The 57,211-nt window shown below is 71.9% G+C and carries 53 protein-coding genes (2 of these 53 running past the window's edge); 15 read left to right on the top strand and 38 right to left on the bottom strand.

Annotated elements, in window-relative coordinates; translation table 11 throughout:
- The 18 genes from ACJJVL_RS05905 to ACJJVL_RS05820 all read right to left on the bottom strand — a co-directional run.
- On the bottom strand, positions 1–259 hold the start of the coding sequence (locus tag ACJJVL_RS05905; RefSeq protein ID WP_405217435.1) for a DivIVA domain-containing protein. Its footprint begins 503 nt before the window's first position; only the first 259 of its 762 coding nucleotides appear in the window; it begins with the start codon at positions 257–259; the stop codon falls past the left edge of the window.
- 136 nt (positions 260–395) lie between these two features.
- On the bottom strand, positions 396–698 hold the full coding sequence (locus ACJJVL_RS05900) for a YggT family protein (RefSeq protein ID WP_405217434.1): 303 nt from the start codon (positions 696–698) through the stop codon (positions 396–398).
- 4 nt (positions 699–702) lie between these two features.
- A complete protein-coding gene (locus ACJJVL_RS05895) occupies positions 703–1,170 on the bottom strand; it encodes a cell division protein SepF (RefSeq protein WP_405217433.1) in 468 nt (155 codons plus the stop codon).
- Between the two features lie 28 nt (positions 1,171–1,198).
- Positions 1,199–1,873, bottom strand: a complete 675-nt coding sequence (locus ACJJVL_RS05890; protein ID WP_405217432.1) for a YggS family pyridoxal phosphate-dependent enzyme — start codon at positions 1,871–1,873, stop codon at positions 1,199–1,201.
- A gap of 9 nt (positions 1,874–1,882) precedes the next feature.
- The gene (gene ftsZ, locus ACJJVL_RS05885) at positions 1,883–3,055 is read right to left on the bottom strand and encodes a cell division protein FtsZ (RefSeq protein ID WP_405217431.1); all 1,173 of its coding nucleotides are present in this window, start codon (positions 3,053–3,055) and stop codon (positions 1,883–1,885) included.
- Positions 3,056–3,234: 179 nt separating this feature from the next.
- Positions 3,235–4,377 carry an FtsQ-type POTRA domain-containing protein gene (locus ACJJVL_RS05880; protein WP_405217429.1) on the bottom strand — a complete coding sequence of 381 codons (1,143 nt, stop codon included), beginning with the start codon at positions 4,375–4,377 and terminating at the stop codon, positions 3,235–3,237.
- Positions 4,374–5,786, bottom strand: coding sequence for a UDP-N-acetylmuramate--L-alanine ligase (murC, locus tag ACJJVL_RS05875; protein ID WP_405217427.1), 1,413 nt, complete (start codon positions 5,784–5,786; stop codon positions 4,374–4,376). Before murC ends, ACJJVL_RS05880 begins: the two co-directional genes overlap by 4 nt.
- On the bottom strand, positions 5,783–6,865 hold the full coding sequence (gene murG, locus ACJJVL_RS05870) for an undecaprenyldiphospho-muramoylpentapeptide beta-N-acetylglucosaminyltransferase (RefSeq protein ID WP_405217426.1): 1,083 nt from the start codon (positions 6,863–6,865) through the stop codon (positions 5,783–5,785). The genes murC and murG overlap by 4 nt, the downstream gene beginning before the upstream one ends.
- 2 nt (positions 6,866–6,867) lie before the next feature.
- Positions 6,868–8,106 (bottom strand): putative lipid II flippase FtsW, encoded by a 1,239-nt coding sequence (gene ftsW, locus ACJJVL_RS05865; RefSeq protein WP_405217425.1) that lies wholly within the window; start codon positions 8,104–8,106, stop codon positions 6,868–6,870.
- A complete protein-coding gene (gene murD, locus ACJJVL_RS05860; protein ID WP_405217424.1) occupies positions 8,069–9,568 on the bottom strand; it encodes a UDP-N-acetylmuramoyl-L-alanine--D-glutamate ligase in 1,500 nt (499 codons plus the stop codon). Before murD ends, ftsW begins: the two co-directional genes overlap by 38 nt.
- A complete protein-coding gene (gene mraY, locus ACJJVL_RS05855) occupies positions 9,568–10,653 on the bottom strand; it encodes a phospho-N-acetylmuramoyl-pentapeptide-transferase (protein ID WP_405217423.1) in 1,086 nt (361 codons plus the stop codon). The genes murD and mraY overlap by 1 nt, the downstream gene beginning before the upstream one ends.
- Complete coding sequence (gene murF, locus ACJJVL_RS05850; RefSeq protein WP_405217422.1) at positions 10,653–12,056, bottom strand: UDP-N-acetylmuramoyl-tripeptide--D-alanyl-D-alanine ligase; 1,404 nt, start codon at positions 12,054–12,056, stop codon at positions 10,653–10,655. Before murF ends, mraY begins: the two co-directional genes overlap by 1 nt.
- Before the next feature lie 13 nt (positions 12,057–12,069).
- Entirely contained in the window at positions 12,070–13,665 is a 1,596-nt protein-coding gene (locus ACJJVL_RS05845; protein ID WP_405217420.1) for a Mur ligase family protein, read from the bottom strand.
- 75 nt (positions 13,666–13,740) lie between these two features.
- Positions 13,741–15,525 (bottom strand): peptidoglycan D,D-transpeptidase FtsI family protein, encoded by a 1,785-nt coding sequence (locus tag ACJJVL_RS05840; protein WP_405217418.1) that lies wholly within the window; start codon positions 15,523–15,525, stop codon positions 13,741–13,743.
- Positions 15,526–15,638: 113 nt separating this feature from the next.
- Complete coding sequence (locus ACJJVL_RS05835) at positions 15,639–16,286, bottom strand: hypothetical protein (RefSeq protein WP_405217416.1); 648 nt, start codon at positions 16,284–16,286, stop codon at positions 15,639–15,641.
- Positions 16,283–17,287, bottom strand: a complete 1,005-nt coding sequence (rsmH, locus tag ACJJVL_RS05830) for a 16S rRNA (cytosine(1402)-N(4))-methyltransferase RsmH (RefSeq protein ID WP_405217414.1) — start codon at positions 17,285–17,287, stop codon at positions 16,283–16,285. The genes ACJJVL_RS05835 and rsmH overlap by 4 nt, the downstream gene beginning before the upstream one ends.
- Before the next feature lie 97 nt (positions 17,288–17,384).
- Positions 17,385–17,816 carry a division/cell wall cluster transcriptional repressor MraZ gene (gene mraZ / locus ACJJVL_RS05825; RefSeq protein ID WP_405217413.1) on the bottom strand — a complete coding sequence of 144 codons (432 nt, stop codon included), beginning with the start codon at positions 17,814–17,816 and terminating at the stop codon, positions 17,385–17,387.
- A gap of 298 nt (positions 17,817–18,114) precedes the next feature.
- Positions 18,115–18,495 carry a DUF3040 domain-containing protein gene (locus ACJJVL_RS05820; RefSeq protein WP_405217411.1) on the bottom strand — a complete coding sequence of 127 codons (381 nt, stop codon included), beginning with the start codon at positions 18,493–18,495 and terminating at the stop codon, positions 18,115–18,117.
- 86 nt (positions 18,496–18,581) lie between these two features.
- Between ACJJVL_RS05820 and ACJJVL_RS05815 the strand changes: the two genes are divergently transcribed.
- Entirely contained in the window at positions 18,582–19,694 is a 1,113-nt protein-coding gene (locus tag ACJJVL_RS05815; RefSeq protein WP_405217409.1) for a polyprenyl synthetase family protein, read from the top strand.
- A gap of 16 nt (positions 19,695–19,710) precedes the next feature.
- Here ACJJVL_RS05815 and ACJJVL_RS05810 read toward each other — a convergent pair whose 3' ends face one another.
- Complete coding sequence (locus ACJJVL_RS05810; RefSeq protein WP_405217408.1) at positions 19,711–20,079, bottom strand: Rv2175c family DNA-binding protein; 369 nt, start codon at positions 20,077–20,079, stop codon at positions 19,711–19,713.
- Between the two features lie 78 nt (positions 20,080–20,157).
- Here ACJJVL_RS05810 and pknB point away from each other — a divergent pair, with 78 nt between their 5' ends.
- Entirely contained in the window at positions 20,158–22,068 is a 1,911-nt protein-coding gene (pknB, locus tag ACJJVL_RS05805) for a Stk1 family PASTA domain-containing Ser/Thr kinase (RefSeq protein ID WP_405217406.1), read from the top strand.
- Between the two features lie 7 nt (positions 22,069–22,075).
- Here the strand turns inward: pknB and ACJJVL_RS05800 are convergent, their stop codons facing one another.
- Together ACJJVL_RS05800 and ACJJVL_RS05795 are read right to left on the bottom strand one after the other, a co-directional pair.
- Complete coding sequence (locus ACJJVL_RS05800) at positions 22,076–23,473, bottom strand: class II 3-deoxy-7-phosphoheptulonate synthase (protein WP_405217404.1); 1,398 nt, start codon at positions 23,471–23,473, stop codon at positions 22,076–22,078.
- Between the two features lie 63 nt (positions 23,474–23,536).
- Positions 23,537–24,244 carry a lysophospholipid acyltransferase family protein gene (locus ACJJVL_RS05795; RefSeq protein ID WP_405217402.1) on the bottom strand — a complete coding sequence of 236 codons (708 nt, stop codon included), beginning with the start codon at positions 24,242–24,244 and terminating at the stop codon, positions 23,537–23,539.
- Between the two features lie 126 nt (positions 24,245–24,370).
- Here ACJJVL_RS05795 and ACJJVL_RS05790 point away from each other — a divergent pair, with 126 nt between their 5' ends.
- Positions 24,371–26,206, top strand: a complete 1,836-nt coding sequence (locus ACJJVL_RS05790; RefSeq protein WP_405217401.1) for an AMP-dependent synthetase/ligase — start codon at positions 24,371–24,373, stop codon at positions 26,204–26,206.
- Positions 26,207–26,262: 56 nt separating this feature from the next.
- Here the strand turns inward: ACJJVL_RS05790 and ACJJVL_RS05785 are convergent, their stop codons facing one another.
- The gene (locus ACJJVL_RS05785; RefSeq protein WP_405217400.1) at positions 26,263–26,754 is read right to left on the bottom strand and encodes a peptide deformylase; all 492 of its coding nucleotides are present in this window, start codon (positions 26,752–26,754) and stop codon (positions 26,263–26,265) included.
- On the bottom strand, positions 26,751–30,155 hold the full coding sequence (locus tag ACJJVL_RS05780; protein ID WP_405217398.1) for a pyruvate carboxylase: 3,405 nt from the start codon (positions 30,153–30,155) through the stop codon (positions 26,751–26,753). Before ACJJVL_RS05780 ends, ACJJVL_RS05785 begins: the two co-directional genes overlap by 4 nt.
- Before the next feature lie 63 nt (positions 30,156–30,218).
- On the opposite strand from ACJJVL_RS05780, the gene ACJJVL_RS05775 reads away from it, so the two are divergent.
- On the top strand, positions 30,219–31,151 hold the full coding sequence (locus ACJJVL_RS05775) for a ParA family protein (protein WP_405217397.1): 933 nt from the start codon (positions 30,219–30,221) through the stop codon (positions 31,149–31,151).
- A gap of 26 nt (positions 31,152–31,177) precedes the next feature.
- Here the strand turns inward: ACJJVL_RS05775 and ACJJVL_RS05770 are convergent, their stop codons facing one another.
- The 5 genes from ACJJVL_RS05770 to ACJJVL_RS05750 all read right to left on the bottom strand — a co-directional run bounded on the left by ACJJVL_RS05770 (position 31,178) and on the right by ACJJVL_RS05750 (position 34,171).
- A complete protein-coding gene (locus ACJJVL_RS05770; RefSeq protein WP_405217396.1) occupies positions 31,178–31,741 on the bottom strand; it encodes a MerR family transcriptional regulator in 564 nt (187 codons plus the stop codon).
- A 159-nt stretch (positions 31,742–31,900) separates the two neighbouring features.
- Positions 31,901–32,584, bottom strand: a complete 684-nt coding sequence (locus tag ACJJVL_RS05765) for a MerR family transcriptional regulator (RefSeq protein WP_405217395.1) — start codon at positions 32,582–32,584, stop codon at positions 31,901–31,903.
- Entirely contained in the window at positions 32,581–33,042 is a 462-nt protein-coding gene (locus ACJJVL_RS05760) for an FHA domain-containing protein (RefSeq protein WP_405217518.1), read from the bottom strand. Before ACJJVL_RS05760 ends, ACJJVL_RS05765 begins: the two co-directional genes overlap by 4 nt.
- Before the next feature lie 134 nt (positions 33,043–33,176).
- Entirely contained in the window at positions 33,177–33,491 is a 315-nt protein-coding gene (locus ACJJVL_RS05755; RefSeq protein ID WP_405217393.1) for an AzlD domain-containing protein, read from the bottom strand.
- Positions 33,488–34,171 (bottom strand): AzlC family ABC transporter permease, encoded by a 684-nt coding sequence (locus ACJJVL_RS05750; RefSeq protein ID WP_405217392.1) that lies wholly within the window; start codon positions 34,169–34,171, stop codon positions 33,488–33,490. The genes ACJJVL_RS05755 and ACJJVL_RS05750 overlap by 4 nt, the downstream gene beginning before the upstream one ends.
- A 95-nt stretch (positions 34,172–34,266) precedes the next feature.
- Here ACJJVL_RS05750 and ACJJVL_RS05745 point away from each other — a divergent pair, with 95 nt between their 5' ends.
- From ACJJVL_RS05745 to xdhC, 5 genes are all read left to right on the top strand, one after another.
- Positions 34,267–34,887 carry a DNA-3-methyladenine glycosylase I gene (locus tag ACJJVL_RS05745; RefSeq protein WP_405217391.1) on the top strand — a complete coding sequence of 207 codons (621 nt, stop codon included), beginning with the start codon at positions 34,267–34,269 and terminating at the stop codon, positions 34,885–34,887.
- A complete protein-coding gene (locus tag ACJJVL_RS05740; RefSeq protein ID WP_405217390.1) occupies positions 34,884–35,603 on the top strand; it encodes a glutamine amidotransferase-related protein in 720 nt (239 codons plus the stop codon). Before ACJJVL_RS05745 ends, ACJJVL_RS05740 begins: the two co-directional genes overlap by 4 nt.
- Positions 35,604–35,748: 145 nt before the next feature.
- Complete coding sequence (locus ACJJVL_RS05735; RefSeq protein WP_405217389.1) at positions 35,749–37,197, top strand: xanthine dehydrogenase small subunit; 1,449 nt, start codon at positions 35,749–35,751, stop codon at positions 37,195–37,197.
- A gap of 4 nt (positions 37,198–37,201) precedes the next feature.
- The gene (xdhB, locus tag ACJJVL_RS05730; RefSeq protein WP_405217388.1) at positions 37,202–39,541 is read left to right on the top strand and encodes a xanthine dehydrogenase molybdopterin binding subunit; all 2,340 of its coding nucleotides are present in this window, start codon (positions 37,202–37,204) and stop codon (positions 39,539–39,541) included.
- Between the two features lie 2 nt (positions 39,542–39,543).
- The gene (gene xdhC, locus ACJJVL_RS05725) at positions 39,544–40,392 is read left to right on the top strand and encodes a xanthine dehydrogenase accessory protein XdhC (RefSeq protein ID WP_405217387.1); all 849 of its coding nucleotides are present in this window, start codon (positions 39,544–39,546) and stop codon (positions 40,390–40,392) included.
- Between the two features lies 1 nt (position 40,393).
- Here the strand turns inward: xdhC and ACJJVL_RS05720 are convergent, their stop codons facing one another.
- Both ACJJVL_RS05720 and ACJJVL_RS05715 read right to left on the bottom strand, forming a co-directional pair.
- Entirely contained in the window at positions 40,394–41,389 is a 996-nt protein-coding gene (locus ACJJVL_RS05720; RefSeq protein ID WP_405217385.1) for an LLM class flavin-dependent oxidoreductase, read from the bottom strand.
- 74 nt (positions 41,390–41,463) lie between these two features.
- Positions 41,464–42,642, bottom strand: coding sequence for an acetyl-CoA C-acyltransferase (locus ACJJVL_RS05715; RefSeq protein WP_405217383.1), 1,179 nt, complete (start codon positions 42,640–42,642; stop codon positions 41,464–41,466).
- A 107-nt stretch (positions 42,643–42,749) separates the two neighbouring features.
- On the opposite strand from ACJJVL_RS05715, the gene ACJJVL_RS05710 reads away from it, so the two are divergent.
- Positions 42,750–43,178, top strand: a complete 429-nt coding sequence (locus ACJJVL_RS05710) for an arsenate reductase ArsC (RefSeq protein WP_405217381.1) — start codon at positions 42,750–42,752, stop codon at positions 43,176–43,178.
- A gap of 58 nt (positions 43,179–43,236) precedes the next feature.
- A complete protein-coding gene (locus ACJJVL_RS05705) occupies positions 43,237–43,404 on the top strand; it encodes a hypothetical protein (protein ID WP_405217379.1) in 168 nt (55 codons plus the stop codon).
- Positions 43,405–43,413: 9 nt separating this feature from the next.
- Here ACJJVL_RS05705 and ACJJVL_RS05700 read toward each other — a convergent pair whose 3' ends face one another.
- Together ACJJVL_RS05700 and ACJJVL_RS05695 are read right to left on the bottom strand one after the other, a co-directional pair.
- Positions 43,414–43,839, bottom strand: coding sequence for a VOC family protein (locus tag ACJJVL_RS05700; RefSeq protein ID WP_405217378.1), 426 nt, complete (start codon positions 43,837–43,839; stop codon positions 43,414–43,416).
- A gap of 83 nt (positions 43,840–43,922) precedes the next feature.
- Positions 43,923–45,893, bottom strand: a complete 1,971-nt coding sequence (locus ACJJVL_RS05695) for an NAD(P)-binding protein (RefSeq protein ID WP_405217377.1) — start codon at positions 45,891–45,893, stop codon at positions 43,923–43,925.
- 117 nt (positions 45,894–46,010) lie between these two features.
- Here ACJJVL_RS05695 and ACJJVL_RS05690 point away from each other — a divergent pair, with 117 nt between their 5' ends.
- Together ACJJVL_RS05690 and ACJJVL_RS05685 are read left to right on the top strand one after the other, a co-directional pair.
- Positions 46,011–47,315, top strand: coding sequence for a hypothetical protein (locus tag ACJJVL_RS05690; RefSeq protein ID WP_405217376.1), 1,305 nt, complete (start codon positions 46,011–46,013; stop codon positions 47,313–47,315).
- Between the two features lie 99 nt (positions 47,316–47,414).
- Entirely contained in the window at positions 47,415–48,602 is a 1,188-nt protein-coding gene (locus tag ACJJVL_RS05685) for a trans-sulfuration enzyme family protein (RefSeq protein WP_405217375.1), read from the top strand.
- A 3-nt stretch (positions 48,603–48,605) separates the two neighbouring features.
- On the opposite strand, the gene ACJJVL_RS05680 is transcribed toward ACJJVL_RS05685, so the two are convergent.
- Entirely contained in the window at positions 48,606–50,573 is a 1,968-nt protein-coding gene (locus ACJJVL_RS05680) for an ATP-binding protein (RefSeq protein WP_405217374.1), read from the bottom strand.
- 74 nt (positions 50,574–50,647) lie between these two features.
- Here ACJJVL_RS05680 and ACJJVL_RS05675 point away from each other — a divergent pair, with 74 nt between their 5' ends.
- Both ACJJVL_RS05675 and ACJJVL_RS05670 read left to right on the top strand, forming a co-directional pair.
- Positions 50,648–52,180, top strand: a complete 1,533-nt coding sequence (locus ACJJVL_RS05675; RefSeq protein ID WP_405217373.1) for a class I adenylate-forming enzyme family protein — start codon at positions 50,648–50,650, stop codon at positions 52,178–52,180.
- Complete coding sequence (locus ACJJVL_RS05670) at positions 52,177–53,415, top strand: beta-ketoacyl-[acyl-carrier-protein] synthase family protein (RefSeq protein ID WP_405217372.1); 1,239 nt, start codon at positions 52,177–52,179, stop codon at positions 53,413–53,415. The genes ACJJVL_RS05675 and ACJJVL_RS05670 overlap by 4 nt, the downstream gene beginning before the upstream one ends.
- 20 nt (positions 53,416–53,435) lie before the next feature.
- Here the strand turns inward: ACJJVL_RS05670 and ACJJVL_RS05665 are convergent, their stop codons facing one another.
- The 5 genes from ACJJVL_RS05665 to ACJJVL_RS05645 all read right to left on the bottom strand — a co-directional run.
- Positions 53,436–54,254, bottom strand: a complete 819-nt coding sequence (locus tag ACJJVL_RS05665) for a MetQ/NlpA family ABC transporter substrate-binding protein (RefSeq protein ID WP_405217371.1) — start codon at positions 54,252–54,254, stop codon at positions 53,436–53,438.
- 31 nt (positions 54,255–54,285) lie between these two features.
- Positions 54,286–54,969 (bottom strand): methionine ABC transporter permease, encoded by a 684-nt coding sequence (locus ACJJVL_RS05660; protein ID WP_405217370.1) that lies wholly within the window; start codon positions 54,967–54,969, stop codon positions 54,286–54,288.
- Positions 54,966–55,706 (bottom strand): ATP-binding cassette domain-containing protein, encoded by a 741-nt coding sequence (locus tag ACJJVL_RS05655; protein ID WP_405217368.1) that lies wholly within the window; start codon positions 55,704–55,706, stop codon positions 54,966–54,968. The genes ACJJVL_RS05660 and ACJJVL_RS05655 overlap by 4 nt, the downstream gene beginning before the upstream one ends.
- Before the next feature lie 122 nt (positions 55,707–55,828).
- Positions 55,829–56,590, bottom strand: coding sequence for a phosphatase PAP2 family protein (locus ACJJVL_RS05650; RefSeq protein ID WP_405217367.1), 762 nt, complete (start codon positions 56,588–56,590; stop codon positions 55,829–55,831).
- A 79-nt stretch (positions 56,591–56,669) separates the two neighbouring features.
- Positions 56,670–57,211, bottom strand: partial view of a zinc-binding dehydrogenase gene (locus tag ACJJVL_RS05645; protein ID WP_405217366.1) — the 3' portion only. Its footprint extends 436 nt past the window's final position; only the last 542 of its 978 coding nucleotides appear in the window; its start codon lies beyond the right edge, outside the window; its stop codon occupies positions 56,670–56,672.

The following is a 57,211-nucleotide window of genomic DNA, read 5'->3' as shown; positions in this document are numbered from 1 at the left end:
TCTCGGCGCGCAGCGAGCCGAGCTCTGCCGCGTCCGGGCGCGCGACGGACTCGACATCGCCGTCGGCCGACGCAGCCGGGGCGCTGCCGGACTTGAGCTGCTCGTTCTCGGCGCGGAGCGTCTCGTTCTCCTCCGTCAGCCGGCGGAGCTCCGTGACGACCTCGTCGAGGAAGTCGTCGACCTCGTCCTGGTCATAGCCATCCCGGAAGCGCGTCGTCTCGAAGCGCTTGTGGACGACGTCATCAGGAGTGAGAGCCATGGCGTGCCTTTCTAGGTCAGGGTCCTGCCGGGAGGCAGACAGCACACATTCACTGTACCCGGCGTGATTCGCTTCCGAGATCGTAGCGCCCTGCCGCGCGCTTCACGTCGGGGCGGCGCTCATCGGCGAAGCGCCGCTAGACGAAGCGGAGGGGGCTGATGATGGTCGTCAGCAGGAGCAGTGCGAGCAGCAGCACCAGCATCGCGATGTCCAGCATCGCGCCGCCGATGCGCACGGGCTTCACGAACCGGCGCACGAAGCGCAGCGGCGGATCGGTGAGCCGCAGCAGCCAGACGGAGATGAAGAGCCAGAAGCCCGTTGGGCGCCAATCACGACGGATCTGCCGGACGAAGTCGAGGATGATCCGCGCCCAGAGGACGTAGAACGCGACCAGCAGTGCAGTGTGGACGACCCAGGCGAGGATCGAGACGATCGTCACCGCGTCAGTGGGCGAAGACGGCTGCGTCCACGTCCTCGTCGACGCCGCGGCCTCCGGAGACCGCGATGTGCTCCGGCGTCAGCAGGTAGACCTTGGTCGTGACGCGCTCGATGCGGCCCTCCAGGCCCTGCGTGAGGCCGGCGGAGAAGTCGATCAGGCGGCGCGCGTCGCCGTCGGTCATCTGGGACAGGTTGATGATCACGGGCGTGCCGTCGCGGAACGCCTCTGCAATGGCCTTCGCGTCCTTGTACTGGCGCGGGTGCACCGTCAGGATCTCGCTCATGTCGTTCACCTTCTGGCTCGTGCGGAGCTTGGTGACGGGCGCACGACGCGGCTCCTCGACGCGTTCGCGCGGCTGCTGCGGCGCGCGGTCGTGCTCCTCGGCCCGCTCGACAGGACGGACCTCCTGGGTCAGCTCATCCTCTTCGGCGAAGCCGAAGTAGATCGCCGCCTTCTTCAGTGCGTTGCTCATGGGATCCTCCTCGTGGCGTGCGTTCACGCTATCCGCCGCGCGGGCGGTTTCCCGTGATTGCGGTGCCGATTCTCAGGTGTGTCGCGCCGTGCTGGAGCGCCTCGCGCCAGTCACCGCTCATGCCGGCGGAGATCCACTCCGCCGTCGGGTCGATGCCGCGCACGCGCTCGGCGTACGCGGCGAGCCGCTCGAAGGCGGCACCGGGCTCCTCGTCGAGCGGAGCGACGGCCATCACGCCGCGCAGCCGCAGGTGCTCGGCAGCGGCGACGCGCTCGGCGAGAGCCTCCAGGCCCGCCGCAGCGACACCGCCTCTCGCGGGGTCGTCGGTCAGGTTGACCTGCACCAGCGCATCCCGCACCGGGCGGTCGTCCTCCGGCTCGCCGCCCTCGAGCGCCTCGACCAGCTCCAGGGAGTCGATCGAGTGCAGCACGTCTGCGTAGCGCGCGACCTGGCGCGCCTTCTTGCGCTGCAGCTGGCCGAGGAAGTGCCAGGTGAGGTCGAGGTCGGCCAGCGCGGTCGCCTTGTCGCGCGCCTCGGGGTGCCGGTTCTCGCCGAAGTCGCGATGCCCGGTCGAGGCGAGCTCGCGCACGAGCTCGACCGGGTGGAACTTCGTGACCACCACCACCGTCACGTCGCGCGCCTGACGCGCCTGCTCGAGATCCTCGAGGAAGGCGGTCAGGCGCGCGGCGGGGCTGTCGGTCACGATTCGGTCTCAGCGCAGGAAGTCGGGGAGGAACTCGTCCTCCTCCTCGTCCACCTGGGTGAGGGGCTGCACGGGGCCCGTGAGGTGGTCGGCGACCGGCGGCGCCGGCACCGCGCGACGCTCGGCAGGCTCCTCCACGCGCGGCGCCGACGGCGTGCTGGGAGCAGAAGCCCGCAGCCCCATCTCCTCGCGCGCGGCGGTGCGGATGACCGTGTCGTCGTCCTTCGTGATCGGCCCCGTGCCGTCGAAGCCGGCGGCGATGACGGTCACGCGCACCTCGTCGCCGAGCGTGTCGTCGATGACCGTGCCGAAGATGATGTTCGCCTCCGGGTGCACGGCCTCCTGCACGAGCTTCGCCGCATCGTAGGTCTCGTGGATGCCCAGGTTGCTGCCGGCCTGGATCGACAGCAGCACGCCGTGTGCGCCGTCGATCTTCGCCTCCAGCAGCGGGCTGGCGACCGCGAGCTCCGCAGCCTTGATGGCCCGGTCGGCGCCCCGCGAGGAGCCGATGCCCATGAGCGCGCTGCCGGCCCCCTGCATGACCGACTTCACGTCGGCGAAGTCGACGTTGATGAGGCCGGGCGTGGTGATCAGGTCGGTGATGCCCTGCACACCCGCGAGCAGCACCTGGTCGGCGGTCTCGAACGCCTCGACCATCGAGATGCCCATGTCGGAGATCTCGAGCAGTCGGTCGTTCGGTACCACGATGAGCGTGTCGACCTCGTTCTTGAGCGCCTCGACGCCGGTCTCGGCCTGCGCCTGCCGACGACGGCCCTCGAACGAGAACGGCTTCGTCACGACGCCGACGGTGAGCGCACCGAGGCTCTTGGCGATGCGCGCCACGACCGGGGCGCCGCCCGTGCCGGTGCCGCCACCCTCGCCCGCGGTGACGAAGACCATGTCGGCCCCCGAGAGGGCCTCCTCGATCTCCTCCGCGTGGTCCTCGGCCGCTCGCCTGCCGACCTCGGGGTCGGCACCAGCGCCGAGACCCTTGGTGAGCTCACGGCCGACGTCGAGCTTGACGTCGGCGTCACTGAGCAGCAGTGCCTGCGCGTCGGTGTTGATCGCGATGAACTCGACGCCTCGCAGGCCCAGATCGATCATGCGGTTGACGGCATTCACACCGCCACCGCCTACGCCGACCACCTTGATGACGGCGAGGTAGTTGTTGTTGGAAGTCACGTGCCCGGCCCCTCGATCGAACTCTCAACCTCTACTTGAAGTTTAGAGAATTCCTCATTTCATGCTGACAACTCCGACGGTACGGGCGCGGGCGGCGTGCGCTCGGCACCGAAGGGGTGTGTCGCGCCCGGATACGACAAGAAAAAGAATCGTCAGGTTCACGAGCAGGCGGCGACGCCTCAGGACTCGCGCACCACCGGGTGCTCGGGAGCACGGACATCGAGCACTGCCGCCGCAGAGGGCTCCTGCGTCGCCATCAGCGCGGCGAGCACGTCCGCCTTCAGCGGGCTCTGCTCCGCCCCACCCCACTGCACGGTCTGCCCGGTGCTGAGCGTCAGCCGGATGTCGGACGGCGTCGATGCCTCGATCGTCTCGGTCTGCACCAGCACGTCGCTCGGCACCGACACGAGCACGGTCGCGACCGCCTCGAACTCCTCCGAGCCGAGCTCGACCCCCGAGAGGCGCGGGAGCGCCTCGGTGCTCGCATCCACGGCACCGAGCACGACGCCGGCGGCGTCGATGACGGAGACCCCCTCGGCCGACTCCACGATCGCCACGGGGCGACGCTCGATCAGCCGCACGATCACCGTGGATGGCGGTACGACATCGACGCGGAACGACTCGATCTGCGGGATCGACTGCAGCCGCGCGGCGACCTCAGCCTCGGTGACCGTCGCGATCGGCTCCCCGACCTGGTCGGCGAGCGCGGCCTCGACGGCCGCGGGGTCGATGCGCTCGGTGCCCTCCACGCGCACCTCGCGCACCGACATGAGCGGTGAGTACACGAGGCCCACGAGCACCAGCAGCGCGAGCACGAGTCCGCCGACGCCCAGCAGCGCGGCACGCAGCTGCCGACGGCGGGACGCCGTGAATCGACGGACCTCCTCGCGCTCCGCGCGAGCGCGCGCGCGTGTGGCGGCGCGAGCCTCGCGCTTGCTGTCCTTGAGCTCCTCGCGATCGAGCCTGCGCTGCTCGCGCTGCGCGAGCCGCCAGGCGCGGTCGACGCGCTGCGCGTTCGACCCGCTCCCCCGCACCCCGTGCTCGTCGGCGGTGTGCGTGACCGACGGGTCCGCACCCGCTGCGGGCACGTCGACGTCGTCGGCGTCGTCGGTGCGATCCAGATCGGCATAGGCGCTCAGCGCCCAGCGACGCGGCTCCTGGGTCTCGCCGGCGAGCATCTCCGCGCGCTCGCGCCGACGCCGCAGGGCGTCGAGCCGGACGACCTCTCGCACCTCTGCAGCCGCGTCGCTCGGATTCGACGGGGACGGCGAGGCGGGGGCCTCCCCGTCGAGCGGGCGATCGAAGCCGTCGGGTCGCCTCACGCGTCGTCGGCGTCCTCGAGCGCCGACAGCACCTGCGGGATGATGCGGTAGACATCGCCGCAGGAGAGCGTGACGATGATGTCGCCCGGGCGCGCGAGCGCGGCAGCGCGCTCGGCGGCCGCCTGCCAGTCGGGCAGGAAGTCGACGCCGGTCGCGTCGACGAAGCGGTCGGCGACCAGCGCGCCCGTGACGCCCGGGATGGGGTCCTCCCGTGCGCCGTACACGTCGAGCACCACCGTGTGGTCGGCGACGCGCTCGTAGACCGAGGCGAACTCGCCCGCCATGTCGCGGGTGCGCGTGTAGAGGTGCGGCTGGTGGATGGCGATGATGCGGCCCGCTCCGATGACGGTGCGGGCGGCGGTGAGCGCCGCGTCGACCTCCGCCGGGTGGTGGGCGTAGTCGTCGAAGACGCGCACGCCGCGTCGCTCGCCATGCAGCTCGAAGCGACGACCGGTGCCGCGGAAGGCGGCGAGCGCATGGGCGATGTCGGCCGGCGCGAATCCGAGCGCGACGAGCGTCGCGAGCGCGCCCGCGGCATTCACCGCGTTGTGGCGCCCCGGCACGCCCACCTCGAGCTCGATGCGCTCGTCTCCGACGGCCAGGGTGCACGATGCCGTGACGCCCGTGCGGATCTCGACGATCCGCACGTCCGCGTCCTCGTGCTCGCCGAAGGTCACGACGCGCTCGTGCGAGATCAGCGGGCGCAGCCGCTGCGCCCCCTCGTCGTCGGCGGAGATGACGACCGCCTCGCTCGCCCGGTTGGCGAACTCGGCGAAGGCCTCGTCGAACGCCTCGGGGGTGCCGTAGTGGTCGAGGTGGTCGGTGTCGACGTTCGTGATCAGCGCGACCGCCACGTCGTAGAGCAGGAAGGAGCCGTCGGACTCATCGGCCTCGAGCACGAACATGTCGGAGGTGCCGTGGCCGCTCGAGGCGTCGAGCCCGGCGATCACGCCGCCGTTGACGAAGCCGGCGTCGACGCCGAGCCCGTGCAGGCCGACGACCAGCATGCCGGTGGTGGTGGTCTTGCCGTGCGCGCCCCCGACGGCGACGACCCGCTTGCCGCGCGCGAGCACGTGCAGCGCCTGCGAGCGATGCAGCACCGGAATGCCGTGCTCGCGGGCCGCGAGCAGCTCCGGGTTGTCGGGCCACAGCGCACTCGTCACGACGACCGCGTCGGCCCGCTCGTCCCCCACGGGGACGTGCTCGGCCGCATGGCCGACCGAGACCGTCGCCCCGCGCTCGATCAGCCGGTCGACGGTCGCCGAGCCGGAGCGGTCGGAGCCCGACACTGCGATGCCCTCATCGAGCATCATGTGGGCGATGCCCGACATGCCGGATCCGCCGATGCCGATGAAGTGCACCCGCCCGATCCGCTCGGGGATGGGCTGGGTGAAGTCCGGTTCGATCACGACTGCCTCCTCGTGGCCGCGGCCCGCTCGATGAGATCGCACATGCGGTCGCTGCCGTCGCTCGCGCCCGCCCCCGCGCTCGCGGAGGCCATCTCGGCGAGCCGATCGGCGTCCCGCAGCAGCGGGACGAGCTGCGTCTGGATCCATTCTGCCGTGAACGCGGCGTCGTCCACGAGCAGTGCGCCACCAGCGGAAACCTGGTCAGCGGCATTCATGCCCTGCTCGCCGTTGCCGTAGGGCAGCGGCACGTAGATCGCTGGCAGGCCGACGGCCATGAGCTCAGAGACCGTCAGGCTGCCGGCTCGACACACCACGAGGTCGGCGGCCGCCAGCGCCAGGTGCATCCGGTCGAGGTACTCGATCGCGACGTAGTGGTCGACGACGGCCGGTTCGAAGTCGGTCTGCCTGCCGCCGGAGAGATGCAGGATCTGCCATCCCGCGTCGACGATCTGCTGGGCCGCCGCGACGATCGCGCGGTTGATCGAGCGGGCACCCTGGGAGCCGCCGGTGACGAGCAGGGTCGGTCGATCCGGATCCAGGCCCAGCGCTGCTGCAGCCTCGGCGCGCATGCCGACGCGGTCGAGGCTCGTGATCTCCGGCCGCAGCGGCATGCCGACGAACTCGCCCTCGAGCGTCGTCGACCGGTACGACAGCCCGACGAAGTCGCTCCAGCGGGCACCGAGCACATTGGCCATGCCCGGCTTCGCGTTCGCCTCGTGGATGACGATCGGCACCCGCTCGAGGTGCGCGGCGCGGTAGGCGGGGGCGGCGGCGTAGCCGCCGAAGCCCACCACGACATCGAAGCTCCGCTCCCGCAGCAGCGCGCGCACCTCGCGCACGACGCTGCGCCAGCGGCCGGGGAACCGCAGCGCGTCGACGTCCGGCCGACGCGGGAAGGGCAGCTTCCGGATCGTGACGAGCTCGAGCCCGGCGCGCGGCACGAGCTCGCGCTCGAGGCCCTCCGCCGTGCCGAGCACGGTGATCTGCGCATCGGGGTCTCGCTCGCGCAGCCGCTGCGCGGTCGCGAGCAGCGGGTTCACATGGCCGGCGGTGCCGCCGCCGGCGAGCAGCACGCGCATCCTCAGCCCCTCGTCGCCGCGACGAGCGACTCGCCGCGCGCGCCGGGGTTGTCCACGCGCTCGAGCGAGAGCACGATGCCGACGACGAGCAGCGCCGCGATGAGCTGCGAGCCGCCGGAGGAGATGAACGGCAGCGGCACGCCGAGCACCGGGAGCAGGCCGAGGACGACGGCGATGTTGACAAGCGCCTGGCCGACCAGCCACACCATGGCGGCACCCGTCACCACGCGCGTCATCTGCAGCCGCGCCTGGCGCACGATGCGCAGCATCGTCCAGGCGAGCAGCGCGAACAGGGCAAGCACCACGACGGCGCCCAGGAGCCCGAGCTCCTCGCCGATGATCGCGTAGATGTAGTCGTTGTCGGCCTCCGGCAGCCACGACCACTTCGCGCGCGAGTTGCCGAGCCCGACGCCGAACAGGCCACCTGCCGACAGCGCCCAGGTGCCGTGCAGCTGCTGCCAGCAGCCGGAGTAGTAGTCGGCATCGGTGCAGCCCTGCACGAACGCGCCGATGCGACGCACGCGCGAGGGGCTCGCGAGCACCACGGGCACCGCGAGCACCACGAGGCCCGCGACGGGCAGCAGCAGGTGCCACCAGCGCACGCCCGCGAACCACAGCGCCCCGAAGGACAGCGCCACCATGATCACCACGGTGCCGAGGTCGCTGCCCAGCAGCACGAGCCCGATGGAGAGGCCCGCGACGGGCGCGGCGGGGATCCACGCCTGCCAGAAGCTGTCGATGTGCTTCTGCTTCCGCGTCATGATCATCGCGAGCCAGACGCACAGCGCGACCTTCACGAACTCCGACGGCTGCAGCGAGAAGCCGCCGATGCCGATCCAGTTGCGGTTGCCGTTCGCGCCGAAGCCGAGCGGGGTGAAGACGAGGATCTGCAGGGCGATGCCGAGCATGATCGCGACCCAGGCGACCCGCTGCCAGGTGCTCGCGGGCATGCGCGAGGCGATCAGCATCAGGACGATGCCAATCGCGGCGAACGCCGCCTGCTTGACGAAGTCGGTGAAGAACGAGTCGTTCGCGACGTAGCTCTCGACCGACGAGGAGGAGAGCACCATGATCAGCCCGAAGACGACCAGGAAGAGCGTGGTGCCCAGCAGCAGCGCTGCGTTGAGCGTTGGAGCGCCGAAGATGGATCGCACGCGCACGAGCGCGCGCTTGCCCATCCGCTCAGCGCGCCCGGCCCGCAGCTCAGCCGAGGTGGGTCGGGGTGCCGTCGTCGTGGCCATGGGCTCCCCTCTCCCGCACCGCTTCGGCGAATCGATCGCCGCGCTCCGCGTAGTTGCTGAACTGGTCCATGGATGCCGCCGCCGGCGCCAGCAGGACCGTCACGCCGGGCGCGGCGTGCGATGCTGCCGCCTCGACGGCGAGTCGCATCACCGCATCAGTGTCCGCCGTGTCGACCTCCACGAGCGGGATGCCGGGCGCGTGTCGCGCGAACGCCTCCCGCACGGGGGCGCGATCGACCCCGATCGCGACGCACGCGACGACCCTCGACGCGTGCCGCTCGACGAGCGGCGCGAGGTCGGCGCCCTTGAAGAGCCCGCCGACGATCCACACCACTCGATCGAACGCGCTCAGGCTGCCTTCGGCCGCATGCGGGTTCGTGGCCTTCGAGTCGTCCACGAAGCGCACGCCGCCCTGCTCCGCGACGAGCTCGGTGCGGTGACGGTCGAGCGAGAAGGAGCGGATGGCGTCGCGCACGTGCACCGGCTCGGCGCCGAAGCCGCGCGCGAGCGCCGCCGCCGCAAGCACGTTGCGCGTCATGTGGGGAGAGCGCAGCCCCGCGGGCTCGAGGTCGACGAGGCTCGCGAGCTCGAGCGCCCGAGTGTGCCGCTCATCGAGGAAGGCACGGTCGACGAGCACGTCCTCGACCATCCCCAGGTCGCTGGGCCCCGGCACGCCGAGTGTGAAGCCGATCGCGCGACATCCCTCAAGCACCTCGGCGTCCTCGACCATGCGCATCGTGACCGCATCCTCGATGCCGTAGACAGCGGCGACCCGCGCGTTCGCGTACACCTTCGCCTTCGCCGCCCGGTACGCCTGAGCGGAGCCGTGCCAGTCGATGTGGTCGTCGTCGATGTTCAGCACGGCCGCGGAGTGGGGATGGAGCGCGCCGGGCCCGGCCTCGGGCAGTGTGTGCAGCTGGAAGCTCGAGAGCTCGACGACCAGCACGTCGAACCCGGCGGGATCGCGCACCGCGTCGAGCACGGGCGTGCCGATGTTGCCGACCGGCGCGACGCGGTAGCCGGCCTCGCGCAGCATGTGGGCGGTGAGCTGGGTCGTGGTCGTCTTGCCGTTCGTGCCCGTGATGAGGATCCACTCGGCCGCGGCGACCTTGTCGCGCACGCGCCAGGCGAGCTCGATGTCGCCCCAGACGGGGATGCCCAGCTCCGCGGCGGCGATGAGCCACGGGTGGTCCGGGCGCAGCCCGGGTGAGGCGATGACGACCTCCGCCTGCGTGATCGCCTCCGGCAGCGCCGCGGCGGTCGCCTCGACGATCGGCACGGCGAGCACGCCGAGGATCGTGCGACGCTCGTCGTCCACCGACTCGGCGACGACCGTCACGCTGGCACCGAGCTCGGCGAGCGTGTCGGCGGCGGCGAAGCCGGTGACGCCGAGCCCGAGCACGGCGACGCGGAGGCCCTGCCAGTCGGCGTGCCAGGACGTCAGTGCGTCGAGTCGGTCCATCAGTGCAGCGCCCACTCGAAGTAGAACAGGCCAAGGCCCGCGGCGACGAACAGTCCCGCGACGATCCAGAAGCGCACGACGATCGTGACCTCGGCCCAGCCCTTCAGCTCGAAGTGGTGGTGCAGCGGCGTCATCAGGAACACGCGCTTGCCCCCCGTGGCCTTGAAGTAGGCGCGCTGCACGATGACGCTGCCGGTGACGATGATCGGCAGGCCCGCCATGAGGATGAGCAGCAGGTGGGTGTCGGTCATGATCGCGAAGCCCGCGAGCGCGCCGCCGAGCGCGAGCGAGCCCACGTCGCCCATGAAGATCTGCGCGGGGCTCGTGTTCCACCAGAGGAAGCCGATGAGGGCGGCGACCACGGTGGCCGCGAGCGTCGCGACGTCCAGCGGCTGCAGCACGTCGTAGCAGCCGACGCCGGCCTCGGGGGCGAAGCAGGACTGGTTGAACTGCCAGAAGGCGACGAACGCGTAGCCCATCGCGGACAGGATGACGGCGCCGGTGGCCAGCCCGTCCAGCCCGTCCGTGACGTTCACGGCGTTCGACGCGGAGACGTTCATGATCAGGATCCAGAGCACGAACAGGATGCCGCCGAGCGCACCCCAGGCGGTGAAGTCGAGCCACGGGATGTCGCGCAGGCCCGAGATCGCCGGGTTCACCACCGTGCGCTCACCGCCGCGGTAGGACTGCGTGATCGCGAGCGCGCCGAATGCGACCGAGACGACCACCTGTCCGGCGATCTTGGCCCATCCGCCCAGCCCCAGCGATCGCTGATTCGAGATCTTGAGGAAGTCGTCGACGAAGCCGACCGCGCCCATGCCGACCATCAGCAGCAGGATGAGCAGCGCCGGCTGCGTGGGCGCGTCCTGCCCGAGCAGCTTGCCGCCGAAGTAGCCCAGCACCGTCGCCACGATGAAGATCAGGCCGCCCATGGTGGGGGTGCCGCGCTTGACGTGGTGCGACTGCGGTCCGTCGTCGCGGATGAACTGCCCCCAGCCGATCCGGGCGAACCCGCGGATGAACAGCGGCGTCGCGAGCAGCGAGACCAGCAGGGCGATGCCCGCCGACGCCAGCAGCACGAGCATCAGAGGCCCCCGATCCGCTCCGCGAGGCTCTGGAGGCCCGACACGTTGGACGACTTGAACAGCACGACATCGCCCGCGCGCAGCTCGTCCCGCAGCACCGCCTCGGCCTCGTCGGCGGTCGCGACCCAGGTGGTCTCCTGGCCGAACGACGACTCCAGCTCGGCGGCATCGTGGATCGCCTTGGCGCCGGTGCCGACGACCAGGAGCCGATCGATGCGCAGGCGCACGGCCTGGCGCCCGAGACGATCGTGCTCCTCGACCGCGTGCGGTCCGAGCTCCGCCATCTCGCCGAGCACGGCGATCGATCGCCGGCCGGCCTGGCGCGTCATGTGCGCGAGCGAGCGCAGCGCCGCGGCGGTCGAGTCGGGGCTGGCGTTGTAGGCATCGTTGATGACGGTCACGCCATCGCCGCGCTCGAGCAGCTCCATGCGGCCGCGCTCGGCGCGCTGCAGGGTCGAGAGCGCATCGATCGCGGGCGCGAGCGGGATGCCGAGCGCATCCGCGACCGTGAGCGCGGCGAGCGCGTTCATGACGTGGTGCTCGCCGAGGATGCGCATGCGCAGCGGCCACGACTCCTCGCCCCGGTGGATGACCGCGACCGTGCCGGCGAGCGTCGAGTCGACGCCGTCTGCCCAGAGCGCGCTCGGCTGACCTGCCGAGCCCCGCTCGGTGCCGAACCAGGCGATGCGCGCGCGCGTCGCGGCAGCCATGCCGCGCACCCGCTCGTCGTCGCGATTGAGCACGGCGATGCCATCGGCCGCGAGGTCGCGCACCATCTCCGTCTTGGCGCGCGCGGTGGTCTCGATGCCGCCGAACTCCCCGGCGTGCGCGAGCCCGACCTTGAGCACGACACCGACGTCCGGGTGCGCCATGGCCGTCAGGCGCGCGATGTCGCCCTCGACGCTCGCGCCCATCTCGAGCACGAGGTAGCGCGTCGACTCGTCGATGCGCAGCATGGTCATGGGAGCGCCGACCTCGTTGTTGAACGACTTGACGGGCGTGACGGTCGGGCCGTGCTGCTCGAGGATGGCCTGCAGCATGTTCTTGGTGGTGGTCTTGCCGTTCGAGCCCGTCACGCCCACGACGGTGAGCGAGCCGAGCTCGCGCACGCGACGGATGACGGCGGCGGCGAGCGCGCCGAGGGCGACGACGCCGTCGGCGACCAGCACGTGCGGCACGTCCTGCGTCAGCGGTCGCTCCGCGACGATGAGCGCGGCGCCCTGCGCGATCGCCGCGTCGATGAATCGGTGCCCGTCGGTGACCTCACCCGGCATCGCGAAGAAGACGCCGCCGGGCTCGACGAGGCGCGAGTCGGTCTCGACCGATCCCGTCACGGGCACGTCCTCGCCCCGGAGCGCGCCGTCGACGGCAGAGGCGATCTCGCTCGCGTGCATCCGCAGCATCAGCGCTCGCCCATCAGCGTGCGTCCCCGTGGTCGTCGTCGCGACGCCGGTGGGCGTCCGTCGACCAGCCTGCTTCGTGCAGGGCGCGCCGCGCCTCGTCGCGCGCCACGAACGGCTCGCGCACGCCCGCGACCTCTCGGTAGTCGGCATCGCCGGGTCCCGCCCAGAGCACGGTGTCGCCCGGCTCCGCGAGCTCCAGCGCCGTGCGGATGGCGACCTCCTCGGGCGAGGACTCGAGCACCGTCGTGTCGCCGGCGCTCCGCGCACCCTCGAGCACCTGCGCGCGGATCGCCGCCGCGTCCTCGGAGCGCGGGTTGAAGTCGGTGACGATCACGACGTCGGCGAGCTCGGCCGCGATGCGCCCCATCTCGGCACGCTTCGTGGCATCCCGGTCGCCGTCGGCGCCGAAGAGCATCACGAGCCGGCCCTCGGTCACGCGCCGCAGCGCCGTGAGGGTCTGCTCGAAGGCGTCGGGGCTGTGCCCGTAGTCGACGAACACGGCAGGGCCCTCATCGCCCGAGACGCGCTCGACGCGGCCCGGCAGCGTGTTGCGCATGCCGCGGTCGATCGTCTCGGCGATGGCCTCGAGCTCGAAGCCGTCCTCGACGAGCATGAGGATGGCGATCGCAGCATCCACCGCCATGTGGCGGCCGATGAACGGCACCTGCACCTCGATGGCGCCGCCGTCGATGCCCGTGAGCGTGAACGACGTGGAGACGGGGGTCTCCTCCCAGATGTCGACGCGCCAATCGGCGGACCGCTCCGGATCGCTCGTGATCGTCGTGACGGGGATGCGGCTGCGCTCGGCGATGCGCGCACCCCAGTCGGTGTCGACGCACACCACGCCGCGCACGGCGCGGTCGGGCGTGAACAGCTCGAGCTTGACGTCGAAGTACGCCTCCATCGTGCCGTAGTCGTCGAGGTGGTCGTGGCTGAGGTTCGTGAAGCCCACGACGTCGAAGAGCACGCCGTCGACGCGGTGGCGCTCGATCGCCTGCGCGCTGACCTCGAGCACCGCCGCGCGCACACCCGCCTCCCGCATGCGCGCGAGCAGCGCGTGCAGCTCGCTCGCCTCCGGCGTCGTGAGCTTCGAGGTGACGACCAGGTCGCCGACGTGGCGCTCGGCGGTGGTCGAGAGGCCCGTGACGAAGCCGAGGTCGGCCAGCAGGCCCTCGAGCATGAACGAGGTGGAGGTCTTGCCGTTGGTGCCGGTGATGCCGAACAGCTTCGGCGGCTGCTCGCCCGTGCGGTAGACCCAGGCCGCGACCTCCCCGAGCGCGGCGCGCGGGTCGTCGACGACGATCACGGGCATCTCGGTGTCGAGCAGGGCAGCACCCGCGGCATCGGTGACGACCGCGCTCGCTCCGCGCTCGAGCGCGGAGCGAGCGAACTCGGCCCCGTGCCGCCTTGCGCCCGGCAGCGCCGCGAACAGGTCGCCCGGCTGCACGTCGGCGGAGTCGTTCGTGATGCCGGAGACTTCGACGCCGTCGAGGTCTCCGTCGACGCGCAGGCCGAACGCCTCCACCAGGCCCGCGAGGGGCCGCGGTGCGGGATGCTCGGGTCGCAGGATCCTCGGGGTCACGCCCGCCACGGCCATCGTCTCCTCCATGTGTCGGCCATCCGGAATCGGTCCGCAGCTGCCGCCTGGCAAGTGTGGTCCGTCACCGTGTCGACCGATCTGTGTCTAGGGCTGATCCGCTGTCCACTCCAGCGGCACGTTCGACGCTGGCGTCGTGCTCGGAGGGATGTCGTACTGGCGGATCAGAAGGTTCACCATATCGTGGAAGGCGGGGATCGCCCCCGCGCTCGTGCGGTTGGTCTGCGGGCTGTCGTAGAGCGTGACGACCACGAACTCGGGGTCATCGACGGGGAAGACGCCGGCCACCGAGATCATCATGCGGCTCGGGTCGTAGCCGCTGCCGTTCTCGTAGGCCATCTGCGCGGTGCCCGTCTTCGCGGCGATGCGGTAGCCCTCGATCGGGAACGTGTCGTAGCCGTAGTCGGTGACCACGTGCTCCAGCACCTCGAGCGTCTGGGTGGCGGTCTGCTGGCTCACGACGCGCTCCCCGCCGGATGTCGCTGCGTCGGTGACCTCCCCGTCGGCGCTCGTGCATCCCTCGATCAGCTGCACCGGGAGCCGCACGCCGCCGTTCGCCATCGCCTGGTAGGCGGAGGCGAGCTGCATGGGCGTCGCCGAGATGCCCTGACCGAACAGGGACGTCAGGCTCGTCTGCGGGTCGAGCCGCGTCGGGTCGTGCACGACGCCTGCCTGCTCGCCCGCGAACTCGACCGCCGTGCGCTCGCCGAAGCCGAACCGGTCGAGGTAGTCGTAGTAGTCGACGCGATCCATGGTCTCCGCCAGCTGCGACATGCCGGAGTTCGAGGAGTTCACGAGCACGCCCGCGGCGGTCCACTGCTCGACCGGGTGCGAGTGCGCATCGCGCACGCGCGCGCCGCCCGCCTCGTACACCCACGGCACGCTCAGCTCCTCGGTGCGCTCGATCAGGCCGAGGTCCAGCATCGCGGCCCACGAGAAGGTCTTGAAGATCGACCCCGGCTCGTACGCGGCGGTGAACGCGCGCGAGCCGCGGTCACGACTGGATGCGGCCGTCGGGTCGTTCGGGTCGACGGTCGGCGACTCCGCGACGGCCGCGACGCTGCCGTCCGTGCGCATGATGATGGTCGTCCCGCTGCGGGCGCGCAGCTGCGCGGTGTACTGCGCGGTGAGCTGCTGCACCTGGTACTGCAGGTCGGCGTCGACCGTGAGCTCGACGGTGCCGCCGTCGACCGCCGGCTCGGTGACGACCGATCCCGGGATCGGCGTGCCGTCGGCGGAGCGGTCGAAGGTGCGCGAGCCCGGCTGCGCGGCGAGGCAGGCGTCCTGGCTGCGCTCGACGCCCGCGAGCGGGTCATCGGTACCCATGAAGCCGACGAGGTTGCCGGCGACCGCGCCCGACGGGTAGACGCGCTGCGGGTTGAGGCGCAGGTACACCCAGGGGATGCCGAGATCGCGCACCGCCTCGTACTGGCGCGCATCCAGCCCGGTGGAGAGCATGAGGTAGTCGGAGTCGGCGTCGCGATCGAGCTCCGCGTAGATCTGCGCCTGCAGGTCGCGGGGATCGTCGCCGGTGATCCCGGCGATGCGCACGAGCGCGTCGCCGACCGTGAGCGGCTCCGCCACCGCGTCGACGCCCGGCTGCAGGTCGCGGGTGTAGCGGGGCGAGACCGTGAGGTCCCAGCGATCGACGCTCTCGGCGAGCACCGTGCCGGTCGCGTCGACGATCTGCCCGCGGGTGCCGAACAGCGTCTGCGAGACGCCGCGCCGCCCATCCGCCTCGGCATTGAGCGCCTCTGCGCGCACGAGCTGGATGTCCGCGAGCCGCACCATGAATGTCGCGAGCAGCGCGAAGGTCAGGACCGCGACGAGCGTCGTGCGCACCGCTGTGCGGGACCGCTTTCGCTTGACCACCACCGTCACCCTCGCCTCTCCTGCTCGCACCGCGAGTCGTCCTCAGCCATGACCGCGTCAGCGATCCAGTGCACGGTATCGATCAGCGACCCGTGTGACGCTGCGCCACGCCCTCATTCCGCCGCCGCGGGCAGCAGCGTCCCCGGAGCCGTCTGCTCGACGGTCTCGGCCGGCGCGACGGGAGCTGCGGGCGCCGCGGGCGCTGCGGGCGTCGCAGCCTCCCCCGGCGGCAGCAGCATGCCGGGGTGCGGTCGCACGGCGGCCTCCGCGACCTCGTGCACGACGGCGGCGGCCTGCGGCTGCGTCTCGAGCAGCGCGTTGGGCACGTACATGCCGAACTGGTCGAGGGCCGGCGCCTGCATGTGCAGGGCGTCCGGGCCGCCAGCGGTGGCGGCGCCCGAGAGCGTGAGGAACTGCGAGGGCTGGCCTGCCAGCATTCCGAGCTCGTCGGCCGCGACCGCCACGTGCTGCGGCGATGACAGCACCGCGACGTCCTCGGCGAGCGACTGCTCGGCGCGAGCGAGCACGTTCGACTCGCCCTGCAGCGCGGAGAGCGAGTAGGCGCCCTCGCTGATCACGACGGTCAGCCCGAGCTGCGCGACCACGATCCCGGCGAGGCCCGCGAGTGCGAGCACACCGTGCACGAGTCGCGGCGCCCGGCGCACGCTCGGCGCGACGACCGCTCTCAGGTGGCGTTCGCGGCTCGGCTGCGGCTGCGGCTGCGGGGCAGCCTGGACGCTGGCGATGGCGACAGTGCTCATGGCTGCTTCCTTCGGTTCTGACTGCTGGGGCGCGGTGCGGTCGGTCGGATGCGCTCGGCGGCTCGGAGCCGCACGGGCGTGGCGCGGGGGTTGGCGGCCTGCTCGGCCTCGTCGGCGCGCTCTGCGCCGCGCGTGAGGAGGGCGAGGTGCGGTGCGTGCTCTGGCAGCTCCACCGGCAGGTCGCGGGGCGAGGTCGAGCTGGCGGCGGCCTGCAGCGCGCGCTTGACGATGCGGTCCTCGAGGGACTGGTAGGCGAGCACGACGAGCCGGCCGCCGACCGCGAGAGAGTCGATCGCAGCCGGCATGGTGGCCTCGAGGATCGCGAGCTCCTGGTTGACCTCGATGCGCAGCGCCTGGAACACGCGCTTGGCGGGATGGCCCTGGTTGGCGAGCGCGCGCGGCGTCGCGGCCTGCAGGATGTCGACCAGCTGCGCGGAGGTCTCGATCGCCGCATCGGCTCGCGCCGCGACGATCGCTCGCGCGTAGCGATCGGCGAGCTTCTCGTCGCCGTAGACCTTGAACAGGCGGGAGAGCTCGCGGTCGCTGCGCTCGGCGAGGATGGACGCGGCCGTCACGTCGCCCGCGCGGCCCATGCGCATGTCGAGCGGCGCATCCTTGGCGTAGGCGAAGCCCCGGTCGGCGTCATCGAGCTGCAGGCTCGAGACACCGAGGTCGAGCAGGATGCCGTCGGCCGCCTCGACGCCGGCTGCCTGCGCTGCCAGGTCGATGCGGTCGTAGGTCGCGAGGACCGGGCGGAACCGGTCGCCGAAGGGCGCGAGCCGCTCCCCCGCGAGTCGAATGGCATCGGGGTCGCGATCGATGCCCGCGACGACGAGCGTCGGATGCGCCGTGAGCATCGCCTCGGTGTGGCCGCCCATGCCGAGCGTCCCGTCGATGACCACCGGGGTGCGCCCTGCGGCGACGGCCGCGTCGATGGCGGGCGCGAGCAGCTCGAGCGTGCGTGCGAGCATGACCGGGGTGTGGAGTGCGGCTGCGTCCATGTCGTTCCCGCTCCCGTCTCGGCTCCTGATCCCCATCCGCGCGACGCGACACCGGGGAAGGTGCGTCGCGGCGCCCAGCTGAGGGTCACGAGCCGAGTCAGAAGATGCCGGGGATCACCTCCTCCGTGGTGCTCGCGAAATCGGCTTCCTTCGCCGCGTAGTACTCGTTCCAGGCCTGCGTGTCCCAGATCTCGGCGCGCGTGCCTGCGCCGATCACGGTGAGGTCGCGCCCGAGGCCCGCGTAGTCGCGCAGGTTCGCGGGGATGGTCACGCGGTGCTGACTGTCGGGCTGCTCGCTCGAGGCGCCGGAGAGGAACAACCGCAGGAAGTCGCGCGCGCCTGCGGAGGTGAGCGGTGCCTGTCGGATCTGCTCGTGGACCCGCTCGAACTCCCGCATCGAGAAGACGTAGACGCAGCGCTCCTGGCCGCGGGTGAGCACGAGGCCACCCTCGAGCTCCTGTCGGAAGCGGGCGGGGAGAATGACGCGGCCCTTGTCGTCGAGCCTGGGCGTGTGGGTGCCGAGGAACACAGCATCCCCTCTCGTCCGGCCTCAAGAGATTCACCAGCGTCTGCCGATTCCCTCCACCGTACTCCACTTCCCCCCACATCTGCAGTGAACCGCATCCGCGACACGGCGTGTTCCGATGATTTCAGCGAAGAATCCGTGTGGAGGACATTGCTCGTGAGCCAGCCGCGGGCAGGCGTCATCGCACGCGCCCCGGCCGGCGGGGGCGAGCGGGTGACGGGCGAGACCCCCGCACAGCACGAGAAAAGGGCCGACTCTTGCGAGTCGACCCTTCGTGTGGAGCGAAGTGGAGCGGGTGGCGCTAGCGCTGCTGGTTGCGGTCGTCCCACTCCTGCGAGAGGCGATCCATCAGGCTCTGCGACTGCTTGGATGCCGCAGGCCCCTTGGCGGCCTGGCCACCGGCTGCGGCCTCGTCGCCGGTCATCGGTCGCGACGCCGAGAGTGCCCACAGCGCGCCGACGACGGCAACCGCGAAACCGGCAACACCGACGATCGCGAGCTTCAGGCTCACGCCGATGATGATGAGCACGAGACCCACGACGACACCGAGCAGTCCGACCGCCACCTTGGTGTAGTCGACGGTGCGCGGACCGGACGAGGTGTTGACGATGTCAGCCTCGTGCTTGTAGAGATTGCGCTCCATCTCGTCGAGCAGTCGCTGCTCGTGCTCGGAGAGGCCCATCTCGCACCCCCTTCGGTCAACCGGTGCGGTACGTCAGTCTACGGGGTTCGGCTGTCAATCGCATGTGGCTCAATAGCATGGTGCCTGTGTCAGCACAGCAGCGCTTCGCCCTGGCCGTCGAGGCGGCCATCCACAGCTACCTCGACGAGCGCGAGCGCGCCCTCGTCGAGATCTCCCCCGATGCCGCCGCGCTCATGGGCCTCGTGCGCGAGATGGTGTCCGGCGGGAAGCGCGTGCGCAGCGCCTTCGTGCTCTGGGGGTGGCACGCCGTGCGGGGCGCGGAGCCCGACGCATCCCACACCACCGGCACCGAGCAGGACCCCGCCTGGCAGGACGTCGTCCGGATCGCAACCGCGATGGAGCTCTTCCACGCCGCCGCGCTCGTGCATGACGACATCATCGATCAGTCCGACACCCGCAGGGGCAAGCCCGCGATGCATCGCGCGCTCGAGGCGATGCACCGCACCGGCGAGTGGGTCGGCACCGCCAGCTCGTGGGGCGAGCACGCCGCCGTGCTGGTCGGCGACCTGCTGCTCAACTGGGCGGATGATCGCATGCTGCTCGCCTGCCGGGGCACGGCGAACGGCGATGCGGTGCACGACGCCTATCGCCGGATGCGCGAGGAGGTCACGTTCGGCCAGTACCTCGACGTGCTCGAGGAGGCCGCGTGGATCCGGCAGGAGCCCGAGGCGCTGCTCGAGAGAGCGCACACGGTCGCGATCTACAAGTCGGCGAAGTACTCGGTCGAGGCGCCGCTCACGCTCGGCGCGCTGCTCGCCGGTGCGGCTCCCGCGCAGCTCGACGCGCTCGCCGGCTACGGCCTGCCGGTGGGTGTCGCCTTCCAGATGCGCGACGATCTGCTGGGCGTCTTCGGCGATCCGGAGGTGACGGGCAAGCCCGCCGGCGACGACCTGCGCGAGGGCAAGCGCACGGTGCTGGTCGAGATCGCCCGGCAGCGCCTCTCGTCCGGCGTTCGCACGATGCTCGACGAGCTGCTCGGCGACCGCGAGCTCGACGAGCGGCAGATCGCGCTGCTGCAGGACGCCATCGCGCGCTCCGAGGCGCCCGAGCGCCTCGAGGCGCTCATCGATCGCGCGGTCGGCGAGGCGCTGGAGTCACTGCACGAGGTCGAGCTGTCGCGCTCCGCGGTGCTCGAGCTCGAGCGGCTGGCGGACACGGTCGCGAAGCGCGACCGCTAGCTGCTCGCGCTCGGCGCTACCCCTGCAGCTGCGCCGCGCGGCGCACCTCAGCCTTGCGGCCCTGGCGCATGGCCGCGAGCGGCGTGGTGCGGAGCGCGTCGTCCTCGCTGATGAGCCAGTCGATCGCCTCCTCCTGGGTGCATCCGAGGTCGAGCAGCACGAGCAGCGTCCCCCGCACCTCCGACATGGGCTCGCCGTCGCGCAGGACCGCCGCCGGCACCTGGACGGGACCGTTCCTGCGCGTCGCGGGCAGCCGGTGCTCCTCGATCAGCCGATGGATGCGGCCGACGCTCTCACCGAGGATCTCGACCAGATCGGGCACGGTGAGCCACTCGGGCTCGGCTGCTGGGCTCTGTGCTGCTGGGCTCTCTGCTTCGTGCTTCACCCCTCCATCATGCCCTGACTCGGGTGCCGGTCGGCGTGGAGCACGGCGGATCCGCCCGGCAGCGCCTAGTCTCGCTGCGTGCCCGTCGACTCCCGCGATCCCGTCATCGGACGGACGATCGACCGTCGCTACGAGGTCGGCGATCGCATTGCCCGCGGAGGCATGGCGAGCGTCTACACGGGGCTCGACCTGCGCCTGGACCGCAAGGTGGCCGTCAAGGTCATGCACCCCCACCTGGGCGACGACCCCGACTTCCGCGAGCGGTTCATCCAGGAGGCCAAGGCCGCGGCGCGCCTCGCGCACCCGAACGTCGTCAACACCTATGACCAGGGCGAGGACGGCGATCTCGCGTGGCTCGTGATGGAGCTCGTGCCGTCGATCACGCTCCGCGACCTGCTCGCGGAGCGCGGGCGGATCACCGCGGAGCAGTCGCTCGACGTGCTGGAGGCGGTGCTCGCCGGGCTCGCTGCCGCGCACCGCGCCGGCATCGTGCACCGCGACCTCAAGCCCGAGAACATCCTGCTGGCGCACGACGGGCGCATCAAGATCGGCGACTTCGGCCTCGCACGGGCGGCGACCGCGAACACCGCCACGGGCAAGGCGCTGCTGGGCACCATCGCCTACCTCTCCCCCGAGCTCGTCACGCGCGGCATCGCCGACACCCGCAGCGACATCTACGCCGTCGGGATCATGCTGTTCGAGATGCTCACGGGCGGCCAGCCCTTCACGGGCGATGAGCCCATGCAGATCGCCTACCAGCACGCGAACGACGAGGTGCCGCTGCCCTCGAGCGTCGCCCGCGGCATCCCGGAGGCACTCGACTCGCTCGTGCACTGGGCGACGCAGCGCGATGCGAACCTGCGCCCGGCGGACGCGGGCGAGATGCTCGCGGAGCTGCGTGCGATCCGCGAGCGCGGCGTGCACGTGCCGACCACGGTGCTGCCCCCGCTCTCGGAGGACGATCGCTCGACGACGGTGATCGACCGGCCCAGGAAGCCGCGACGGTCGATCGCCGCGGCACCGATGGTGGTGCAGGACGCGGGCGACCCGGTCGCGACCACGGCGCTCGCGCGTCGCGTGACCGTGCGCCGCCGGCGCGGGATCCTGTGGCTGGGGCTCGTGCTGCTGGGCGCGCTGCTCGCCGCCGGCGTCGGGTGGTGGTTCAACCTCGGGCCGGGTGGCGAGGTGACCGTGCCGCAGGTCGCCGGCGAGACCGAGGACGCAGCCCTCGCGCTGCTCGAGGACTACGAGGTCGCGGTCGTCACGGACCACGACTACGACACACCGGCCGGCCGCGCGCTGCGCACCGACCCGGGTGCAGGCGCCACGCTCGGCCGCGGCGACCCCGTGCAGCTCGTGCTCTCCTCCGGTCGCCGCCAGCTGCCGCCGCCGGCGGTCGCGGGGACGCCCGTCGATGACGCGCGCGCGACGATCACCGAGGCGGGCTTCACGGTCGCCGACGACGTCGACGAGCTGTTCCACGAGTCGGCGCGCGGCACGGTCATCGTCGCCTTCGCCGATGGCACCGACATCACGCAGCTGGAGACGCTCGAGGAGCGGTCGCCGATCGCGCTGCGCGTCTCGCTCGGCCCGATCCCGGTCGCGGCCGGCCAGCCCGCCGACGACGCGAGAGCAGCGCTCGAGGCCGTCGGGCTGGCTGCCGACTTCGCTGCCGAGGAGCACTCCACCGAGGTGCCCGCCGGCCACCTCATCCGCATCGCCATCCCCGAGGGGGCGGTCCGCAAGGATGCCACCGTCACCGGGGTGGTCTCGCTCGGCCCGCGCATGGTCACGGTGCCGGATGTCGTGGGCAAGCCCATCCCCGAGGCCATGGAGGAGCTCCGCGCTGCGGGGCTCGAGCCCGCGCTCGAGACGAACATCCCGGAGCCGCTGTGGAGCTTCCCCGGCTCGAACATCCGCTCGCAGGGCACCGAGCCCGGCACGTCGGTCGAGGAGAACGCGACCGTCGAGCTCGACGCGACCTACTAGCCGGAGATCACGGCGTGGACGCGGCGCGCAGCTCCTCGGCCACCAGGAACGCGAGCTCGAGCGACTGCTTGTGGTTCAGTCGCGGATCGCACAGCGACTCGTAGCGGCTCTCGAGCCCGAGCTCGTCGATCTCCGACGACCCGCCCAGGCACTCGGTGACGTCGTCGCCCGTGAGCTCGACGTGGATGCCGCCCGGGAAGGTGCCGACCTGCTTGTGCGCCTCGAAGAAGCCGCGCACCTCGTCGACCACGTCGTCGAAGCGGCGCGACTTGTAGCCGTTCTTCGTGGTGATGCCGTTGCCGTGCATCGGGTCGGTGACCCACAGCGGCGTCGACTCGAGCGACTTCGACGCCTCGAGCAGACCCGGGAGCACGTCGCGGATCCTGCCGGCGCCCATGCGCGTGATGAACGTGAGCCGGCCGGGCTCGCGCTCCGGGTCGAGCCGGTCGACCAGCGCCTCCATGTCGGCCGGGGTGGTCGTGGGTCCGAGCTTCACGCCGATGGGGTTGCGCACCCGCGAGAAGAAGTCCACGTGCGCGCCGTCCAACTCGCGCGTCCGCTCGCCGATCCACTGGAAGTGGCTCGACGTGTTGTAGGCGAGGCCCGTGCGGGAGTCGATGCGCGTGAGCGGGCGCTCGTAGTCGAGCAGCAGGCCCTCGTGGCCGGTGAAGAACTCGACGCCCTTGAGCTCGTCGAAGTTCGCGCCCGCCGCTTCCATGAAGCGCACTGCGCGGTCGATCTCGCCCGCGAGCGCCTCGTAGCGCGCGAAGGACGGGTTCTCGGCGAAGCCCCTGTTCCAGGAGTGCACCTGCCGGAGGTCGGCGAAGCCGCCCTGCGTGAACGCCCGCACGAGGTTCAGCGTCGATGCGGCCATGTGGTAGCCGCGCAGGATCCGCTGCGGGTCGGCCGCCCGCGACTCGGGCGTGAAGTCGAAGCCGTTCACGATGTCGCCGCGGTAGGCCGGCAGCGTGAGATCGCCGCGCGTCTCGCTGTCGCTCGAGCGCGGCTTCGCGAACTGCCCGGCCATCCGGCCCATCTTGATGACGGGCATCGCCGCGCCGTAGGTGAGCACGACGGCCATCTGCAGGATCGTCTTCACCCGGTTGCGGATGTTGTCCGCCGTGGCGCCCGCGAAGGTCTCCGCGCAATCGCCGCCCTGCAGCAGGAAGGCCTCGCCGCGGGCCGCCGATGCCAGCCGGTCGCGCAGCTGGTCGACCTCACCGGCGAAGACCAGCGGCGGCGCGCTGCGCAGCTCGCGGCGCACGCGCTCGATCGCGGCCTCGTCCTGCCAGGTCGGCTGCTGCTTGACGGGCAGCGCCCGATACGCGTCGAGACCGCGCTCGATCGAGGTGGGCTCGGCGAAGCCGTGCTCGAGTGTCTCGGGGATCGTGGACGCGTCAGTCATGCATGCCTCTGGCTCTCGCGGCGCGCTCTGCACCGCGAGCCAGTCTACCGGCGCGAGCGTGCCTCAGCGGCGAGCCGCCAGTGCCTTGCGCTCGGCCTCGACGCGCGCCTTCGCGCTGGAGGCGTAGACATCCACGTACTCCTGGTCGGAGAGCCGGTTGATGGTGACCATGATCTCGTCGGTGATGGAGCGCAGCACGAAGCGATCGCCCTCGAGGTTGTAGTAGCGCGAGAAGTCGATCGGCTCGCCGAAGATCATCCCGATCCTGCCGACGCGCGGCAGCCGCCGACCGATGGGCATGATCTTCTCGGTGTCGACCATCACGCAGGGGATCACGGGCACGCGCGCGTCGAGCACCATGCGGGCGACACCGGTGCGGCCGCGATAGAGCTTGCCGTCGGGGCTGCGGGTGCCCTCCGGGTAGATCCCGATCAGCTGCCCGCCCTGCAGGTGCTCGAGCGCGGCATTGAGGCTCTGCGAGCTCTTCTCCCCGCCCGAGCGGTCCATCGGCAGCTGGCCCACCGCCAGGAAGAACCAGCGCAGCAGCCGCCCCTTGACGCCCTTGCCGTTGAAGTAGTCGGACTTCGCCAGGAAGTAGACGCGGCGCTGGAGCACGAGCGGCATCAGGAACGAATCGATCACCGACAGGTGGTTGCCGGCGATGATGGCGCCACCCGACTCGGGGAGGTTGTCGAGGCCGACGACCCACGGCCGGAACACGCGCGTCATGTACGGGCCGACAATCCAGTGCCGGAGCAGCCAGTAGATCATCGCCACCTCCTCTGGCCATCGAGCCTAGGGCAGTCGGATCATCCCGACAGACATGCGCGCCCATGAGGGATCCTCGTCCGCTCGACCGTAGACTGAGCCCAACGCACGACCGCCGAAGGAGTCCCAGTGCCTCAGTTCACCGCCCCCGAGGGTGTCATCCCTCCCGTCGTCGCGCCCGACCCAGAGGCCAACACCACCGACCTCCTCGAGGACACGGTGCGGGCCACCCCTGACACGCCGCTGTTCGCGGTGCCGGACGGCGAGGGCTGGCGCGACATCTCGGCAGCCGAGTTCCGTCGCCAGGTGATCGCGCTCGCGAAGGGCTTCGTCGCCGCCGGCGTGCAGCCGGGCGACATCGTCGGCTTCATGTGCAAGGTGCGCTACGAGTTCTCGCTCGTGGACTTCGCGCTCTTCTACGCCGGCGCCCACATGGTGCCGGTGTACGAGACCTCCGCCCCGTCGCAGATCCAGTGGATCCTCTCCGACAGCGGCGCCAACCGCGTCATCCTCGAGGACGCCGACCTGGTCTCGCGATTCGATGAGGCGCACGGCGACCTCCCAGACGTGACCGACGTCTGGCGCATCGACCGCGGTGACCTCGACCGGCTCGTCGAGCAGGGCAGGGATGTCAGCGACGAGGAGATCGAGCAGCGTCGCAGCAAGGATGTCGGCAGCGACCTCGCGACGCTCATCTACACCTCGGGCTCCACCGGGCGGCCGAAGGGCACCATCCTCACGCACGCCAACTTCGTCGAGCTGTGCCGCAACGCGAAGCACGAGATGGCAGAGGTCGTATCGCCCGGCGCATCGACGCTGCTGTTCGTCACGCAGGCGCACGTGTTCGCGCGGTTCATCTCGGTGCTCGGCATCGCATCGGGCGTGCGCGTCGGGCACCAGTCGGACACCACGCAGCTGCTGCCGTCGATGGCCTCGTTCAAGCCGACCTTCTTCCTCGCCGTGCCGCGGGTGTTCGAGAAGGTCTACAACGCGAGCGAGCAGAAGGCCGAGGCCGGCGGCAAGGGCAAGATCTTCCGCGCCGCGGCGCAGGCTGCCGTGGCGCACTCGAAGGCGCTCGACGCCGGCTCCGTGCCGCTCGGGCTCAAGCTGCGCTTCGCGGTGCTCGACGCGCTGGTGCTGAAGAAGCTGCGGGTGGCGCTGGGCGGCAACGTCAAGTACGCCGTCTCCGGCTCCGCACCGCTCGGCACCTTCCTGGCGCACTTCTACCGATCGCTCGGCATCCAGATCCTGGAGGGCTATGGGCTCACCGAGACCACCGCGCCGCTGACGGTCAACGTGCCGTCGAAGTTCAAGATCGGCACGGTCGGGCCGGCGCTGCCCGGCAACGGCGTGAAGATCGCCGAGGATGGCGAGATCCTCGGCAAGGGCTACGCGGTCTTCCAGGGGTACTGGAAGAACGAGCAGGCGACGAAGGAGTGCTTCACCGAGGACGGCTGGTTCCACACCGGTGACATCGGCCAGCTCGACGAGGACGGCTACCTCACCATCACGGGCCGCAAGAAGGAGCTCATCGTCACGGCCGGCGGCAAGAACGTCGCGCCGAACACGCTCGAGGACCCGATCCGCTCGAACACCATCATCGGGCAGCCGGTGGTCGTCGGCGACCAGCGCAAGTTCATCGCTGCCCTCATCACGCTGGACGCCGACATGCTCGGCACGTGGCTGAAGAACCACGGCCACGACCCCTCGATGTCGCTGGAGGAGGCGGCCGCCTTCGGCCCCGTGATCGACGAGGTGCGGGCGGCCATCGTACGTGCGAACAAGCACGTGTCACGCGCGGAGTCGGTGCGCAAGTTCGCGATCCTGCCGGTGGAGTTCGTCGAGGCGAACGGGCACCTGACGCCCAAGATGTCGATCAAGCGCCACAACATCCTGCAGGACTTCTCCGCGCAGATCGACGACATCTACGCGTCGAACTCGACCGCGCACGACGTGGGCGAATGATCCGCTGAGCAACGACGAGGGTCCCTGCTTCCGCAGGGGCCCTCGTCGTTGCGAGCTCAGTACCAGTCGGCCTTCCGCACCTCCGCCATGGCGACAGCTCGCATGTCCTTCTCCAGCGCCTGGAGGTAGAGCCGGCCATCGAGATGAGCCATCTCGTGCTGCAGCATCTGCGCCATGAGGCCCTCGCCCTCGAGCACCACCTCGTCGCCAGCGGTGTCGACGCCGATGACGCGGCAGAACGGGTGTCGCGGCGTCGGGAAGCCGAGCTCCGGCACCGAGAGGCAGCCCTCGTCGACCAGTTCCGGCTCGCCGCGCACCTCGTCGATGCGGGGATTGAGCACGTAGCCGAGCTCGCCATCGACGAGGTAGGCGAACGCCGCCTTCGCGACGCCGATCTGGCATGCCGCGACGCCGGCGCGACCGGGCAGCCGCACGGTGTCGAGCAGGTCCTGCACGAGCGCCGCGGTGTCGGGCGAGGTGGGGTCGACGGGGCTCGCGCGCTCGCGCAGCACCGGATCGCCGAAGACGCGGATCTCCCTCACGCTCATGCCGACTGCACCACCACGATGAGGTCGCCTGCCTCCACGGGCGTGGTGCCGGAGAGCGCGAGGCGCTGCACCGTGCCGGCGACGGGCGTGGTGATGGCGGCCTCCATCTTCATGGCCTCGATCGTCGCGACCGGGTCGCCGGCGGCGAGCGTGTCGCCCTCGGCCACTTTCACGGTCACTGCACCGGCGAACGGTGCAGCGACCTGGCCGGGCACGGACGCATCCGCCTTCTCCGCCTTCGGCTTGTCGACCGTGACGCTGCGGTCTCGCACATAGACCGGGCGCAGCTGGCCGCCGAGCACCGTCATGACCGTGACCATGCCGTCCTCGTCGGGCTCGCCGAGCGCCTCCAGCTCGACGTTCAGCGTGACGCCGCGACCGATGCCGACGTGATGCTCCTCCCCCGGCTGCATGCCGTAGAGGTAGTCGATCGTGTCGACGACGGAGAGGTCGCCGTACTGCGCGCGGCTCTCGTCGAACGCCTGCGTGGGGCCGGGGAACAGCAGCTCGTTGAGCGCGTGCTGCCGGTCGGCACCGGGTGTCCGCAGCCTCGCCGCCTGCGCCTGCTCGAGCGGCGCGACGGCGATGTCCACGTCGCGGCCGGCGAGCACCTTCGATCGGAACGGCTCCGGCCAGCCACCCGGCAGGTCGCCCAGCTCGCCGGCCATGAAGCCGATCACGGAGTCGGGGATGTCGAACTTCCGCGGGTCCCGCTCGAACTCGTCGGGGTCGACCCCCTGCGCCACGAGCTGCAGCGCGAGGTCGCCGACCACCTTCGACGATGGCGTCACCTTCGTCGGGCGACCGAGGATGCGCGAAGCGGCCGCGTACCAGTCCTCGATCTTCTCGAAGTCGTCGGCCATCCCGAGCGCGATCGCCTGCTGACGGAGGTTCGAGAGCTGACCCCCGGGGATCTCGTGCCGGTAGACACGACCGGTGGGGCCCGGCAGGCCCGATTCGAAGGGCTTGTAGAGGCGTCGCACCGCCTCCCAGTACGGTTCCAGATCGCTCACCGCGTCGAGCGAGAAGCCCGTATCGCGCTCGGTGTGCGCGACGGCGGCGACGAGCGCCGAGAACGACGGCTGGCTGGTCGTGCCCGCCATGGGCGCGCTCGCGACATCCACGGCGTCGACGCCCGCTGCGGAGGCGGCCAGCAGCGTGGCGAGCTGGCCTCCCGCGGTGTCGTGCGTGTGGAGGTGCACGGGCACGTCGAAGCGCTCGCGGAGCGCCGCGACGAGCCTCGAGGCCGCCCCCGCGCGCAGCAGGCCCGCCATGTCCTTGATCGCCAGCACGTGCGCGCCGGCGTCGACGATGCGCTCCGCGAGGCCGAGGTAGTAGTCGAGCGTGTAGAGATCCTCCGCCGGATCCAGCAGGTTACCGGTGTAGCACAGCGCCACCTCCGCGACCGTGCTGCCGGTCGCCAGCACCGCATCGATCGCGGGGCGCATCTGGTCGACATCGTTGAGGGCGTCGAAGATGCGGAAGACGTCGATGCCGGTCGCGGCCGCCTCCTCCACGAACGCGGTGGTGACCTCCGTCGGGTAGGGGGTGTACCCGACGGTGTTGCGGCCGCGCAGCAGCATCTGCAGCGGCACGTTCGGCATCGCCTCGCGCAGTCTCGCCAGTCGCTCCCACGGGTCCTCGCCGAGGAACCGCAGCGCGACGTCGTAGGTGGCGCCGCCCCACGCCTCCATCGACAGCAGCTGCGGCGTCATGCGGGCGACGTGCGGCGCGACCGCGACCAGGTCGGCCGTGCGCACGCGCGTGGCCAGCAGCGACTGATGGGCATCGCGGAAGGTCGTCTCCGTGACCGCGAGCGACGTGCGCTCGCGGAGCGCGCTCGCCCAGCCCGCCGGCCCCAGCTCCAGCAGCCGCTGGCGCTCCCCCGCCGGGACGGGTGACTCCAGATCGATCTGCGGCAGCTTGATCGCGGGGTTGATGGCACCGTCTGCGGTGCCGTGCGGCTTGTTGACGGTGACGTCGGCGAGCCACGAGAGCACCTTCGACGCGCGATCCTTCGGCGGGTTGATGCGCGTGAGCTCTGGGTGCTCGTCGATGAAGTGGGTGGAGACGTCGCCGGCGCGGAACTCCGGGCTGTCGAGCAGGTTGAGCAGGAACGGGATGTTCGAGGCGACGCCGCGGATGCGGAACTCGCTCACCGCGCGGTGCGCGCGGCGGATCGCCGTGTCGAGGTCGCGCCCGCGGCAGGTGACCTTCGCGAGCATCGAGTCGAAGTGCGGGCTGACCTCGGTGCCGGGGTTGATCGTGCCGCCGTCGAGGCGCACGCCCGCACCTCCGGGCGAGCGGTAGGCGGTGATGCGGCCGGTGTCGGGCCGGAAGCCGTCCGCGGGGTTCTCGGTCGTGACGCGGCACTGCAGCGCCGCGCCGTGCATCCGGATGCTCTCCTGCAGCAGGCCGAGCTCGGCCAGGGTCTGCCCCGCCGCGATGCGGATCTGGCTGCCGACGAGGTCGACGTCGGTGATCTCCTCGGTGACCGTGTGCTCGACCTGGATGCGCGGATTCATCTCGATGAACACGTGCTGCCCGGCTCGGGAGCCTGCGGTCTCGAGCAGGAACTCCACCGTGCCGGCGTTCACATAGCCGATCGACCTCGCGAACGCGACCGCGTCGCGGTAGAGGCTCGCGCGCTGCTCGTCGCTCAGGTTCGGGGCGGGCGCGAGCTCCACCACCTTCTGGTGCCGGCGCTGGACCGAGCAGTCGCGCTCGAACAGGTGCACGGTCTCGCCCGTCGCGTCGGCGAGGATCTGCACCTCGATGTGGCGCGGCCGGACCACGGCCTGCTCGATGAACATCGTCGCGTCGCCGAACGCGCTGTCGGCCTCGCGCATCGCGGCCTCGAGCGCGTCGCGGAGATCCTCGCGGCGCTCGACCAGCCGCATGCCACGCCCACCGCCACCTGCGACCGCCTTGCAGAAGACCGGGAAGCCGATCTCGTCGGCGCCCGAGATCAGTGTGTCGAGGTCGCTCGTCGCGGGCGTGGAGCGCAGCACCGGCACGCCTGCCGCGGTCGCGTGCTCCTTGGCGGTCACCTTGTTGCCCGCCATCGCCAGCACCGACGGCCCTGGGCCCACGAAGGTGATGCCCGCTGCGGCCGCCGCGGTGGCGAGCTCCGGGTTCTCGCTCAGGAAGCCGTAGCCGGGGTAGATCGCATCCGCGCCCGCATCCTGCGCGACCCGGATGATCTCGCTCACCGTCAGGTAGGCGCGCACCGGCCGGCCCGGTTCGCCGATCTGGTAGGCCTCATCGGCCTTCTGGCAGTGCAGCGAGTTGCGATCCTCGTGGGCGTAGACGGCGACCGTCCTGATGCCCAGCTCATTCGCCGCCCGGAAGGCTCGAATCGCGATCTCGCCGCGGTTGGCTACGAGCAGCTTCGTGAACATCCAGGAACCCTCCGAGGTGTGGCGCGCTTGGCCTCCAATGTAGTGCCGCTAGGCTTAGCCGCCGTGCACGTACTCTCCATCAGCTCCCTCAAGGGCGGCGTCGGCAAGACGACCGTGACGCTCGGCCTTGCCTCCGCCGCATTCGCGAAGGGCCTCCGCACGCTCGTGGTGGACCTCGACCCGCAGTCCGATGCCTCCACGGGCATGGACATCGAGATCGAGGGGCGGCTCAACATCGCCGATGTGCTCTCGAACCCGAAGGACAAGGTCGTCCAGCAGGCGATCTCGCCCTCCGGATGGACGCAGGGGCACGGCGGCACCATCGACGTGCTGATCGGCAGCCCGTCCGCCATCAACTTCGACGGCCCGCACCCGACCATCAAGGACATCTGGAAGCTCGAGACGGCGCTGACGACCGTCGAGAACGACTACGACCTCGTGCTGGTCGACTGCGCGCCGTCGCTCAACGCCCTCACGCGCACCGCCTGGGCGGCTTCCGACCGCGTGCTCGTCGTGACCGAGCCGGGCCTGTTCTCGGTCGCCGCCGCCGACCGCGCGCTGCGTGCGATCGAGGAGATCCGACGCGGGCTGAGCCCGCGCCTGCAGCCGCTCGGCATCGTGGTGAACCGAGCGCGCCCGCAGTCGCTCGAGCACCAGTACCGGATCCAGGAGCTCAAGGACATGTTCGGGCCGCTCGTGCTCGACACCGTGCTGCCAGAGCGCACCTCGATGCAGCAGGCGCAGGGCGCCGCCCGGCCGCTGCACGTGTGGCCCGGCGAGGGCGCGCAGGAGATGGCGCTGCAGTTCGACGAGCTGCTGCAGACCGTGCTGACCGCCGCCGGCCGTATGGGCGATGAGGCGGCCTCCGGGCGCAGGATCCCCGCGCCGACCGCCGCGGTCGACGCCACCGCCGCCGCCGAGCTCGACCAGGCGGCTGCGGAGGCGGCCGACGCCGAGTCCGGCGACGCGCGCGCGACGGACGCCACCAAGCAGTAGGTCGGGTCGCGGGCGCCGCGTCGCGATCAGGCGGTGCGGCTCCTGCGCGCACGACGGGCCGCGAGCTCGTCGACGGGCTGCTGCTCGACCGGCGTGACCTCGAGCTCGATGAGCTGCGTCTCCACCTCGCGCAGCACCTTGCCGACGGCGATGCCGAACACGCCCTGCCCGCGGCCGAGCAGGTCGATCACCTCGTCGCTCGAGGTGCAGAGGTAGACGCTCGCGCCGTCGGAGATCAGCGTGGTCTGCGTGAGGTCCCGCACGCCGGCGTCGTGGAGCTGCTGGATCGCGACGCGGATCTGCTGCAGCGAGATGCCGGTGTCGAGCAGTCGCTTGACGAGCTTGAGCACCAGGATGTCGCGGAACGAGTAGAGGCGCTGGCTGCCGGAGCCGTGCGCGGGTCGGATCGTGGGCTCGACGAGTCCCGTGCGCGCCCAGTAGTCCAGCTGGCGGTAGGTGATGCCCGCGGCGTCGGCGGCGATCGCACCCTTGTAGCCCACCGCGTCGCGCTCCTGCGGGAGGCCGTCGGTGAACAGCAGACCGGAATCGCGGCCGCTGTGGCCGTCCTGATCCTCGATGCCGTCGCGCATGGCCGTCCCTTCGCTCTGCCGAGCTCAACCTTCAAGTTGCAGTTGAGTGTTGGCCCACCGTATCGACTCGATGCCCCGAGATCGTGCAACTGCAGGTCGGTGCGGCGTGTCGAGGCCGAGTCTACGCCCTGCCGCCGACGAGCGGCATGGGCGCGCCCCTCAGGCGCCCAGCGCGTCGCGGGTGAGCTGGTCGCGCACGGACTGGATCTGGCTGGCGAGGTCGCGAGCGGCCTCCGCGGCCCTCGCCTGACTGCCCGTCTCGCGGCGACCGCGCATGGGCTTGAGCGCTGACTCGATGAGCGCGGCCTCGCGCTGCGCCGACTGCCGCATGCCGCGAAGGTGCCTGGGCTCGATGCCGAAGCGCTGCAGCTCGACGAGCGCCTTGAGCGACTGCACGGCGCCGTCGCCGAAGGGCTCGCTGCCCGGCACCAGCTGTGCGGAGATGGCGTCGGTGAGCAGCTGCTTCGTGGCGCCCGCCTCGGCCTGCAGCTCCGCACGCGAGAGCCGGCGCTCGACGCCCAGGATCGATGGCGCATCGACGCGCACGTTCGCACCCGGCACCTGCGGCGTGCGGCCAGCGTCGATGTCCTCGAGGTGGCCGAGGATGACCTTGAGCGGCAGGTAGTGATCGCGCTGCAGCGTGAGGATGTAGCGCAGGCGCTCGAGATCCGCGGCGTCGAACTTGCGGTAGCCGCTCGCCGTGCGCTGCGGCGAGATGAGCCCCTGGTCCTCCAGGAAGCGCAGCTTCGACGGCGACAGATCGGGGAACTCCGGGCCGAGCTTCGCGAGCACCTGCCCGATGGAGAGCAGGCCCGCGGGCTTCCGCGCGGCCTGTGCGCTCACGCGCGCTGCTCGAGGTCGAGCCGCGAGCGGTAGAAGGTCAGGCGGAACTTGCCGACCTGCACCTCAGCACCATCGCGCAGCTCGACCGCGTCGACGCGCTCGCCGTTGTGGTAGGTGCCGTTGAGCGAGCCGAGGTCCCGCAGCGCGAAGCTCGTGCCCGTGCGTGCGAACTCCGCATGCCGGCGGGAGACCGTGACGTCATCGAGGAAGATGTCGGCATCCGGGTGGCGACCGGCGATGGTCGAATCCTGATCGAGCAGGAAGCGAGCACCGACGTTGGGGCCGCGACGCACGACGAGGATGGCGGAGCCCGATGGCAGCGATGCCACCGCCTCGCGGTCCTCTGCGGTGGTGCCCTCGATCATGGCAGCCAGCTGGGCGCGGTAGTCATCACCCCACGACTGCGTGCTCTCGCCGTCCCTGCCCGGCTTCTGGGCGTCGTGCTCGGTCATGCGCATCCTCCACGCGGACGGTGCCGGCGAGTGCCGGCGGGCGATCAGCATAGCGATCGAGCCTGTGCCTCGGCCCTGTCGGGACGGCAGGCGCTCGTCGCCTGAGAGGCCACCCTAGCGAATGCTGCGGCGGCCGGGCGTCACGCGAGTCCGACGAAGCGGCGCAGCAGCGCTGCGACGATCGCGGCCGCGATCACCGCGACGATGAAGGGTGCCCGAATCGCGAAGAGACCGGCTGCCACGAGCACTGCCGGGATGCGGGCGTCGAGCACGATCCCGGTGGCTCCGCCGAGCGCCTGGACAGCGACGAGGCCCGCGAGCAGCGACACGGTGAGCAGCTCGAGCGTGCGCCGCGGGCGCGGCTGCTCGAAGACCCGCTGCGGCACCGCGTAGCCGACCAGCTTGATGGCGAGCACGGCGATGGAGGCGAGCAGGATGGCGTGCCAGAGCGTCACGAGTGCCTCCCCGCAGCGTGGTCCGGCCCGCCGGTGTCCGGCAGCGCCGCCTCGTGCCTGGGCCCGAACGCGTTCGTCACGCCGACCAGGATGCCGACCGTCGCGGCGACGATGACGGGCATGCCCGCGGGCACGACCGGCAGCAGCGCCGCGGCGAGCACGGCGCTCGCCGCGGCCACCGCAACGGCCTGCCGCGTCCGCAGCCGCGGCCACAGCAGACCGACGAACGCCGCGGCGGCCGCCGCGTCCAGCCCCCACTGCTTGGGGTCGCCGAGCAGATCCCCGAGCAGCGCGCCGGCCAGGGTGGCGAGGTTCCAGCCCAGGTAGATGCCGATGCCCGTCACCCAGAAGCCGACGCGCTGCGCGGCAGGGCTCGTCTGGGCGAGCGCGACCGCCGTGGACTCGTCGATCGTGACGTGCGCCGTGAGCGGCACCATCGCCATCCGCGGCTGCAGCACCCGGCGCATGCTCATGCCGTAGAGACCGTTCCGCAGCCCCAGCATCGCGGCGCTCGCCACCCCCGCGAGCGCCCCGCCGGAGGCGGCCACGCCGATGAAGGCGAACTGCGAGCCGCCCGAGAACATCAGCAGGCTCAGCACCACGGTCTGCCAGAGGTCCAGCCCGCTCGCGATCGCGAGTGCCCCGAAGGAGAGCCCGTACGCGCTCGTGGCGACGGCCACAGAGACGCCTTCCCTCCACGCGCGACCCACCGCTTCCCGCTGCACCGATCCAGCCTACGCGGGGCCGCGCCGGCCGCACGGCTAGCCTGGAGCGCATGCACCCCATCGTCGGCGAGGACGGCCTCGCGCGCCCCGCGTGGGCCGCCGCCGACACGATGCTGCGCGACTACTACGACCATGAGTGGGGCATGCCGGTGCGCGACGAGACGGGCCTGTTCGAACGCCTCTCGCTCGAGGCGTTCCAATCGGGGCTGTCGTGGGCGACGATCCTGCGCAAGCGAGGCGCGTTCCGGGAGGCGTTCGCGGGCTTCGATCCGGATGCCGTCGCGAGCTTCGGCGCGTCGGACGCGACGCGGCTGATGGCGGACGCCGGCATCGTGCGCAATCGGCGCAAGATCGACGCCACGATCCAGAACGCCCGCGCCACGGTCGCGCTGCGCGAGGAGCAGGGACTGGCGGCGCTCATCTGGTCGTTCCAGCCGGCCACGACGCCGATGCCCGAGACCGGCGCCGACGTGCCGACCACGAGCCCTGAGTCGATCGCGCTCGCGAAGGAGCTGCGCCGTCGCGGCTTCGCGCACGTGGGCCCCACCACGATGTTCGCGCTCATGGAGGCCGTCGGCATCGTCGACACCCACCTGCTCGGCTCGCACCGCCGCGGATCGAGCGGCATCTGGGCAGCGGACGGGACCCGAGCGGAGCGAGGCAGCGCATGAGGCAGATCCTGATCGTCCAGGCACGACCGGAGGACGAGGTCGCCGACGCGGAGCTGGAGGCGATGGTGCGCTTCGGCTCGCTCGACGAGGCGCGCGTGCGACGGGTGCGGCTCGACCGAGCGCAGCCGGCGATCGACCTGCGGAGCGTGGACGGCGTGCTGGTCGGCGGCGGGCCGCCGAACTTCAGCGACGAGCACGGGCGCGAGCCCGCGCACGCCAGGACGACCGCGTGGCTCACGGAGCTCGCGAGGCAGGTGATCCGCGACGACGTGCCCTATCTCGGGGCGTGCCTGGGGCTCGGCGCCATCGTGCACGCGCTCGGCGGCCGGATGGTGCGGGGCATCGCCGAGTCGGTCGCGCCGGTCGAGATCAGCCTGGTCGGCCACGATTGGCTCACCGACGGCCTGCCGCGCTCGTTCACCGCCTTCGGCGGACACAAGGAGGGCATCGCCGAATCCCCGGAGGGTGCGACGACCCTCGCCGTCTCGGCGACCTGCGTCCACATGCTGCGCGTCGGCGAACACGTCGTCGGCACCCAGTTCCACCCGGAGCTCGACCACCTCGGGCTCGAGCAGCGCATCCGCACCTATCGGGATCACGGCTACTTCTCCCCCGAGGAGGTCGACGACCTCGTCGCGGCCGGCCGCGCCGCCCGCGTCGCCCACCCGCAGACGATCCTCGCGCGCTTCGGGCAGCGCTACGGCCTCGCGCGGTGACTGAGCGAGCAGCCGCCACGCCCTGACTCGACGGCGCGCCAGAGGGGTGCGAGGTTCCGTCTGGAGGACGACGGGCCTATGCTCGACGTCACCGCAGAGCCCCACGGCCGGAGTCGCTCGTGGCAGCTGCAGAGGGAGACGACGGATGGGTGCTATCGCGATCACGGTCGATGGTGCCCCGCGCACCGCGGACGCGGCGGGGCCGCACACGAGCCTGCTGGACTGGCTGCGGGCTGAGGGGCGCACGAGCGTCAAGGAGGGCTGCGCCGAGGGCGAGTGCGGCGCCTGCGCCGTGCTCGTGGCCCGACCGGATGCCGCCGGACGGACGCGCTGGACCTCCGTGAACGCGTGCCTGCCACCGGCGCTCGCGTTCGACGGCCAGGAGATCGTCACCGCCGAGGGACTCGGCACCGCCCCGAGCGCGGGCACCGAAGGCGAGCTGCACCCGGTGCAGCGGGAGATGGCAGCGCGCGGCGGCTCGCAGTGCGGCTACTGCACGCCGGGATTCGTGTGCGCGATGGCCGCAGAGTTCTACCGCCCCGATCGAGCACCCGCAGCGCCGCCGGCCGAGGCGGCGACCGACCACGAGCGGGGCGCGAACGGGTTCGACCTCCATGCGCTGAGCGGCAACCTGTGCCGGTGCACCGGCTACCGCCCCATTCGCGACGCAGCCTTCGCCCTCGGCGACCCGGGAGCCGACGATCTGCTCGCGCAGCGCCGGCAGACGGCGGCACCCGCGCCGTGCGCCACCCGCGTGAGCACCGACCTCGGCACCTTCCAGCGCCCCGCGGATCTGGACGAGCTGACCGAGCTCCTCCAGGCGCATCCGGATGCGCTGCTGGTGGCGGGCGCGACCGACACGGGGGTGGAGCGCAACCTCCGCCACACGCGCCCTCCCCTGCTGCTCGCGATCGATCGGCTGCAGGAGCTGCGCGGGCTGGAGATCCGCGACGACGCGATCGAGATCGGAGCGGCGCTCACGCTCAGCGAGGTCGAGCTCGAGCTCAGGGGTCGGGTGCCGATCCTCGACCAGCTGATCGACAGCTTCGCGTCGCGCCTGATCCGCAACGCCGCGACCATCGGCGGCAACCTGGGCACCGGCTCGCCGATCGGCGACAGCCCACCGGTGCTGCTCGCACTGGATGCGACGCTGCTGCTGGCCTCCTCGACCGGCGAGCGCGCGGTGCCCGTCGCCGACTACTTCACCGGCTACCGGCAGACGCTGCTCGACGCGGGTGAGGTGATCCGCGCCGTGCGGATCCCGCTGCCGCTGGCGTCGCTGTCGGCATTCCACAAGATCTCGAAGCGCCGCTTCGACGACATCTCGGCGGTCGCGGTCGCGGTCGCGCTGACGCTCGAGGACGGTCGCATCGCGCAGGCGCGCATCGGCCTGGGCGGTGTTGCCGCAACACCGATCCGGGCGCTGGCGACCGAGCGGGCCCTGATCGGGCGCACCTGGAACGACGAGACCGCGCGGCAGGCCGCGGCCATCCTGCAGGAGGAGGGCACGCCGATGGACGACCATCGGGCCAGCGCCCGCTACCGCAGCGCCATGCTGGGCCAGTCGCTGCTGCGGCTGCGCGCGGGAGCGTGACGGGATGACCACGGCACTGTCCGAACGCCCCGCGAACCCGGTGGTCGGGCGCGCGGTCCCCCACGAGAGCGCGGACCTGCACGTGACCGGCACGGCGCTCTACACCGACGATCTGCTGCCGCGGATGCCCGGCGCACTGCACGCCTGGCCGCTGCAGGCGCCGCACGCACACGCGCGGGTGCGCGCGCTGCGCACCGACGGCGCGCTCGCCGTGCCCGGTGTCGTGCGCGTGCTCACGGGCGCCGACGTGCCGGGGCTCAACGACGCCGGGGTGCGTCGGGACGAGCCGCTGTTCCCCGACGAGGTGATGTATTTCGGGCACGCCGTGTGCTGGGTGCTCGGCGAGACCCTCGAGGCGGCCCGGCTGGGCGCCGACGCCGTGGAGGTCAGCTACGAGCCGCTCCCCTCGCTGCTGACGCTGACCGAGGCGATCGAGGCGCAGTCCTTCCAGGGCGCGCAGCCGATCGTGGCACGGGGCGACGCGGCCGCGGGCCTGGCCCGAGCATCCCACCGCTTCTCCGGCGCGATCGAGTTCGGCGGCCAGGAGCACTTCTACCTGGAGACGCACGCGGCGATCGCGCACCTGGACGAGGCCGGGCAGGTCTTCGTGCACAGCAGCACGCAGCACCCCTCGGAGACACAGGAGATCGTGGCGCAGGTGCTGGGCCTGCGCAGTCACGATGTCACCGTGCAGTGCCTGCGCATGGGCGGCGGCTTCGGCGGCAAGGAGTGGCAGCCGCACGGGTTGGCAGCCGTCGCGGCGCTCGGCGCCGTGCTGACGGGCCGTCCGGTGCGCATGCGGCTGAACCGCACGCAGGACATGACGATGACCGGCAAGCGGCATCCGTTCCACGCCACCTGGGAGGTCGGCTTCGACGACGAGGGCCGCCTCGAAGCGCTGCGCGCAACCCTCACCTCCGACGGCGGGTGGTGCCTGGATCTCTCCGAGCCGGTGCTGCAGCGCGCCCTCTGCCACGTCGACAACGCCTACTTCGTGCCGGACGTCGAGCTCGCGGGGCGGGTCGCGCTGACCAACAAGACGTCGCAGACGGCGTTCCGCGGCTTCGGCGGACCGCAGGGCATGCTCGTGCTCGAGGACATCCTCGGCCGCTGCGCACCGCTGCTCGGCATCGACGCCACCGAGCTGCGACGGCGCAACCTCTACGCCCCGGGGCAGCACACGCCCTACGGGCAGGAGGTCCGGCACGCCGAGCGGCTGCGGCTCGTCGTCGACGAGGTGAGCGAGCGCGCCGGCATCGACGCCCGCCGGGCGAGCGTCGCCGACTTCAACGCCGCGCACCCGCACCGGAAGCGCGGCCTCGCGCTGACGCCGGTGAAGTTCGGCATCTCCTTCAACCACACGGCCTACAACCAGGCTGGCGCGCTCGTGCACGTCTACAAGGACGGCTCGGTGCTCATCAATCACGGCGGCACCGAGATGGGCCAGGGCCTGCACACGAAGATGCGACAGGTCGCGGCCACCGCGCTCGGCGTGCCGCTGGGCCTTGTGCGCCTCGCACCCACGCGCACCGACAAGGTGCCGAACACCTCCGCCACCGCCGCGAGCACCGGCGCCGACCTGAACGGCGGCGCGGTGAAGGATGCCTGCGAGCAGATCCGTGCTCGGCTGCTCCCGGTCGCCGCGGACAGTCTCGGCGCCGACGCCTCCGACGTGCGCTTCTCCGACGGCTCGGTCACCGCGGTCGGCACCGCCGCGTCGGTGCCGTGGCCGGTGCTCGTGCAGGAGGCCTACCTGCGGCGCACCCAGCTGTCAGCCGCCGGCTACTACCGCACCGCGGGCCTGCACTGGGATCCGATCAGGATGCAGGGCGAGCCGTTCAAGTACTTCGCCTACGGGGCCGCGGTCTCCGAGTTGGAGGTCGACGGCTTCACGGGCATGTACCGCTTCCTGCGCACGGACATCGTGCACGACGCGGGCGACAGCCTCTCGCCGCTCGTGGACCTCGGGCAGATCGAGGGCGGCTTCGTGCAGGGAACGGGGTGGCTCACGCTGGAGGAGCTGCGCTGGAACACCTCGGACGGCGAGGAGCGCGGCCGCCTCATCACGCAGTCCGCCAGCACCTACAAGCTGCCGTCGTTCTCGGAGATGCCGCTCGAGCTGCATGTCCACATGCTCGAGCGAGCCACGGAGGATGGCGTCGTGTACGGCTCCAAGGCGGTCGGCGAGCCGCCGCTCATGCTCGCGTTCAGCATCCGCGAGGCGCTGCGGCACGCGGTTGCCGCGTTCGGGCCTGCAGGCCACGCGGTGGAGCTCGCCTGCCCGTCGACCCCCGAAGCGGTCTTCTGGGCGATCGAGACTGCCCGACAGGCCGGCGGGGCGTAGCCGTGGACTGGCTGCGCGCGCTCCAGCGCCTCCGGGACGAGGGTCGCTCGGCGGTGCTGATCACCGTCACGGGCACGCGCGGCCACACCCCCAGGGAGGCGGGCGCGAAGATGGTGGTCGCCTCGGACGACGCGTGGGACAGCATCGGCGGCGGCAACCTCGAGGCGAGCGCGGTCGCGCGCGCTCGGGCGCTGCTGGCCGCGGGCACCTCGGCGTCGGAGCAGTTCCGCATCGCGCTCAATGAGCACGCCGCGAACGAGCATGGGAGCCAGTGCTGCGGCGGAGAGGTGGAGGTGCTGCTCGAGCCGCTGCCCGCCCGTCCGGTCGTCGCGGTGTTCGGCCTCGGCCACGTCGGGCAGGAGCTCGGTCGCATCCTGTCGCGGCTGCCGTTGCGCGTGCACCTGGTGGACAGCCGCGCGGCCTACGTCGAGCAGATGGCGAGCGCTGGGCTGGCCGATGCCCTCGCCGACGTGCGGCTCACCCACGCCCCCGCACCCGAGACCGCCCTTGCCTCGCTGCCCGTCGACGCCCACGTGCTCGTGCTCACCCATGACCACGCCGAGGATCTCGTGCTGTGCGAGGCGGCGCTGCGCCGCGGCGACCTGGGATCGGTCGGCGTGATCGGCTCGTCGGCCAAGTGGCAGCGGTTCCGCAAGCGGCTGCGGGAGGCGGGCCACACGGAGGCGGCGATCGACACCATCACGAGCCCCATCGGGCTGCCGGAGCTGCGAGGCAAGCAGCCCGCGGTCATCGCCATCAGCGTCGCGGCCGCGCTCGTGCGCACGCTGCAGGACGAGCCCCTCGGCCCGATCGTCCTGCAGGGGTCCTCGAGCCGCGCGGTGCGCGGCTAGGTCACGCCGCGTCGCCGAGCGCGCCAGCGGTCTCGAGCAGCTCGAGTGCGCGCACGCGCTGCGAGGTCTGCCCGTGCACCGCCATGATCAGCTCATCGGCGTCGGCCCCGACCTGGAAGCGGCGCAGGGTCGCGGTCGCCGCATCGCCCGTCCCCATCGCGGTGTGCTGCGCCATCTTCATGATGCCGGCTGCCTGGGGGCTGCGAGCGAGCGCGTCGAGCTCGTCGTCGCCCACCTGCTGCGCGACCGGGCTGTCCCGCAGCAGGATGCCGCGCACGCGAGCGCGGATCGCGTCGCGGTGCATCGCTTCGGCGTCCTCGCGGGTGTCCGCGACGACGGCGTTGATGCCGGCGATCACGTACGGCGCCTCGAGCTGCTCGCTGGGCTGGAAGCGCTCGCGGTAGACGGCCACCGCCTGGTGCAGCGCGTCGGGCGCGAAGTGCGAGGCGAACGCGTACGGCAGACCGAGGGCCGCGGCGAGCTGCGCGCCGAACAGCGAAGAGCCGAGGATCGTCAGCGGCACCCTCGTGCCGTGGCCGGGCACCGCGGTGATGCCGGGCACCACCGACGCGCCCGCGAGGTAGCCGCGCAGCTCGACGACATCCTGCGGGAACTGCTCGGAGGCGCGGATGTCGCGGCGCAGCGCCGCCCAGGTGCGCTGATCGGTGCCGGGTGCGCGCCCGAGGCCGAGGTCGATGCGGCCGGGGTGCAGCTCGGCGAGCGTGCCGAATTGCTCGGCGATCACGAGCGGCGAGTGGTTCGGCAGCATGACGCCGCCGGCGCCCAGTCGGATGGTCGAGGTGTGGGCTGCCACGTGGGCGATCAGCACGCTCGTGGCGCTCGACGCGATGGTCGCCATGTTGTGGTGCTCGGCGTACCACACGCGGGCGAATCCGAGCCGCTCAGCGGCCTGCGCGAGCTCGACGGACCCGGCGAGGCTCTGCGCCGCCGTCTCTCCGGGGTGAATGGGGGCAAGATCCAGCACAGACAGACGCACCCGTCCAGCGTATGCCGGACGGGTGCGCGCGCGGATGCCGATCCGCTCATGGCGGAAACCCCAGCGCGGAAGCCTCAGATCGCCTCGAGCACGACGGCAGAGCCCTGGCCGCCACCGCCGCAGATGCCGGTCGCGCCGATCGAGCCTGCGCCGAGCTGCTGCAGCCTGCGCGCCAGGTGACCGACGATGCGCAGGCCGGAGGCGCCGATGGGGTGACCCATGGCGATCGCCCCGCCGTTGGCGTTCACGATCTCGGGGTCGACGCCCAGCTGCCGCGTCGAGACGACGCCGACGGCTGCGAAGGCCTCGTTGATCTCGACAGCACGGAGCTCGTCGGTCGTCCTGCCGGCGCGCTCGAGCGCCTGCGCGATCGCGTCCGCGGGCTGCGAGTGCAGCGACACGTCGGCACCCGCGACGAAGCCGGTCGAGAGGATCCTCGCGAGGCCCGTGATGCCGTGCGCGGCTGCGTAGGCGTCCGAGACGAGCACGACGGCGGCCGCGCCGTCGGTGATCTGGGATGCGTTGCCGGCCGTCACCGTGCCGTCCTTCGTGAATGCGGGGCGGAGGCCCGCGAGCGACTCGAGAGTCGTCTCCGCCCGCACGCCGTCGTCGGCTGCGACCGTGACGGTCTTGCGACCGGCCTTCGCCTCGATCGGCACGATCTCGTCCTCGAGCGAGCCCTCGTCCTGCGCGCGCACGAGGCGCGCGTGGGAGGCGGCGGCGAACGCGTCCTGCTGCTCGCGAGTGACCTCGAAGGCGCCGTTGTACTGGTCGGTCGACTCGCCCATGGCGACGCGGTCGAACGCATCCGTCAGCCCGTCGAACTGCATGGTGTCGATGAGGGTCGTGCTGCCGAACTTGCTGCCCGAGCGCATGGGGGCCGCGTGGGGTGCCAGCGACATCGACTCCTGGCCGACCGCGACGACCACGTCTGCCTCGCCGAGCTGGATCATCCGGTGCCCGGTCACGATCGCCTCGGTGCCGGAGAGGCACACGGCATTGACGCCCAGCGCCGGCACGGTCATCGGGATGCCGGCGGCCACCGCGGTCTGGCGCGGCGGATTCTGCCCGACCGCGGCCTGCAGCACCTGGCCGACGATCACGGCGTCGACCGCTGCCGGGTCGACGCCGGCCTTCTCGAGCGCATGCTTCGCGGCGTGCGCGCCCAGCTCGGTCGAGGGGGTCTGCGCCAGCTGGCCGAGGAACTTGGCGAACGGGGTGCGGGCGTAGCCGGCGATGATCGTCTCGGGCATGGGGCTGCTCCTTCGCGGATGGGGTACGACCCCGCCAGCGTACTCGCGGCGCCCGGCATCGACCACGCCGTGCTGCGCGGAACACCCGCGCGGGAGACAATGAGCCCATGACGACTGCCCCGAGGGCCGACTCCCCCAGTGCGCTGTTCGTGTGCGTGCACAACGCCGGCCGATCGCAGATGGCCGCCGGCTTCCTGCGGGCGCTGGCCGGCGACGTGGTGGAGGTGCGCTCTGCCGGCTCGATCCCGGCCGACCAGATCAACCCCACGGCCGTCGAGGCGATGCGCGAGGTCGGGATCGACATCACCGCCGAGAGCCCCAAGGTGCTGACCGTCGAGGCCGTGCGGCAGTCCGACGTGGTCATCACGATGGGGTGCGGCGACGCGTGCCCGATCTTCCCGGGCAAGCGGTACGAGGACTGGGCCCTCGAGGATCCCGCGGGGCAGGGCATCGAGGCGGTGCGACCGATCCGCGACGAGATCGAGCGGCGCATCCGAGCGCTGCTGGACTCGATGGGCGTGGTGCCCGTGCGCTGACCGCTCGCCTCACGGGCGGGTTCCCGCTAGAAAGGAGACCCGACGACAGGAGGCAAGCATGAGCGAGCACGAGCACCACGAGGAGCACGAGCACACCGAGCACACCGACGGCGACGGTGCGCACGAGGAGCACGAGCACACCGAGACCCACGAGCGCACGTCGACCTCGGCATCGATGCACGACCCCGAGACCGAAGAGGACACCGCCTCGGGCGGACCGGCCTGAGTCGCTGCGCTACGCGTCGGAGCGCGCGACGTCGCTGGCGATGCTCACCATCCAGGTGACACCCCAGCGATCGACGAGCATCCCGAAGGTGTCGCCCCATGGCGCACGCTCGAGCGGCGCGTCGACGTGCGCTCCGTCGCTGAGCGCCTCCCAGTAGCGCGCGAGCCGCTCGGCGTCATCGCCGGAGATGGAGATCTGCTGACCGCGGATCGTCGGCTCGACGTCCGAGGGCGTATCGCTCGCCATGATGGTGTGGCCCTCTGCGGTGGTCAGCTGCGAGTGCATGACGCGGGCGGCGTCGCCCGGATCGTGCTGCATGCCGCCCTCGGCGAACGTCGTCACGACCAGGTCGCCGCCGAAGACGCCGTGGTAGAAGTTCATGGCCTCGCGCGCGTCGCGCTCGAAGGCCAGGTAGGGGTTCAGCACCGTCGTCATCGTGGGCTCCTCTCGGCGGCCGCTCGGCCCCCGAGGCCAGCATGGCCCAGTGCTCGCCCGCCCGCCAGCGATCCCGCGGATCGTCAGTTGGCGGTCGAGAGCGCGAAGCGCCAGGCCTCGGCGATGGCGGCATCGATGCCTCGCGGCGCGACCGCGTCGCCGACGACGGCGACCGGGATCCCCAGCGCTGCCTCGAGCGCCTCGCAATCCAGATCGTCGACGGTGGCCGACTGCCGCGGCGTGAGCGCGACGATCGCGGTCGGCGACGGCAGCGGCAGCGCTGCCCCCGTCAGCAGATCGACCGCGACCGTCGAGCGCGCGTCCGCGCGGACGCTCGCGCTCGTGATCCGGTCGAACCGCCCACGGGCGAGCGTGCGCAGCACCAGCTGCCGCTCGTAGCCCGTGCCCACGTGCGGCAGCAGCTGCTCGAACGGCGTCACGACCTGCACCGCGGCGCCGGCGTCCACGAGGCTCAGCAGCACACCCGAGGCGTAGGCCGTGCCGTCGTCATCGATGACGAGCACCCGATCTCCGAGGGACGCGGGGTCGTCCATGGCCGTGAACGCGTCGACGGTCGTGGGCCGCGGACCCGTGAAGGCGCCATCGACCGCGAGCGCGCTCGCCGCTGGCGCGACGGCACCCGTCGCCAGCAGCACCCCCGCGGGCTCGGTCGCAGCGATCGCCTCGATCGACGCGGCGGTGCCCAGTCGCAGCTCGACGCCGGCGGCCCGGGCCTCGCGCTCGAGATCGGCGACCAGCAGCGCCACCGATCCTCGTCCGGGCACGCGCGCTGCGCGCCGCAGCTGGCCTCCGAGCTCCGCTTCGCGCTCCAGCAGCGTAACCGTGTGCCCGAGCCCCGCGAGGTCGACCGCCGCTCGGAGCCCCGCCGGCCCCCCGCCTACGACCGTCCACCGAGCGGGCCTCGCGGCGCGCCGCGGTCGCTGCTCGAGCTCTCGCCCGGCGGCGGGGTTGACCGTGCACGACACCGCGAGGCCCTGGCTGCCTCGCCCCAGGCAGCCCTGGTTCAGTCGGATGCAGTGGCGGATGTCGTCGGTCGCGCCCGTCAGCAGCTTGGTCGCCAGATCCGGATCGGCGAGCTGCCCGCGCGTGAGCGCCACCATGTCGGCGATGCCGCTCGCGAGCACCTCCTCGGCCTCCTCGACGCTCGTCGCGCTGCCCACGCCGAACACCGGGATATCGGGGTTCGCGCGCTTGAGCGCGGCCACGTCATCGCGCAGCCACGCGGCCGGCATCGCCGACGTCGGGAACACCCAGTGCACGTCGTGGTAGCCGCCTGCGGCCGTGTCCAGGAAGTCGATGCGCGCCTCCTCCCGCAGCGCGGCGACGATCTCGCGGCACGCCGCAGCGTCGAGCCCGGCGTCGTTGTGCTCGTTCACGACGATGCGGATGCCGACGGTGAAGTCGTTGCCGACGCGGTCGCGCACGGCGCGCAGCACCTCGCGCGGGAACCGCGTGCGACCCTCGAGGTCGCCCCCGTAGGCGTCCGTCCGCCGGTTGTAGAGCGGGCTGAGGAACTGATGCAGCAGGTAGCCGTGCGCGAGATGGATCTCGACGCCGTCGAAGCCTCCCAGCCGCGAGCGCTCCGCCGCATCCGCCCACGCCGCCACGAAGCCCGCGATGTCGCGCTCGCTCGCGGCGCGCGTCGCCACGCCGGTGGACGGCGAGAGGATGCGGCTGGGGGCGAACACCGGGCGCGGCCCGTCGGGTCCCTCCGGCGCGGCCTGCGCGCCGTGGTGGTTGAGCTGCACCAGGACGCGCGCGCCGGCGTCGTGGATCGCTCCGGTCATCCGCCGGTTCGCCTCGACGGCCTCCGGACGCCAGGCGTCCTCGAAGCCGCGCGTCGATGCCGTGGGGTGCACGAGGTGGTTGCCGGCGACGAACAGCCCGCAGCCTCCGCGCGCTCTGCGCACGAAGTAGGCGGTCTCGCGGTCGGACTCGACCCGGTCGGAGAACTGCTTCGAGTGCGCGGCCTGCATGATGCGGTTGGGGGCTTCGAAGCTGCCGATGCGCAGCGGCTGAGCGAGGAGGTTCACGCCTCGATCCAAGCATCCGCGGTGCCGTGGCGCCGCACCGCTCGGCTGCCGCCGGGCGGCATCGGCCGTCGCGTACCATGAACGTGCACAACCGGCATGAACGCGAGGACTTCGACCGTGGACGAGCACCCCGAGCGCGAGATCTCGCGATCGACCGACGAGGAGGCGCGCCGGCGCGCTGCGGTACTCGTCGAGCTGCGTCGACGTCGACGGCGCAGGCGCTGGACCGCCGGGATCGCCGCGGCGGCGGCATCGGCCATCATCATCGCCGGTTCCGCGGTCGCCTGGAGCTCGCAGGCGCGCGCCGGAGACATCGCCGCTCGGATCGAGGCCTGGCACGTCGAGCACGAGCTGGCCGGTTGCGAGCTCGCCGAGCGCATCGTGAGCGTCGTGGAGCTCGAGGGCAGGGCAACGGATGTGCTCACCGCCGCGAAGCACGTCCGCGGTGCCGAATGGGTGCTGCCCTCGCCCGACCGCGCAGCCTTCGACGAGGATCGGCAGTCGCTGCTGACGGCGATCGGCACCGACGAGTTCGTCACGGCTGCCGATCGCGAGCTGGCTGACGCGTGGCGTGCCCGCGCCGCCGCATCCGACGATCCCGCGTCGTTCGACGTGTCGGAGGCGTGCGTCACCGCCACGGCCGCCGACCGCGAGCCGATCGCTGGCGTGACCGCCGAGCGCGCGGATGCCCTCGCGCGCCAGCTGGACGCACTCGGCGATCCACGGGACTTCGATGACAGCCGCATCGATCGCTTCGAGGCCGCGCTCGCCTCGCTTGAGCGCTCCGCCGTCGCGCTGGCCCGGAGCCGCACGGGCCTGTCCGCGCTGCAGGCGGCGCTCCCCCTCGCTCCCGAGCAGGCGAAGGCGAGCCTGCGGGACGCCGACCGGCACCTGACCGAGCTGCTCGCGATCACCGGCGGTGCGCACACGCCATCGGCGGTGCTCGACCTCGTCGAGGGGATCACCCTGCACGTCGCCGCGGTCTGGATGACCGAGGCATGGCAGCTCGAGGCCGAGGGCGACGCCCAGGCGTCGGCTGCGCTCGCGGCGCAGTCGCAGCAGGCGCAGGCCGCGCTCGTCGCGAGCGACGCACGCCCGGTGGCCCGGCCGTCCAGGACGCCGCCGGCACCCGTGGCTCCGCCCGGCACCGCGCTGCCCGCCCCGCAGCCGCAGCCGAGCCCCGCGCCGGCGCCGCCGACGACGGCCCCGACATCGCCTCCCTCGCCGCCGGTCGGGCCCACGCCATCGCTGCCGGCCCCTGTGCTGCCGGAGCCGGAGCCGCCGACCGAGCCGGAGCCGCCCGTGGATCCTGCGCCGCCGACCGAGCCGGAGCCACCGGTCGATCCGACGCCGCCGGTCGATCCGGCACCCGTGCCCGGCCCGGTGCTGCCCGATCCCCCCGCGACTCCGGGCCGGCGCTAGCCGTCCGTGCTCGCCGTCAGCGCGAGCGATCGGCGCGATGCGCGACGACGCACCGCGCACGGTCGACCAACACCTCGGGTGTGAGGCATGATCGAAGGCATGACGACGAGCAATGACGCTCGCCTCCGACTCGACTCGCTCGCGGTGCATGCAGGCCGCGAGGACTTCCAGTCGCTGGGCGTGCACGCAACCCCGATCGACTTCTCGACCACGAACCCGCTGCCCGGTGTCGATGCCGGCGGCGAGGCGTACGAGATCGGTGCGACCGGCGGTGATCCCTCCGACTCCAGCGCCGTATACCAGCGGCTCTGGAACCCGACCGTCGCGCGCTTCGAGCGGGCGTTCGCGGCGCTGGAGGGCGCCGAATGCGCCGTGGCGTTCGCCTCGGGGATGGCGACGACGACCGCGGTCCTCACCGCCGCCAGGCAGCGACGCGGCACGCACGTGGTGGCGGTGCGGCCGCTCTACGGCGGCACCGACCACCTGCTCGCCACGGGCCTGCTGGGCACCGAGACCACCTTCGTCGACTCCGTGGAGCAGGTGGAGCGCGCGGTGCGCGCCGACACCGGCCTGGTCATCGCCGAGACCCCCGCGAACCCCACCCTCGAGCTCATCGACCTCGCAGCGCTCGTCGCCGCGGCGGGTGACGCCCCGGTGCTGGTCGACAACACCTTCGCGACCCCCGTGCTCCAGCGCCCGCTCGAGCACGGCGTCGCGCTCTCGCTGCACTCCGCGACGAAGTACATCGGCGGCCACGGGGACGTCATGGGCGGTGTCGTCGCCTGTGATGCCCAGTGGGCGCAGGCGATCCGGCCGGTGCGCGCCATCACGGGAGCCATCGCGCATCCGTTCAGCGCGTACCTGATGCACCGCGGCCTGCAGACCCTGCCGCTGCGCGTGCGCGCGCAGCAGGCCAACGCGCAGCGCGTCGCCGATGCGCTCGCGGCCATGCCGGGCGTGCACGAGGTGCGCTATCCGGGACTCGCCGGCAGCGACCCCGCGGGGCTGGTCGGACCGGGCAGGCAGATGTCGGGCCCCGGCTCGATGCTGTCGATCGACGTCGGCTCCGCCGCGCGCGCCGCCGCCGTCGCAGAGGGCGTGCGGCTCTTCACGCACGCGGTCTCGCTCGGCAGCGTCGACTCACTCATCCAGCACCCCGCCTCGCTCACGCACCGGCCGGTCGCGGCGGAGGCGAAGCCGAACGCGGGCGTGCTGCGGCTCTCCATCGGGCTCGAGGACCCGGAGGACCTCATCGCCGACCTCGAGCAGGCGCTCGCGGGCGCGTAGCGCCTACCTGGCCGCCGGCAGCAGCAGCTCGGCGACGAGCCCTCCGCTGTCGCCGGGCCGCAGGCGCGCCGATCCGCTGTTGCGGCGTGCGAGCTCCGAGACGATCGCGAGACCGAGCCCCGTGCCCTGGACGTTGTCGCGCTCGGCGCTGGGTGCCCGGTAGAAGCGCTCGAAGGCGCGCTCGAGCTCGTCCTGGTGCATCCCCGGGCCGCTGTCGGCGACGGTGATGCGCACGGCGTCGTCCTCCTCCTGGGCGCTCAGCCGGATCCATCCCTCCTCCGGCGTGAACTTGCAGGCGTTCACCACCAGATTGGAGACCATGCGGATCGCGTCGTGGCGCGCTGCGAACACCGCGTGGTCGCCGGGAGCGAGCTCGACGGCGATGCGCTTCTGCTCGCTCACGACCCGCAGGTTCGCGGCGACCTCCGCGAACAGCGCGTCCGTCGGCACGCGCTCGGGACTCGCCTGCGCCTCCCCCGCCGAGAGCCTGCTGAAGCTCAGCAGATCCTCCACGAGCTCCGACAGCCGCTCGGCGTTGCGGGCGATGACCTGCACCCAGCCGCGCTCGGTGTCGCTCAGGGCTGAGCCGTCCGTGAGCAGGCCCGCGTAGCCGACGATGCTCGTGATCGGCGTGCGCAGCTCGTGGCTCGTGGTGATGAGGAAGTCGTCGCGCTGCCGCTCGAGCTCCGCGCGTATCGACCTCGCGGCCTCGCGCTCGACCTCGGCCTCGATCTGCACCTGCCTCGCGCGCAGCAGCGTGGTGACGTCGAGCAGCTGCACGGTGATGCGGTGGTCACCGCCGGCCACGTCGTTCGCCGCAACGGTGATGGTGCGTCCCCGGTCGGTGGTGACCGTGACCTGCTCGCCGGTGCGCAGCGCCGCGGCGGCCGCTGTGCGGAGCGGGCCGTTCCAGACGCCGTCGGCGAGCTCGGCGGCGAGCATGGCGGTGCCCGTCCGGTTCGCCCAGCGCACGAGCGTGTGATCATCGCTGCGCTCGGCGATGATCAGCCCGATGCTGGCGTCGATGACGCCACCGGTGAGCAGCCGGTTGGATGCCTCCACCTGCCGCGCGAGCGCCCGCAGCTCGTACTGCGCGGAGGAGAGCACGACGACGGTGGCGGCCACGGTGACCAGCAGCAGCTCGAACATCGCGACGCGGCCGGTCTCGTCGAGCGCCAGCTGCTGGAAGGGGCCCCCGCTGTCGAGCGCGAGCACGAGCATGAGCAGCGATGCGGCGATGGTCTGGACGCTGACGAACCGGATCGGGAAGCGCAGCGCCGCCCAGGCGAGGAACGGGAACGGCGCGAAGGCGAACGGCAGCGTCGTCGCGGGCTGGAAGACGAGCACGATCACCAGCGCGAGCGCCGTGCTCTGCAGCAGCATCTCGAGGCGACCGGCGCGCACGGGGATCGGCCGCGGGAGCGCCCCGATCGGCGCGAGCAGGCTCACCGCGGCCGCGTGGGAGGCTGCCACGAGCGGCAGCGTCGGCCAGAAGTCGCCGCCCTCGAGGAGCACGACGCCAGCGGCCGCGATCGCGCCGACGGCGGCGGCGCCCGCCCCGACCGCGACGACGAACCTGAGTCCCGCCCGCAGGGATGAGAGCTCGAAGCGTCGCACCGGGGTGCTGAGGATCACGGCGATCACCGCGACCTCTGCCGCGTTCGCAACGCCGAAGATCATCGACAGGCCCCACGGCCTGCCGCTGGCCGCGTTGGCGAGGACCGTGACGCCGAGCACCAGCAGGAGCACGTGCGGCAGGCACGCACGGTGCAGCAGCGCCAGCAGCACCGAGAGGCCGGCCGCCGGCCACCAGACGGCGACGGTCGTGCCCGCCGGCGCGAACGCGACGCCGAACACCGCGGTGAGGAAGATCGCGAGCGCCGCGATGACCCACGACCACCGCGTCAGCGAGCCACGCGCGACGGCCTGACGCTCGGCGTAGGGCGCCGGTTCGTCATCGAAGGTGCTCACGATCCCAACGTACGCACCGGTGCACGATCTGCCCAGGGCCGCGCACCCTCAGCCCGGCTCCGTAGACTGGCGCAGTGACGTTCACCCGCACGCTCATCGAGCTCGCCGCGGACGATCCCGATCGGCTCGCGGTCGCCGGCGACGGCGAGCGCTGGACGTACGGCCAGCTGCATGATGCGGCGGCCCGCATCCGCGCCGGCATCGAGGCGCTGCTGGGCGACGAGGCACCGGCGAGCCCGAGCGACCCCGAGACGGGCGGCGTGCCGATCATCGCGGTGTCGCTCTCCAGGGCGGTGGATGCGGCGCGCTTCATCGCCGGCGTCACCGCCTTCCGTGCCGTCGTCGCCGTGCTGGATCCGCTCTGGCCGCAGTCGCACCGGGTCGAGACGATCGACCGGATCGGTCCCGCCCTGGTCATCACGGACGACCTCGCGCTCGAGGCGGCACTCGGCGAGCGCGCGGTGGCGCACGGCCGCACCATCGCGCTGGCCGACTTCGATGCGGTAGCGGCCGCTGCACCGCGGACGGCGGGGCCGGAGGTGCGGCCGCGTGATGAGCCGTTCCTGCTGCTGTTCACCTCCGGCACGACCGATCTTCCCAAGGGGTTCCTGCGGACTCGCGGCAGCTGGGACATCAACGTGCGGGTCAGCCGACGCTGGCTCTTCGCCGGGGAGGGGATTGCGACGATCGCACCGGGCCCCGTCTCCTACAGCCTCACGCTCTACGCGCTCGTCGAGGTGCTCGCGACGGGCGGCTCGCTCTTCCTGCAGTCGCGCTTCGACGCGGCCGAGGCAGCCCGCACGATCGAGCGGCACCGCATCGAGCGCTTCGTCGGGGTGCCGTCGATGCTGCTGGCGCTCGCGGCAGCCGCGCGTCGACCCTCGTCCGAGGGTGCGAGCGCGCTCGCCTCGCTGCGCTGGGTGATCACCGGCGGCGCGAACCAGAGCCGGGCCATCCGCGACCGATTCCAGGACGTCGCCCCGCTGGCGCACCTGCGCAGCTACTACGGCGCGAGCGAGATCGGCTTCATCGGCTACAGCGACGCCGGCGACGGCACCCGCCTCACTCCCTTCGACGGCGTCGAGGTGAGCGTGCGCGACGAGGCGGGCGCTCCCGTGCCCGATGGCGAGATCGGCACCCTGCACGTGCGCGTGGCGTCGCAGGTCGAGCGCTATCTCTCCGCGACCAGCCGCGAGCGCATCACCGCCCCCGACGGCTGGTCGAGCGTGGATGACCTGGCATCGCTCGCCGACGGCGCGATCGTGCTGGCAGGGAGAGCCGGCGACATCGCCGTGACCGGGGGCCACAAGGTCTCGCTCGCGCAGGTCGAGCGAGCGCTCGCCACCGTGCCGGGATGCGAGCAGTGCTGCGCGATCGCCCTGCCCGATGCCGTGCTCGGCTCGATCGTCGCGGCCGTGGTCGAGGGCGGGCCGGGTGCGGTGCCGGAGAAGTCCGTCATGCAGCGTGCCCTCCGCGCGCTGCTGCCGGAGCAGTTCGTGCCGCGCCGCTACTTCCGCGCCGATGCGCTCCCGCGCACGGCGGGCGGCAAGATCCGCCGGGGCGAGGTGACCGCGCTCGTCGAGCACGGTCGGGCGGAGCGGCTGTGACCGGCTCGCGCGCCCTCATCACGGGGCTCGGCGCCATCACGCCGAACGGCCTCGACCTGGCATCCACCTGGAGCCGGGTGGTCGCCGGGCGCAGCGGCATCCGTGCGCTCGAGGGGGTCGACGTCTCCGACCTCTCGGTGCGGGTCGGCGGCGAGGTGCGCGGCTTCGATCCCCTCGCGCACCTCCCCCGGGCGGTCGCACGCAGGCTCGATCGGCACGCGCACTACGCGGTCGCGGCCGCCGCCGAGGCCATGGCGGGCTTCGAGGCCGCCGACCCCGCGCGCTTCGGCGTCACGATCGCGACCGGCTCCGGCGCCGTCGCCCTCACGCACGATGCCGTGCGCGCGCTCGATGCGCAGGGGCCGCGGCGGGTGCCGCCGGGCGTCGTCGTCTCCGGGGGCCCGGATGCCGCCGCCGCGTTCCTCAGCGAGCGCTACGGCGCACGTGGCGCGAGCGTCGGCACGGCCGCGACCTGCGCGAGCGGCACCGTCGGCCTGGGCGATGCGCTGCGCACGATCCGCCACGGGTACGCGGATGCGGTGCTCGTGGTGGGCGCGGACGACTGCCTCAACCGCGTCAACCTGGGCGTGAACGCGACCCTGGGATCCCTCGCGGCCGGCTTCGAGGACGAGCCCCATCGCGCATCCCGCCCCTTCGATCGCGCGCGCAGCGGGTTCGTCATGTCGGCCGGCGCCGTCGCGGTGCTCGTCGAGTCGGAGGCGCACGCGCGGCGCCGCGGCGCGAGCGCGCTCGGCGAGCTCGCCGGGTACGGCGTGACCTCCGACGCCTTCCACGCGACCGCGCCCCGGCCGGACGGCAGCGGTGCGGCCGCTGCCATGCGTGCGGCGATCGATGATGCGCGACTCGACCCCCGCGACATCCAGCACGTCAACGCGCACGGCACCGGCACGCCGCTGAACGACGCGATGGAGGCCGCCGCCCTCGGCGAGGTCTTCGCATCGACGCTGGGAGCGCTGCCGGTCACGTCGACGAAGTCGACCACCGGGCACCTGCTGGGCGCGGCCGGCACGCTCGAGGCCGCGCTGTCGCTCATGGCGCTGCGCGACCAGACGATCCCGCCGACCATCAACCTCGACGACGCGGAGTTCCCGCAGCTCGACGTCGTCGCCGGCGAGGCCCGCGCGGTGAGCCGCACGGCGCCGCTGCGCACGGTGCTGTCGAACTCGTTCGGCTTCGGCGGCCACAACGCCGCGATCGTGCTGCGCGCCCTCTGATCGGGCCCCGCGCCGACGCGTCAGAAGGCGGCGGGCACGCCCAGCTCCTCCAGCACCTCGCGCACGTGGTCGCTCGAGATGGCGCGGATGAGCGCCGCGATCTCGGGCGCACCGGCGTTGTCGGATCGCGTGACGAGGGAGACCTCGAACGCCGGGTCCTGCTCCACCACGAGCCCGTCGGCCTCGGGCGTCAGCCCGAGCTGACGCGCGAAGGACGGCAGGTTGAACACCGCATCCGCCTCGTCGTACGCGGTGTTGAGCTGCAGCAGGTCGATCTCGATGATCTCGAGCTCGCGCGGGTTCTCGACGATGTCGGTGACGCGAGCCTGGAACCGCTCGACGGCCGGGTCGAGCGTGATGATGCCGTGCTCGTCGAGCAGCTGCAGCGCGCGAGCGGCGTTCGACTTGTCGTTCGGGATCGCGATCGAGCCGCCCTGCGGCAGATCCTGGATGTCGCTGAGCGTCTTCGAGTAGAACGCGACGACGGTCGCGTAGACGGGCTGCACGACCACCAGGTCGGCATCGTTCGCCTCGTTGAACTCCTCCATGAAGCCCTCGAACTGCACCACGTTCGCGTCGATCTCGCTGTTCTGCAGCAGCAGGTTGGGCTGCACGTAGTCGTTCACGGGCACGAGCTCGACCTCGTAGCCCTCCTCGATCACCGCTGCGGCCGCCTCCACCGCGTCGGTCATGGGGGTGACGGTCGCGGCGACCCGGATGGTGACGGTCTCGGATGCAGCGGGGTCGACGCCATCGGCGGGCGTCGCGCAGGCGCCCAGCGTGAGGGCGAGCGCGGCGGAGGTGAGCGCGACGAGCGCGTGACGGGGGCGGATGCTCATGGGTGCCTTTCTGAGTGGATGGAGCAGCGCATCAGCGCTTGTCGATGCGAGCGGAGACCTTCTCGCCCGCGGTCTGCAGCAGCAGCACGAGGACGATGACGATGACGATGGTCGAGTACATGAGGGGGTAGTCGTACTCCTGGTAGCCGAAGCGCAGGGCGAAGTCGCCCAGTCCGCCGCCGCCGACGATGCCGAGCACCGTCGAGTAGGAGATCAGGCTGATCGCCGCGGAGGTGAGGGCGTAGACGAGACCCGAGCGCCCCTCCACCAGCAGGAAGTGCACGATGGTCTGGGGCACATCCGCTCCCATCGAGCGCGCGGCATGCAGCACGCCGGAGGGCACTTCGAGCAGGATCTGCTCGGTGAGGCGCGCGTAGATCGCGATGCCGACGAAGCAGAGCGGGAAGGTGGCGGCGCCGGTGCCGAACGTCGTGCCGTAGAGCAGCCGCGTCAAGGGGATCAGGAAGACGACGAAGAGCAGGAAGGGGAACGAGCGCACGACCGTCACGTACAGGTTGGCCGCCGCCCACAGCGCGCGCTGCTCGCGCACGCCACCCGGCCGCGTGAGGAAGATCAGCACGCCGAGCGGCAGTCCGATGAGCACGGCGGCGGCGAGCGAGAACGCGAGCATGAAGCCGGTCTCGGCCAGCGCGACCACGATCTGGTCGGCGTTGGCGGTGAGGGAGGCCGTGATGGTGGCGATGAGGTCGTTCACGCGCCGAGCACCCGCTCCACGTGCGCGAGGTAGCTGTCGCGCTCATCGCGAGCGGCGCTGCGCGCGACGGGGAGGACGCGCCGCAGCACGCCGCGCTCGAGCACCGCCGCCCGGTCGCAGATCGCGCCCACCGACTCGAGCTCGTGGGTGACGAGCACGACCGTGGTGTCGAAGTCGCGGCGCGTGCCCGCGAGCAGCTCGAGCACATCCTCCGTCGCCCGCGTGTCGAGCGAGCTCGTGGGCTCGTCCGCGAGCAGCAGGTCGGGCCGCGTGACGAGCGCCCGCGCGATCGCGACGCGCTGCTGCTGACCGCCCGAGAGCTGCGCCGGGTAGGAATCGGCTCGATCGGCGAGCCCGACGTAGTCGAGCAGCTCGGCCACGAGCGCCGGATCCTTCCTGCGCTGCAACCGCAGCGGCAGCGCGACGTTCTGCTGCGCCGTGCGGTTGGCGAGCAGGTTGAAGCTCTGGAACACCATGCCGATCCGGTGTCGCAGCCGGCGCGTCTCTCGGCCGCTGAGCACCGTCGGATCGGTGCCGAGGATGCGCACATGACCGGAGGTCGGATGCGTCGCGGCATCGAGCAGGTTGAGGAGCGTGGATTTTCCCGCACCCGACTCGCCGACGACACCGAGGATCTCCCCTCGGCGGATCTCGAGCGTCAGGCTCTCGAGCGCTGCGGTGCTGCCGTAGCGCACCGTCGCGCGCTCCAGGACGGCGACGGGACCGGTCGTCTGCACGCATGCCCCCCTCGCGCACAATCCGAGTTGTTGCGCTGAGTACAACAATACCCCTGCTCGCGACGCGGCGGTGCCGATCCTGCTGGCGCTCGCGCTGGGCTGAATCGTGACCGCCGCGCCGTTCAGGCGCTAGGCACGATGGTGGTCTGCTCCAGCTCCTCCGGCGGCACCCTGACGGTGCGCCGCGTGTCGATCGCGATCACGCAGCCGAGGATCATCATCGCCAGCGTCACCGACGCCATGGTGTCGCTGAGGTAGTGGTAGCCGAGGTAGATGCGCCCGGCGGCCTGGGTCACGACCATCACGATCGCGACGGTGACCGCCAGCGCCGTGAACCACCGCTGCTGCAGCCGGCTCGCGAGCAGGAACGCCAGCAGCAGGAAGAAGTTGGAGGCTCCCAGCACGTGGCCGGACGGGAAGGAGAAGGAGTGGTCCGGCCCGAACAGCATGTCCTCGACCGGCGGGCGAGGGTGCTGCACGATCGGCGCGATGACCTGTGCGAGCACGACACCGGTGACCATGCCCCCGGCGAGCAGCAGTGGGCGCCAGAGGTGCTTCGCGACGATCGACCAGACCACGGTCACGACCAGCACGATGATGGGCAGCGCGACGGGTCCGAAGATCACGGCCAGCGCGATCATGAACGGCGTGGTGGCCGGTGAGCGCAGGTCGTCGAACCATGCGTCCACCGGCTCGTCCAGCCGCTCGATGCCGGTCTGCGTCACGACACCGACCAGGAGCACGATGAAGCCGACCAGGCCGACGCCGACGAGCACGCCCGCCGTCGCGTACAGCCGCCGGCGCGCTCCGGCATCCAGGGAGCGCTCCTCCACGAGCAGCTTCGTGTGGAGGTCGCGCAGGCGTTCGCGTCGCGTCAGTGTCATGGTGAGACCATCCGGGGTCGAAAGTCGTCGAGCGGCGCTCGATGCTCTTACGCATCCTTCCCGAACGGCCGGGAGCGCGTCAGGGGCGCAGCAGCACCTTGCCGACGCGGCCGGGCGTCAGGCTCGCACGCACTGCCTGCTGCACATCGTCGAAGCCGTGCACGCTGGACACGGGCAGCGTGAGCTCCCCAGAGCCGAGCCGCTCGGAGAGCTCGGCGAACAGCTGCGCGCGGAGTGCGTCGTCCATGTCGCGGCTCACGGCGCTCCCCCAGAAGCCGCGCACGGTGGCCTGCTTGAAGATCACGTCGCTGACTCCGAGCTCGAGCGTCGACGCGCCCATGGCACCGAAGGCCACGAGCGTGCCACCCGTGCCGAGCACCGACAGCACCTCGCCGGCCGCCGCGCCGCCGACCGAGTCGACGCCCGCGACGATCTCCTCGCCGCCGGTGATGGCCTCGACGCGGTCGCGCCAGCCGTCGTCGGACGTGGCGACGACGTCGTCGATGCCCGCCTCCCGCAGCTCGTCGATCGCCTCCGATCTGCGAACGAGGCCGACGACGCGGATGCCTCGGCCGCGAGCGAGCTGCGCGACCATGCGACCGACGGCGCCGTTCGCGGCAT

Source organism: Agrococcus sp. Ld7 (genome assembly GCF_045064095.1).
Taxonomy (GTDB): Bacteria; Actinomycetota; Actinomycetes; order Actinomycetales; family Microbacteriaceae; genus Agrococcus.
Note: the sequence above shows the minus strand (reverse complement) of the source record. Positions and strands in the feature narration are given on the sequence as shown.

Excerpts from the sequence above, each read along its gene's own strand:
- ACJJVL_RS05705 (WP_405217379.1), top strand. The coding sequence starts at position 43,237 with ATGAGCGAGCACGAGCACCACGAGGAGCACGAGCACACCGAGCACACC.
- mraY (WP_405217423.1), bottom strand. The coding sequence starts at position 10,653 with ATGCTCGTGCTGCTGGCGTCGGCGGGCATCGCCCTGCTGGTCTCGCTG.
- ACJJVL_RS05845 (WP_405217420.1), bottom strand. The coding sequence starts at position 13,665 with ATGGAGGAGACGATGGCCGTGGCGGGCGTGACCCCGAGGATCCTGCGA.
- ACJJVL_RS05715 (WP_405217383.1), bottom strand. The coding sequence starts at position 42,642 with ATGCCCGAGACGATCATCGCCGGCTACGCCCGCACCCCGTTCGCCAAG.
- ACJJVL_RS05665 (WP_405217371.1), bottom strand. The coding sequence starts at position 54,254 with ATGAGCATCCGCCCCCGTCACGCGCTCGTCGCGCTCACCTCCGCCGCG.
- murG (WP_405217426.1), bottom strand. The coding sequence starts at position 6,865 with ATGCGCGTGCTGCTCGCCGGCGGCGGCACCGCCGGCCATGTGAACCCG.
- ACJJVL_RS05760 (WP_405217518.1), bottom strand. The coding sequence starts at position 33,042 with ATGCGCATGACCGAGCACGACGCCCAGAAGCCGGGCAGGGACGGCGAG.
- ACJJVL_RS05780 (WP_405217398.1), bottom strand. The coding sequence starts at position 30,155 with ATGTTCACGAAGCTGCTCGTAGCCAACCGCGGCGAGATCGCGATTCGA.
- ACJJVL_RS05785 (WP_405217400.1), bottom strand. The coding sequence starts at position 26,754 with ATGAGCGTGAGGGAGATCCGCGTCTTCGGCGATCCGGTGCTGCGCGAG.
- murF (WP_405217422.1), bottom strand. The coding sequence starts at position 12,056 with ATGCTGCGGATGCACGCGAGCGAGATCGCCTCTGCCGTCGACGGCGCG.
- ACJJVL_RS05740 (WP_405217390.1), top strand. The coding sequence starts at position 34,884 with ATGAGGCAGATCCTGATCGTCCAGGCACGACCGGAGGACGAGGTCGCC.
- ACJJVL_RS05700 (WP_405217378.1), bottom strand. The coding sequence starts at position 43,839 with ATGACGACGGTGCTGAACCCCTACCTGGCCTTCGAGCGCGACGCGCGC.
- ACJJVL_RS05685 (WP_405217375.1), top strand. The coding sequence starts at position 47,415 with ATGACGACGAGCAATGACGCTCGCCTCCGACTCGACTCGCTCGCGGTG.
- ftsW (WP_405217425.1), bottom strand. The coding sequence starts at position 8,106 with ATGGCCACGACGACGGCACCCCGACCCACCTCGGCTGAGCTGCGGGCC.
- ACJJVL_RS05895 (WP_405217433.1), bottom strand. The coding sequence starts at position 1,170 with ATGAGCAACGCACTGAAGAAGGCGGCGATCTACTTCGGCTTCGCCGAA.
- xdhB (WP_405217388.1), top strand. The coding sequence starts at position 37,202 with ATGACCACGGCACTGTCCGAACGCCCCGCGAACCCGGTGGTCGGGCGC.
- ACJJVL_RS05795 (WP_405217402.1), bottom strand. The coding sequence starts at position 24,244 with ATGATCTACTGGCTGCTCCGGCACTGGATTGTCGGCCCGTACATGACG.
- ACJJVL_RS05770 (WP_405217396.1), bottom strand. The coding sequence starts at position 31,741 with ATGCGCGACGGCATCGAGGATCAGGACGGCCACAGCGGCCGCGATTCC.
- murD (WP_405217424.1), bottom strand. The coding sequence starts at position 9,568 with ATGGACCGACTCGACGCACTGACGTCCTGGCACGCCGACTGGCAGGGC.
- ACJJVL_RS05745 (WP_405217391.1), top strand. The coding sequence starts at position 34,267 with ATGCACCCCATCGTCGGCGAGGACGGCCTCGCGCGCCCCGCGTGGGCC.
- ACJJVL_RS05800 (WP_405217404.1), bottom strand. The coding sequence starts at position 23,473 with ATGACTGACGCGTCCACGATCCCCGAGACACTCGAGCACGGCTTCGCC.
- ACJJVL_RS05710 (WP_405217381.1), top strand. The coding sequence starts at position 42,750 with ATGACGACTGCCCCGAGGGCCGACTCCCCCAGTGCGCTGTTCGTGTGC.
- ACJJVL_RS05835 (WP_405217416.1), bottom strand. The coding sequence starts at position 16,286 with ATGAGCACTGTCGCCATCGCCAGCGTCCAGGCTGCCCCGCAGCCGCAG.
- ACJJVL_RS05650 (WP_405217367.1), bottom strand. The coding sequence starts at position 56,590 with ATGACACTGACGCGACGCGAACGCCTGCGCGACCTCCACACGAAGCTG.
- ACJJVL_RS05735 (WP_405217389.1), top strand. The coding sequence starts at position 35,749 with ATGGGTGCTATCGCGATCACGGTCGATGGTGCCCCGCGCACCGCGGAC.
- rsmH (WP_405217414.1), bottom strand. The coding sequence starts at position 17,287 with ATGGACGCAGCCGCACTCCACACCCCGGTCATGCTCGCACGCACGCTC.
- ACJJVL_RS05820 (WP_405217411.1), bottom strand. The coding sequence starts at position 18,495 with ATGGGCCTCTCCGAGCACGAGCAGCGACTGCTCGACGAGATGGAGCGC.